General features: G+C 63.1%; 47 protein-coding genes and 1 tRNA gene (1 of these 48 cut by a window edge). 22 read left to right on the top strand and 26 right to left on the bottom strand.

Annotation, left to right across the window (positions count from 1 at the left end):
• Window positions 1-128: 128 nt before the first annotated feature.
• The 8 genes from nirD to PG898_RS09735 form a co-directional block, all read right to left on the bottom strand.
• Window positions 129-446 (bottom strand): nitrite reductase small subunit NirD, encoded by a 318-nt coding sequence (gene nirD / locus PG898_RS09770; protein ID WP_268424352.1) that lies wholly within the window; start codon window positions 444-446, stop codon window positions 129-131.
• Window positions 447-546: 100 nt separating this feature from the next.
• Entirely contained in the window at window positions 547-3,093 is a 2,547-nt protein-coding gene (nirB, locus tag PG898_RS09765; RefSeq protein ID WP_270823879.1) for a nitrite reductase large subunit NirB, read from the bottom strand.
• Window positions 3,094-3,330: 237 nt separating this feature from the next.
• Complete coding sequence (locus tag PG898_RS09760; RefSeq protein ID WP_270823880.1) at window positions 3,331-4,419, bottom strand: ABC transporter permease; 1,089 nt, start codon at window positions 4,417-4,419, stop codon at window positions 3,331-3,333.
• A gap of 2 nt (window positions 4,420-4,421) precedes the next feature.
• Complete coding sequence (locus tag PG898_RS09755; RefSeq protein ID WP_270823881.1) at window positions 4,422-5,531, bottom strand: ABC transporter permease; 1,110 nt, start codon at window positions 5,529-5,531, stop codon at window positions 4,422-4,424.
• On the bottom strand, window positions 5,528-7,267 hold the full coding sequence (locus PG898_RS09750; RefSeq protein ID WP_270823882.1) for an ATP-binding cassette domain-containing protein: 1,740 nt from the start codon (window positions 7,265-7,267) through the stop codon (window positions 5,528-5,530). Before PG898_RS09750 ends, PG898_RS09755 begins: the two co-directional genes overlap by 4 nt.
• Window positions 7,264-8,232, bottom strand: coding sequence for a secretion protein HlyD (gene hlyD, locus PG898_RS09745; protein ID WP_270823883.1), 969 nt, complete (start codon window positions 8,230-8,232; stop codon window positions 7,264-7,266). Before hlyD ends, PG898_RS09750 begins: the two co-directional genes overlap by 4 nt.
• A gap of 85 nt (window positions 8,233-8,317) precedes the next feature.
• Entirely contained in the window at window positions 8,318-8,950 is a 633-nt protein-coding gene (locus tag PG898_RS09740) for a TetR/AcrR family transcriptional regulator (RefSeq protein ID WP_042649178.1), read from the bottom strand.
• Between the two features lie 132 nt (window positions 8,951-9,082).
• Window positions 9,083-10,003: a LysR family transcriptional regulator gene (locus PG898_RS09735; protein ID WP_270823884.1), complete on the bottom strand. Its 921-nt coding sequence runs from the start codon at window positions 10,001-10,003 to the stop codon at window positions 9,083-9,085.
• 187 nt (window positions 10,004-10,190) lie between these two features.
• Here PG898_RS09735 and PG898_RS09730 point away from each other — a divergent pair, with 187 nt between their 5' ends.
• Entirely contained in the window at window positions 10,191-11,579 is a 1,389-nt protein-coding gene (locus tag PG898_RS09730) for an MFS transporter (RefSeq protein ID WP_270823885.1), read from the top strand.
• 60 nt (window positions 11,580-11,639) lie between these two features.
• Here PG898_RS09730 and hslU read toward each other — a convergent pair whose 3' ends face one another.
• The 4 genes from hslU to argS all read right to left on the bottom strand — a co-directional run bounded on the left by hslU (window position 11,640) and on the right by argS (window position 16,347).
• The gene (gene hslU / locus PG898_RS09725; protein WP_005328414.1) at window positions 11,640-12,968 is read right to left on the bottom strand and encodes an HslU--HslV peptidase ATPase subunit; all 1,329 of its coding nucleotides are present in this window, start codon (window positions 12,966-12,968) and stop codon (window positions 11,640-11,642) included.
• Between the two features lie 68 nt (window positions 12,969-13,036).
• Window positions 13,037-13,570, bottom strand: a complete 534-nt coding sequence (hslV, locus tag PG898_RS09720; protein WP_005340772.1) for an ATP-dependent protease subunit HslV — start codon at window positions 13,568-13,570, stop codon at window positions 13,037-13,039.
• Between the two features lie 188 nt (window positions 13,571-13,758).
• Window positions 13,759-14,598: an SPOR domain-containing protein gene (locus tag PG898_RS09715; protein ID WP_171269354.1), complete on the bottom strand. Its 840-nt coding sequence runs from the start codon at window positions 14,596-14,598 to the stop codon at window positions 13,759-13,761.
• A 3-nt stretch (window positions 14,599-14,601) separates the two neighbouring features.
• Window positions 14,602-16,347 carry an arginine--tRNA ligase gene (argS, locus tag PG898_RS09710; RefSeq protein ID WP_270823886.1) on the bottom strand — a complete coding sequence of 582 codons (1,746 nt, stop codon included), beginning with the start codon at window positions 16,345-16,347 and terminating at the stop codon, window positions 14,602-14,604.
• Between the two features lie 314 nt (window positions 16,348-16,661).
• On the opposite strand from argS, the gene PG898_RS09705 reads away from it, so the two are divergent.
• From PG898_RS09705 to PG898_RS09695, 3 genes are all read left to right on the top strand, one after another.
• The gene (locus PG898_RS09705; RefSeq protein WP_041206584.1) at window positions 16,662-17,228 is read left to right on the top strand and encodes an LON peptidase substrate-binding domain-containing protein; all 567 of its coding nucleotides are present in this window, start codon (window positions 16,662-16,664) and stop codon (window positions 17,226-17,228) included.
• Between the two features lie 124 nt (window positions 17,229-17,352).
• Window positions 17,353-17,922, top strand: coding sequence for a sigma-70 family RNA polymerase sigma factor (locus PG898_RS09700; RefSeq protein ID WP_005328392.1), 570 nt, complete (start codon window positions 17,353-17,355; stop codon window positions 17,920-17,922).
• On the top strand, window positions 17,915-18,592 hold the full coding sequence (locus tag PG898_RS09695; RefSeq protein ID WP_270823887.1) for a ChrR family anti-sigma-E factor: 678 nt from the start codon (window positions 17,915-17,917) through the stop codon (window positions 18,590-18,592). The genes PG898_RS09700 and PG898_RS09695 overlap by 8 nt, the downstream gene beginning before the upstream one ends.
• A 63-nt stretch (window positions 18,593-18,655) precedes the next feature.
• On the opposite strand, the gene bacA is transcribed toward PG898_RS09695, so the two are convergent.
• The 6 genes from bacA to galE all read right to left on the bottom strand — a co-directional run bounded on the left by bacA (window position 18,656) and on the right by galE (window position 25,168).
• Entirely contained in the window at window positions 18,656-19,471 is an 816-nt protein-coding gene (gene bacA / locus PG898_RS09690; RefSeq protein WP_005328388.1) for an undecaprenyl-diphosphate phosphatase, read from the bottom strand.
• A 270-nt stretch (window positions 19,472-19,741) separates the two neighbouring features.
• Entirely contained in the window at window positions 19,742-20,737 is a 996-nt protein-coding gene (locus tag PG898_RS09685; protein ID WP_270823934.1) for an aldo/keto reductase, read from the bottom strand.
• Window positions 20,738-20,870: 133 nt separating this feature from the next.
• Window positions 20,871-21,863, bottom strand: a complete 993-nt coding sequence (gene galM, locus PG898_RS09680; RefSeq protein WP_270823888.1) for a galactose-1-epimerase — start codon at window positions 21,861-21,863, stop codon at window positions 20,871-20,873.
• Between the two features lie 48 nt (window positions 21,864-21,911).
• Window positions 21,912-23,060: a galactokinase gene (gene galK / locus PG898_RS09675; RefSeq protein WP_270823889.1), complete on the bottom strand. Its 1,149-nt coding sequence runs from the start codon at window positions 23,058-23,060 to the stop codon at window positions 21,912-21,914.
• Window positions 23,057-24,103 carry a UDP-glucose--hexose-1-phosphate uridylyltransferase gene (locus PG898_RS09670; RefSeq protein WP_270823891.1) on the bottom strand — a complete coding sequence of 349 codons (1,047 nt, stop codon included), beginning with the start codon at window positions 24,101-24,103 and terminating at the stop codon, window positions 23,057-23,059. The genes galK and PG898_RS09670 overlap by 4 nt, the downstream gene beginning before the upstream one ends.
• A 51-nt stretch (window positions 24,104-24,154) precedes the next feature.
• Window positions 24,155-25,168, bottom strand: a complete 1,014-nt coding sequence (galE, locus tag PG898_RS09665) for a UDP-glucose 4-epimerase GalE (protein ID WP_270823892.1) — start codon at window positions 25,166-25,168, stop codon at window positions 24,155-24,157.
• A 217-nt stretch (window positions 25,169-25,385) separates the two neighbouring features.
• Here galE and PG898_RS09660 point away from each other — a divergent pair, with 217 nt between their 5' ends.
• The 6 genes from PG898_RS09660 (at window position 25,386) to PG898_RS09635 (ending at window position 35,610) form a co-directional block, all read left to right on the top strand.
• Entirely contained in the window at window positions 25,386-26,390 is a 1,005-nt protein-coding gene (locus PG898_RS09660) for a substrate-binding domain-containing protein (protein WP_005328123.1), read from the top strand.
• Window positions 26,391-26,967: 577 nt separating this feature from the next.
• The gene (locus PG898_RS09655) at window positions 26,968-30,009 is read left to right on the top strand and encodes a beta-galactosidase (protein WP_270823893.1); all 3,042 of its coding nucleotides are present in this window, start codon (window positions 26,968-26,970) and stop codon (window positions 30,007-30,009) included.
• A gap of 221 nt (window positions 30,010-30,230) precedes the next feature.
• Window positions 30,231-31,217, top strand: coding sequence for a galactose/glucose ABC transporter substrate-binding protein MglB (gene mglB / locus PG898_RS09650; protein ID WP_041206574.1), 987 nt, complete (start codon window positions 30,231-30,233; stop codon window positions 31,215-31,217).
• 53 nt (window positions 31,218-31,270) lie between these two features.
• Complete coding sequence (mglA, locus tag PG898_RS09645) at window positions 31,271-32,791, top strand: galactose/methyl galactoside ABC transporter ATP-binding protein MglA (protein WP_270823894.1); 1,521 nt, start codon at window positions 31,271-31,273, stop codon at window positions 32,789-32,791.
• A gap of 16 nt (window positions 32,792-32,807) precedes the next feature.
• On the top strand, window positions 32,808-33,818 hold the full coding sequence (gene mglC, locus PG898_RS09640) for a galactose/methyl galactoside ABC transporter permease MglC (RefSeq protein ID WP_041206572.1): 1,011 nt from the start codon (window positions 32,808-32,810) through the stop codon (window positions 33,816-33,818).
• Between the two features lie 58 nt (window positions 33,819-33,876).
• Window positions 33,877-35,610 carry a methyl-accepting chemotaxis protein gene (locus PG898_RS09635; protein ID WP_270823895.1) on the top strand — a complete coding sequence of 578 codons (1,734 nt, stop codon included), beginning with the start codon at window positions 33,877-33,879 and terminating at the stop codon, window positions 35,608-35,610.
• Window positions 35,611-36,413: 803 nt separating this feature from the next.
• On the opposite strand, the gene PG898_RS09630 is transcribed toward PG898_RS09635, so the two are convergent.
• The gene (locus PG898_RS09630; protein WP_005333052.1) at window positions 36,414-36,590 is read right to left on the bottom strand and encodes a hypothetical protein; all 177 of its coding nucleotides are present in this window, start codon (window positions 36,588-36,590) and stop codon (window positions 36,414-36,416) included.
• Window positions 36,591-36,782: 192 nt separating this feature from the next.
• Here PG898_RS09630 and PG898_RS09625 point away from each other — a divergent pair, with 192 nt between their 5' ends.
• The 5 genes from PG898_RS09625 to PG898_RS09605 all read left to right on the top strand — a co-directional run bounded on the left by PG898_RS09625 (window position 36,783) and on the right by PG898_RS09605 (window position 42,159).
• Window positions 36,783-36,995, top strand: coding sequence for a hypothetical protein (locus PG898_RS09625; protein WP_171272845.1), 213 nt, complete (start codon window positions 36,783-36,785; stop codon window positions 36,993-36,995).
• A 343-nt stretch (window positions 36,996-37,338) separates the two neighbouring features.
• The gene (arcA, locus tag PG898_RS09620) at window positions 37,339-38,559 is read left to right on the top strand and encodes an arginine deiminase (protein WP_270823896.1); all 1,221 of its coding nucleotides are present in this window, start codon (window positions 37,339-37,341) and stop codon (window positions 38,557-38,559) included.
• A 61-nt stretch (window positions 38,560-38,620) separates the two neighbouring features.
• The gene (locus PG898_RS09615; protein ID WP_270823897.1) at window positions 38,621-39,547 is read left to right on the top strand and encodes a carbamate kinase; all 927 of its coding nucleotides are present in this window, start codon (window positions 38,621-38,623) and stop codon (window positions 39,545-39,547) included.
• Between the two features lie 79 nt (window positions 39,548-39,626).
• Window positions 39,627-40,631 carry an ornithine carbamoyltransferase gene (gene argF, locus PG898_RS09610; protein ID WP_270823898.1) on the top strand — a complete coding sequence of 335 codons (1,005 nt, stop codon included), beginning with the start codon at window positions 39,627-39,629 and terminating at the stop codon, window positions 40,629-40,631.
• A gap of 121 nt (window positions 40,632-40,752) precedes the next feature.
• Window positions 40,753-42,159 (top strand): YfcC family protein, encoded by a 1,407-nt coding sequence (locus PG898_RS09605; protein ID WP_270823899.1) that lies wholly within the window; start codon window positions 40,753-40,755, stop codon window positions 42,157-42,159.
• Window positions 42,160-42,273: 114 nt separating this feature from the next.
• Here the strand turns inward: PG898_RS09605 and PG898_RS09600 are convergent, their stop codons facing one another.
• From PG898_RS09600 to PG898_RS09585, 4 genes are all read right to left on the bottom strand, one after another.
• Complete coding sequence (locus tag PG898_RS09600) at window positions 42,274-42,765, bottom strand: arginine repressor (protein WP_270823900.1); 492 nt, start codon at window positions 42,763-42,765, stop codon at window positions 42,274-42,276.
• Between the two features lie 218 nt (window positions 42,766-42,983).
• A complete protein-coding gene (gene pyrI / locus PG898_RS09595) occupies window positions 42,984-43,448 on the bottom strand; it encodes an aspartate carbamoyltransferase regulatory subunit (RefSeq protein ID WP_005324452.1) in 465 nt (154 codons plus the stop codon).
• Window positions 43,449-43,465: 17 nt separating this feature from the next.
• Entirely contained in the window at window positions 43,466-44,386 is a 921-nt protein-coding gene (gene pyrB / locus PG898_RS09590; protein WP_043128645.1) for an aspartate carbamoyltransferase, read from the bottom strand.
• 232 nt (window positions 44,387-44,618) lie between these two features.
• On the bottom strand, window positions 44,619-45,203 hold the full coding sequence (locus tag PG898_RS09585) for a hypothetical protein (protein ID WP_270823901.1): 585 nt from the start codon (window positions 45,201-45,203) through the stop codon (window positions 44,619-44,621).
• Between the two features lie 202 nt (window positions 45,204-45,405).
• Here PG898_RS09585 and PG898_RS09580 point away from each other — a divergent pair.
• The 3 genes from PG898_RS09580 (at window position 45,406) to PG898_RS09570 (ending at window position 49,311) form a co-directional block, all read left to right on the top strand.
• A tRNA-Trp gene (locus tag PG898_RS09580) sits at window positions 45,406-45,482 on the top strand.
• A gap of 306 nt (window positions 45,483-45,788) precedes the next feature.
• On the top strand, window positions 45,789-47,159 hold the full coding sequence (locus PG898_RS09575; RefSeq protein ID WP_270823903.1) for a phosphatidylserine decarboxylase family protein: 1,371 nt from the start codon (window positions 45,789-45,791) through the stop codon (window positions 47,157-47,159).
• Between the two features lie 262 nt (window positions 47,160-47,421).
• Window positions 47,422-49,311 (top strand): methyl-accepting chemotaxis protein, encoded by a 1,890-nt coding sequence (locus PG898_RS09570; protein ID WP_270823904.1) that lies wholly within the window; start codon window positions 47,422-47,424, stop codon window positions 49,309-49,311.
• A 127-nt stretch (window positions 49,312-49,438) separates the two neighbouring features.
• On the opposite strand, the gene PG898_RS09565 is transcribed toward PG898_RS09570, so the two are convergent.
• The 3 genes from PG898_RS09565 to PG898_RS09555 are packed head-to-tail and all read right to left on the bottom strand — an operon-like array spanning window position 49,439 to window position 51,325.
• Window positions 49,439-49,882: a GNAT family N-acetyltransferase gene (locus tag PG898_RS09565; protein WP_270823905.1), complete on the bottom strand. Its 444-nt coding sequence runs from the start codon at window positions 49,880-49,882 to the stop codon at window positions 49,439-49,441.
• Complete coding sequence (locus tag PG898_RS09560) at window positions 49,879-50,400, bottom strand: lipocalin family protein (protein ID WP_270823906.1); 522 nt, start codon at window positions 50,398-50,400, stop codon at window positions 49,879-49,881. Before PG898_RS09560 ends, PG898_RS09565 begins: the two co-directional genes overlap by 4 nt.
• 1 nt (window position 50,401) lies before the next feature.
• A complete protein-coding gene (locus PG898_RS09555) occupies window positions 50,402-51,325 on the bottom strand; it encodes an AraC family transcriptional regulator (protein WP_270823907.1) in 924 nt (307 codons plus the stop codon).
• 118 nt (window positions 51,326-51,443) lie between these two features.
• Here PG898_RS09555 and yqhD point away from each other — a divergent pair, with 118 nt between their 5' ends.
• From yqhD to PG898_RS09535, 4 genes are all read left to right on the top strand, one after another.
• Window positions 51,444-52,607: an alcohol dehydrogenase gene (gene yqhD, locus PG898_RS09550; protein WP_270823908.1), complete on the top strand. Its 1,164-nt coding sequence runs from the start codon at window positions 51,444-51,446 to the stop codon at window positions 52,605-52,607.
• A 506-nt stretch (window positions 52,608-53,113) separates the two neighbouring features.
• Window positions 53,114-54,640 (top strand): Re/Si-specific NAD(P)(+) transhydrogenase subunit alpha, encoded by a 1,527-nt coding sequence (gene pntA / locus PG898_RS09545; protein ID WP_270823909.1) that lies wholly within the window; start codon window positions 53,114-53,116, stop codon window positions 54,638-54,640.
• 11 nt (window positions 54,641-54,651) lie between these two features.
• Window positions 54,652-56,136, top strand: a complete 1,485-nt coding sequence (gene pntB, locus PG898_RS09540; protein WP_270823910.1) for a Re/Si-specific NAD(P)(+) transhydrogenase subunit beta — start codon at window positions 54,652-54,654, stop codon at window positions 56,134-56,136.
• A gap of 322 nt (window positions 56,137-56,458) precedes the next feature.
• Window positions 56,459-57,671: the 5' portion of an L-cysteine desulfidase family protein gene (locus PG898_RS09535; RefSeq protein ID WP_161507680.1), read on the top strand. It continues 80 nt past the right edge of the window; 1,213 of the gene's 1,293 nt are visible here — the first part of the coding sequence; its start codon is at window positions 56,459-56,461; the stop codon falls past the right edge of the window.

The raw sequence follows: 57,671 nt of genomic DNA, 5'->3' as shown, positions 1-57,671 counted from the left end.
TTCCTTCAAGAGGGCCGCCCGCGGGCAGCCCTGATATGCATGGTGTTAGACGGCGACCTAGATCTGTTGATCACGTACTTCAACGGGGACGTAGCCCTGTACCGACATGGATCTGGGGTTTGTCGGCATCAGACGGCAACCCAGACCTGCTGGTCGCGTACTTCAACGGGATAGCTTTGCACCGACATGGCGGCGTTCTCGAGGCAGTGGCCGTCGCGCAGACGGAAGTGCTGCTTCTTGAGCGGGCTGGCGACCCAGAGCTCACCCTCGTGTTCAGCTACGATGCCGCGCGACAGCACGTTGGCGGCGAAGAAGGGATCCCGGTTGTCGATGGCGAACACCTCGGCCGCCGCGCTCGGGCGGAACAGGGCAATCTGGCGACCCTCAATGAGTGCGCAGACACCGGTTCCCGGCAGGATGTCGTTGAGTTGGCAGGCAAGTTTCATCGCTTAATCTCCACGTCGAGTTGGATGAACTGGCTATCGAGCAGGGCGCAAACGTCCATGCAGCCCGACAGGATGTCATTGCGTTGGCAGGCTAATTTCATCATTTGGTCTCCACCTCGATCTGGTAGACGGGGATGCGCTCGGCCGGGGTGGCCGGCCTGTGCTGGTCGCGCTCGCTGACGAACTGCACGTCCGGATCGCGCTTGTCGCTGTTGATGAAGTGGCTGAAGCGCTTGAGCGCTTCCTCTTCGTTGAGGGTGCGCGACCATTCGCATTCGTAGCTGTCGATGAGGGTCTGGATGTCGCGCTCCAGCGTCTCGGCCAGCCCCAGCTTGTCGTCGACTATCACTTCGCGCAGGTAGTCGACGCCCCCTTCCAGGTTGCCGAGCCAGACCGAGGTGCGCTGCAGTTTGTCGGCGCTGGTGACGTAGAACATCATAAAGCGGTCGATCAGCTTGATCAGGGTCTCGCGGTCGAGGTCAGACGCCAGCAGATCGGCGTGGCGCGGCTTCATGCCGCCGTTGCCGCCCACATAGAGGTTCCAGCCCGCATCGGTGGCGATGATGCCGACGTCCTTGCCCTGGGCTTCTGCACATTCACGGGTACAGCCGGAGACGCCGAACTTCATCTTGTGGGGGGTGCGAATGCCCTTGTAGCGGTTCTCGAGGAAGACCCCGAGGCCGACGCTGTCCTGCACACCGAAGCGGCACCAGGTGCTGCCGACGCAGGTCTTGGCCATGCGCAGCGCCTTGGCGTAGGCCTGACCTGTCTCGAAACCGGCCGCCAGCAGCTTGCGCCAGATGGCGGGCAGATCATCCTTCTGGGCCCCGAACAGGCCGATGCGCTGGGCGCCGGTGATCTTGGTGTAGAGCTTGTAGTCGCGGGCCACTTCGGCCACCGCCAGCAGCCCTTCCGGGGTCACTTCACCGCCGGCCATGCGCGGGATGACGGAGTAGCTGCCGTCCTTTTGCATGTTGCCGAGGAAGATGTCGTTGGTGTCCTGCAACTGGGTATTGAGCGGGCTCAGCACATAGTCGTTCCAGCAGGAGGCGAGGATGGAGCCGACGGTCGGTTTGCACACCTCGCAGCCATGGCCGTGACCGTGCTTGGCCAGCAGCTCGTCGAAGCTCTTGATCCCCTCCACCTTGACCAGGTGGAACAGCTCCTGACGGGAGTGGGGGAAGTGGGCGCAGAGGTGGTTGTTGACCTCGATGCCCTGCTTCACCAGCTCGGCGTTGAGCACCTGGCTGATGAGCGGCACGCAGCCGCCACAGCCGGTACCGGCCTTGGTGTGCGCCTTGATGGCGGCCAGCGTGGTGTGACCCTCGGCCACCGCCTGGGCGATGTCGCCCTTGGAGACGTCGAAGCAGGAGCAGATCTGGGCGGTTGAAGGCAGGGCATCCACCCCCAGGGTCGGCTTGGCACCGGCATAGGCGGGCAGGATCAGGGTGTCCGGGTGGCTCGGCAGCGGCAGGGCGTTGAGCATCAGCTGCAGCAGGTTGCCGTAGTCATCCACGTCACCCACCAACACGGCGCCGAGCAATCGGCTGTTGTCTTCGCTCACCACTATTTTCTTGTAGACGCCGGCCTGGTCATCCTGGAACACATAGCTGTGGCTGCCCGGGGTGCGGCCATGGGCATCGCCGATGGAACCGACGGAGACGCCGAGCAGCTTGAGCTTGGCGCTCATGTCCGCCCCTTCGAAGCGGCTGTTGCCGCCGAGCAGGTGGTCGACGGTGATCTGGGCCATCTTGTAGCCCGGTGCCACCAGCCCGAAGAAGCGGCCCTGCCAGGCGGCGCACTCGCCGATGGCATAGATGTCGGGGTCGGAGGTGAGGCAGTGATCGTCGATCAGCACGCCGCCACGGTCGGCGATGGCCAGTTCACAGTAACGGCCCAGGGTATCCTGCGGGCGGATCCCGGTGGAGAAGACCACCACGTCCACTTCAAGCGTGCTGCCGTCGGCGAAGGCGAGGCGGTGCTGGGCGTCGCGGCCGCCGTGCATCAGGATCTCGCTGGTGCTCTTGCTGGTGTGCACCAGCACGCCCATGGATTCAATCTTGCGGCGCAGCAGCTGGCCGCCCTGACCGTCGAGCTGTTCGGCCATCAGCACAGGGGCAAACTCCACCACGTGGGTCTCGAGACCCAGTGCCTTGAGGGCGCCGGCGGCTTCCAGGCCAAGCAGACCGCCACCGATCACCACCCCGCTCTTGCCGCTCTTGGCGGCGCTGCGGATGGCCTTCAGATCCTCGATGGTGCGATAGACGAAGCACTCGTGGTGCTGGCTGCCCTGGATGGGGGGCACCCAGGGGTAGGAGCCGGTGGCCAGCACCAGCTTGTCGTAACCGACCACAGTGCCCTTGTTGGAGTGCACTTCGCGGGTCGTTCTGTCGATTTTTTTCACCGCTTCGCCGAGCAGCAGGCGGATGCCGTGCTTGTCGTAGAAGCCGGGTTTGACGAGGGAGAGATCTTCGCTGGTGTGATGGGAGAAGTAGGAGGAGAGATGGACGCGATCGTAGGCGGGGCGGGGTTCTGCACCGAAGACAGTGATCTCGTAGCGGCCCGGGTCGGCCCGCTCGATCAGCTCTTCGATGAAGCGGTGCCCCACCATGCCGTTGCCCACAACGACCAGTCTGACTTTGCTCATGGTTGCCTCAATTTTGGAGTAATAAAACATCAATCTGACGTTAGGCTACCCAGTTAGGGGCGGTGGGCAATTGATGTAAATCAAGTGTCTATTTATATATCTCCTCAGGGGTAATTCGAGGAAATTCAAACCTATGCATAAATGGGTATACCAGTTGACGGTTTCCGTGCCCGGCACGGCCCCGGTTGAGTGCCAGCATGGCGGGCAAGAGGCCGACCCCTGGCAGGGGCCGAGTCATCAGGCGATATGGCGGCGGAACATGGCCAGCGCCAGAGAGAGGGTAACACCGGCGATGGTGAGCAGGGGCCAGAGCAGGGGCCAGGCCGCCGACCAGCCGAGATCCTTGAGGAAGACCCCCTTGAGCAGCAGGATGAAGTGGCTGAGGGGATCCACGGCCGCCAGCCACTGGAACAGCTGCGGCATGTTCTCGATGGGGGAGACATAACCGGAGAGGATCACCGCCGGCACCATGAAGGAGAAGACCCCGAGAAACGCCTGCTGCTGGGTCGAACAGAGCGACGAGACGAAGAGCCCTATCCCCGCCAGCGCCAGGCCGTAGCAAACCATGCCCGCCATCAGCAAGGTGGTGCTGCCGCCAAACGGCACCTGATAGAGGAAGCGGGCCGCCAGCGCGACTATGGTGCCCTGGCCCACCGCCACCAGGATGCCGGGTACCGCCTTGCCCGCCATGATCCAGCCCGCGGTGAGGGGGGAGACCAGCAACTGATCGAAGGTGCCCTCTTCTCGCTCCCGCGCCACCGACAGGGCGGTGACGATGAGGCAGCCGACCGTGGTAATGATGGCCACCAGGGAGGGCAATATGTGCCAGCTGAACTCGATGTTGGGATTGTAGAGGTGGCGCACCGCCAGTTCGGGCTGCCCCTTGCCCTCGCTCTGCCAGCGGGCGATCACCTCATTGATGTAGCCCGCCGCCACCTGACCCCCGTTGGAGCGGCGCCCGTCGATGATGAGTTGCAGCCTGGCCTGTTCGCTCCTGGCCAGCCGGCGGGAGAAATCCTGCGGAATGATGAGGCCGATCAGCGCCTGTTGCCCGGTGATGGCATCTGTCATCCCGGCCTCGCCCGCCACCGTCATCACTGTGGTGAAGGCGGGCATATGGGTGAGGCGTTCGATGAGCTCCCGGCTCTGCGCCCCTCCATCCTGGTCGTAGATGGCGAGCGTGTTGCCGGTCACCTCCAGGGTGGCGGCGAAGGGGAAGAGAGCCGTTTGCAGCAGCACCGGCATGATGAGCAGGAAGCGCCCCTGGGTATTGCCAAGCAGGGCCTGCAGCTCTTTCCGGATCAGCCACCAGAGTCGGATCAGCATGTTTACTCCAGGGTGCGCCGCGTCTTGCGGGCGGTGAGGGCCAGCCAGAAGGCGGCCAGCAGCAGCAGGCAGACAGCGTTGACCAGCAGGATGGAGAGCACGTTGCCCGCCTGGTAGAGGGTCTGCAGCGAGCTCGCGAAGTAGCGGGCCGGGATCAGGTGGGTGATGGCGCGCAGCAGGGGCGGCATGCTGGCGATCTCGAACACGAAGCCCGAGAGCATCATGGCCGGCAGAAAGGCCGCCGTCAGGGCGGCCTGGGCGGCATTGAACTGGTTGCGCATCACGGTGGAGAGAAAGAGCCCGAGCCCGAGGGCGCTGCCGAGAAACAGGGTGGTGAGCACGAACAGGGAGATCAGCGAGCCGCGCCAGGGCACCCCCATCACGGCCACCGAGAAGAGCAGGCAGATGAGCATGGCGGCGATGCCGAGCCCGTAGTAGGGCAGCAGCTTGGAGAGCAGTAGCTCTGCCTTGGTCACCGGGGTGGCGAGCAGCGCCTCCATGGTGCCGCGCTCCCACTCCCGGGCCACCACCAGGGAGGTGAGCAGGGCACCTATGATGGTCATCACCACGGCGATGGAGCCGGGCACCAGGAAGTTGCGGCTCACCAGCGCCGGGTTGAACCAGGCGCGGCTCTCCACCGCCACCGGCAAGGAGAATCCCTCTCTGGCGAGCCACCCCTGCCAGATCCCCTGTACGTAGTGGGTGACGAAGTTCGCCGTGTTGGGTTCGGATCCGTCGGTGAGCAGCAGGGCTTTCGGCGTGCCATCCCCCTGACTGGCAAGGGCGGCGGAGAAGCCGTCATCGATCACCAGCAGGCCGCGGATCTCGCCGCGCTCCAGACTGGCGAGCAGCGCCGCCTTGCTCGGGCCGCCGTGGATTTCCAGCGCCGTGGAGCCGCGAAGGGCCTGCTCCAGCCGCACCGCCGGGGCGCCACTATCGGTGCGCCAGATGCCGAGCCGCAGGTGGTCCACGTCCAGGTTGATGGCGTAGCCCATCACCACCAGCAGCACCACGGGCATGATGAAGGCGATGAGGATGCTGCTGGGGTCGCGCACGATTTGCAGGGACTCCTTGCGGCACAGGGCCAGCAGTCGGCGGCGGTTGATGCTCATGCGTCCTCCTCGCTGGCCTGCTCGACTAGCGTGATAAAGGCCTCTTCCATGGTTGGCAAGGCGGTGCTTGTGTCCTTGGCGGCCAACCCCTTGAGCTCGTCCGGGGTGCCCAGGGCCAGCAGGCGACCGCGGTAGATGAGGGCGATGCGATCGCAATACTCCGCCTCGTCCATGAAGTGGGTGGTGACCAACACTGTGACGCCGTGATCGGCCAGGGCATTGATGTGGGACCAGAACTCCCGCCGGGTCACCGGATCGACCCCTGAGGTGGGCTCGTCGAGAAACAGCAGCGGCGGCTCGTGGAGCAGAGCGCAGGCCAGCGATAAGCGCTGGCGCAGGCCAAGGGGCAGGGATTCCGTCTGCTGGCCGAGCCAAGGGGCGAGGGCAAACGCCTCCACCATGGCGTCGATGCGCGTCTGCTGCTGGCGACCGAACAGGCCGTAGATGCCGGCGAAGAAGGCGAGGTTCTGGGCCACGGTGAGCTGCTTGTAGAGGGAGAACTTCTGGGCCATGTAGCCGAGGTGCTGACGCGCCGCCGAGGGGCTGCGGGCGAGATCGATGCCGGTCACCAGCGCCTGTCCGCTGCTCGGGCGCAGCAGGCCGCACTCCATCTTGAAGGTGGTGGACTTGCCCGCGCCGTTGGGGCCGAGCAGGCCGAAGATCTCCCCCCGGCGCACCGCGAAGCTGACGTCGTCGGTGGCGGTGAAATCCCCGAAGCGTTTGGTGAGGCGGCGCGCCTCGATCACCGCCTCCGGGGAGACCCCCTCGGGCAGGCTGGCCTCGCGCATCAGCTGCGCCAGGCTGGACTCCCCACCCGGGCCGCCGCCGAGCAGATCGATAAAGGCATCTTCCAGCCGGGCAGGGGTCGGCACTAAGCAGCCTTCCAAGAGGCCCAGCTCCGCCAGGGGCGGCGGCATCTGGCCCGGGCGCAGCAGCAGGCGCACCCGCTCCCCCGCCACGGCGCCGTCCATCACCGCCGGGTGGGCCAGGGCACGGCGCAACAGGGCCCGCCGCTCCCGGCCGTCCAGCTCTCCCGCCTCCAGCAGCCAGCAGCGGCTCGCCATGGCGCCCATCAGGTCGGCCGGGGTGCCGCTGGTGCGCACCTCGCCGTCCGCCATCAGCAGCACGTGATCGCACAGCTCGGCCTCATCGAGGTAGGCGGTGCTCCAGAGCACCGTCATGCCTCCCTCGGCCAGCTCGCGCACCATCTGCCAGAGGGCGCGGCGGGAGATGGGATCGACCCCGACACCGGGCTCGTCGAGCAGCAACACATCCGGGGTGCCGAGCAGGGCGCAGGCCAGCCCCAGCTTCTGTTTCATCCCCCCCGACAGCTTGCCCGCTGGCCGCGCGGTGAAGCGGGCGAGATCGGTGAAGGCGAGCAGTCGCGCCAGGGTGGGAGTGCGTTCGGGCTCCAGCACACCGCGCAAGTCAGCATAGAGGCTGAGGTTCTCCTGCACGCTGAGATCCTCGTAGAGCCCGAACTGCTGGGGCATGTAGCCGAGGCGCTGACGCAAGGCATCTCCCTCGCGCACCGGATCCAGCCCGAGCACCCGGATTTCCCCGGCCTCCGGCACCAGCAGGCCGGCCAGCAGGCGCAACAGTGTGCTCTTGCCAGCCCCGTCCGGCCCTACCAGGCCGGTGATGCCGCCGGTCGGAATGGTGGCCGAGATGGCGTTGAGGGCGACCCGCTCGCCGAAGCGCTTGGTGAGCCCGGTGAGCTGGATGGCGGCATTCATGGCTGCAGCCTGACGGTGACCGGCATCCCCTGGCGCAGGGCAGAGTCAGGATCCTGCACCACTATGCGCAGCCGGTAGACCAGGTGAGTGCGAAGATCCGGCGTCTCCACGGATTTGGGGGTGAACTCGGCGGTAGGGGAGACAAAGCCCACCACCCCCAGATAGGGCTTGTCCGGCCTTGAGTCGGTGGTCAGGGTCACCCTGGCACCGCTCGGGAAGTGGCCGAGCCAGGGCTCCTCCACATAGGCGCGCACCCAGACCGGCGCTGTCAGTGAGAGGTTGAAGGCGGTAGCCCCCGGCTGCACCATGCTGCCGGTCTCGATGGCGCGGGTGAGGAGGATGCCGTCGCTCGGGGCGGTCAGCACGGCGTCGGCGAGTGCCAGTTCGGCGCTGGCCAGCGCCGCTTTGGCCCCCTGCAGCTGGGCATCTGACTGGGCAATCTCTTCGGGGCGATAGCCGGTCTCGAGCTGGCCGAGCTGCTCGCGGGCGGAGCGCACCTGGGCCTGGGTCTGATCCCGCTGGGAGCGGGCGCTGTCGAGCTGGCCACGGGAGATGGCGCCGGTCGCCGCCAGCGCACTCTGGCGACGCCACTGCTGCTCTGCCTCGAGCGCCGCCGCCTCGGCGGCGGCCAGCTCGGCCCGTGCCCGATCGCGCTCTTCGCTGCGATACCCCTTGTGGATCAAGGTGTTGGCCGCTGCGATTGCGGCCAGGTTGGCACGGGCGCTGTCGCGCTCGTGGGCGAGGGGCACGGGATCGAGACGGGCCAGCAGCTGACCCGCCTCGATGACGTCCCCCTCATCGACCAGCACCTCGCTGACTCTGCCGCCGACCCTGAACGCCAGGTTCACATCGCGGATGTCGACGTTGCCGTAGAGGATGGTGCCGTCGGCCGGGCGGCCCTGCCACCAGAGGTAGCCGCCGATCAGCGCCAGCATCACGGCCAAGATGGCGATGCGTTGTTTCATACCGGGTCTCCTTCGGGGCGGCCCTGCCACCAAAGGTAGCCACTGAACAGGGTCAGCAGCACGGCCAGGAGTGCGATGCGTTGTTTCATGCGGGATCTCCTTCGGTGCGGCGCAGGCCGCGCAGGGCCCATGCCAGGCGTTGCCGGGCAGCCTCGGGGTTGTCTATCTGGGACAGAAAGGGGGCCGCCTCCGGGGGCAGCCAACCGAGCTGGCGACCGCTGCCGGCGATCACCAGCGGCAGGCCGACCGAACCCATGATGAAGATCATCAGCTGGAGCGGGTGGCCCGCCACCAGCGACCCTTCCGCCTGCGCTGTGCGCACCTGTTCGATCAGCAGCAGGGGATGGCGGCGCGGCAGACTGAGCAGAAAGCGCTGGGCTGCCCCTTCGCCCGCCAGCGCATCGCCAAACAGGTGGTTGATAAAGCCGCGCTGGCGCGCCACCAGTCCGATCAACGCCTCCATGGTCGCCTCGAAGGTCGCGAGGGCACAGGGATAGGTGCCTTTGGCCGCCACCGTCTTGAGCTCGTCATAGAGGGGGGCGTACCAGAGCTCCACCAGCTCGTCGATAAAGGCGTCACGATTGCCGAAGTGATAGACGAAGGTGCCGAGATTGACCTCGGCCGCCGCTGCCAGCTCCCGTACCGTGAGGCCGCGCAACCCTTTGTCGGTCGCGATGGCAAGGCCGGTATCGAGCAGTTTTTGGCGAGTGGGGTGCATCTGGCAAGACTCCTTCTGAACAGATTTTGATCTGAATTATACGATCGTATAAATTCGGGGGAAGGGGCTGGCCGATCTTTTTTTGAACAAGGGGCGGGCAGGAAGCCGGGTTCTCTCGCCGGGGAGTCGGGATCAGGTGGCCCGGGTCTCCCCTCCATAGGGGGCCTGGGCGCAGGTCTCGCGAATGAGGGTGCGCAGCCAGCGGTGAGCCGGATCGGCGTCCTGGCTGGGGTGCCAGATCAGGGCGACCCGGATCCCTGCCAGCGGAAAGGGCAGGTGCAGGGTCACCAGATCGGCGTGCAGGGCGGCGCAGTGTCGCTCGGGCACGGTCGCCACCAGGTCGCAGCCCCGCACCAGGGCCAGGGCCGTGGCAAAGCCGGGGACCAGGGTCGCCGCCGTGCGTACCAGCCCGAGGTGCGCCAGGGCCTCGTCGATAGGGCCCTGCTCCAGCCCGCGCCGTGACACCAGAATGTGGCGGGCGGCGGCATAGCGGGCGGCCGTCAGAGTGCCCACGCACAGGGGGTGGCCCGGCCGCACCACGGCGACGAAGTGGTCCTGAAACAACGCCTGGGTACGTAGCTCGGGCGCAGTCTCAGCACCTATGACGCCGGTTTCGAAATCCAGTTCGCCGCGGCGCAGGGGGCCGCTCCCCTTGTCGGGTTTGGCCAGAAAGTGCAGCCTGACCCCGGGGGCCTCGGTGGCGAGCCGGGCCAGCAGGGCAGGACCGACCGCCTCCACGAAGCCGTCGCTGGACCTCAGACGAAAGGTGCGTTCCAGGCTCGCAGGATCCACCTCCTGCTGGGGGCGCAGCACGGCGTGCGCATCCTGCACCAGCTGGCTGACCTGAGCGCGCAGGGCCAGGGCCCGCGGCGTGGGCACCAGACCCCGACCCGCCCGCACCAGCAGGGGGTCACCCGTAGTCTCCCGCAGCCTGGCCAGGGCCCGGCTCATGGCGGAGGCGCTCAGGGAGAGTCGTCTGGCGGCACCGGCCACGCTGCCCTCATCCAGCAGGGCATCCAGGGTCAGCAGCAGATTGAAGTCGGGGGTATTCATGGCATAGCCCTCGCCGAGCCGGGATCCCGGGTGATGGACCCATGACGGTCGGTTGGCTTCATCATACGCAAGAATTCCTCTCTTTATATGGCGTCTTGTGCAGCTATAAGTTGCAAGTCGTGCGTCTTCCGCCTGCTCATGCCCCCCGCTAGCCTTGTGGACATCATCCTCTGCCGAAGATCATGCCATGTCATCGCTCAATTCTCTCCCGACCCCTGCCGCTCGCCGCCTCGGCCTGCTGGCGCTCGGCCTCGCCACCCTGCTGCCCATGCTGGGGGGGAGCCTGGCCAACATGGTGCTGCCTGCCCTGGGGCAGGCTTTTGCGGTGCCTTTTGCCAGTCTGCAGTGGGTGCTAGTGGCCTATCTGCTGGGGATCACCTGCCTGACCGTGGTAGCCGGTCGACTGGGGGACAGGTTCGGTCGGCGTCGCCTGCTGCTCCTGGGGCTTGGGCTCTTTGCGCTGGCCTCATTGCTGTGCGCCCTGGCGCCGACCATAGGCTGGCTGATCGCGGCCCGTGCCCTGCAGGGGATCGCTGCGGCCTGCATGCTATCCCTGGCGCTGGCCATGGTGAGCCAGCTGGTGCCGCCGGCGCGGCGGGGCTGGGGCATGGGGCTGCTCGGTACCCTGTCGGCCTGCGGCACGGCGCTCGGCCCCTCCTTTGGCGGCCTGCTGACGGCCAGCTTTGGTTGGCAGGCCCCCTTCCTGTTGCTGGTGCCCCTCAGCCTGCTGGCACTGGGCTGTGCCCGGCTCGGTCTGCCCCGGGACGACTGCTCGCCACAGGAAGAGGGGATAAGCCTCACGAGCCTGTCACTGCTGGTGGCGGCCCTGCTCTGCTACGGCCTGGCGCTGACCCTGGGGGGCGCCCTGGCCCTCTGGTGGGGGGCGGGGGCCCTGCTGGTCACAGGCTCGTTCATTCGCCGCGAGCGCCGCGCCCCTGTGCCCCTGCTGCCGCTGGCGTTGCTGGGGGCTCCGGGGCTTAGCAACGGCCTTGTCGCCAGCGCCCTGGTGGCCAGCGTCATGGTGCTGACCCTGCTCATAGGCCCCTTCTACCTGAGGGGGGTCTTCGGCCTTGGTCTCGGGACTGTCGGCCTGATGATATCGGGCGGGCCCCTGCTGGCGGCCCTGACGGGTATGCCCGCCGGCTGGCTGGTGGACAGGCTGGGCGCGCGGCAGGTGGTCCGGCTGGGGCTGGCAGTCATGGGGGCTGCGGCCCTCGGTCTGGCCGGGGCTGCTGGGCAGTTCGGCCCGCTCGGCTATCTGCTGCCCATACTGCTGCTGACCGCCGGTTATGCCCTGTTCCAGACCGCCAACAACAGTGCCGTGGTGGGGGAGGCGAGTGAGCAGACCCGGGGCGCCGTGGCCGGTCTGCTGACCCTGTCACGCAATCTGGGTCAGCTGACCGGGGTGGCCGGGCTCGGTGGCCTGTTCGCCGCCCTGGTGGGAGAGCAGGGCCTGACTCTGGCCAGCGAGCTGGTGTTCGGCACCCGGGTTCTCTTCGCCCTGAGCGCGCTGCTGATTGGCCTGGCGCTCTGGCTGGCGGGTCGCGGCCGGGAGGGGGTGCCGGTCAGGGCCTGAGCGTGGCGCATAAAAAACGCCTCCGCGAAGGGAGGCGTTTTTTTATCGGGAGAGGCGAGCTTACAGAATATAGCGGCTCAGATCCTCGTCCTCAATGAGAGCTCCGAGGTGAGCGTTGACGTAGTCGGTGTCGATGACAAAGGTCTCGCCGGACTTCTCGGAAGCATCGTAGGAGATATCCTCCATCAGGCGCTCCATCACGGTGTGCAGACGGCGGGCACCTATGTTCTCGGTGCGCTCGTTGACCTGCCAGGCCGCCTCGGCCAGACGGCGGATGCCGTCCTGGGTGAACTCGATCTTGACCCCTTCGGTGGCCATCAGGGCCTGGTACTGATCGGTCAGGGAGGCGTTCGGCTCGGTCAGGATTCGCTCGAAGTCATGGGTGGTGAGCGCGGTCAGTTCGACCCGGATCGGCAGGCGACCCTGCAGCTCGGGGATGAGGTCAGACGGACGGGCCACCTGGAAGGCGCCGGAGGCGACAAACAGGATGTGGTCTGTCTTGACCATGCCGTGCTTGGTGTTGACGGTGCAACCCTCGACCAGGGGCAGCAGATCGCGCTGCACCCCTTCGCGGGAGACATCGGGGCCCGAGCTCTCGCCGCGCTTGCAGATCTTGTCGATCTCGTCGAGGAAGACGATGCCGTTGTTCTCGACCGCGGCAATGGCCTTCTGCTTCAGCTCTTCCGGGTTGACCAGGCGGGCAGCTTCCTCTTCGATCAGCGCCTTCATGGCCTCCTTGACCTTGATCTTGCGCTTCTTCTTCTGCTGCTGGCCCAAGTTCTGGAACAGCCCCTGCAACTGGTTGGCCATCTCTTCCATGCCCGGCGGGGTCATGATGTCGACGCCCATGGGGGTGGCGGCGAGATCCAGCTCGATCTCTTTGTCATCCAGCTGACCTTCCCGCAGTTTCTTGCGGAAGATCTGGCGGGTGTTGGAGTTGTCGGCCTTCTCTTCCTCGCCCCAGCTGTTGCGCGGGTTCGGCAGCAGGGCGTCGAGGATGCGCTCCTCGGCGGCTTCCTCGGCGCGGTATTTCATCTTCTCCATCTCGGTCTCGCGCACCAGCTTGATGGCGACATCGGTGAGATCGCGGATGATGCTGTCCACTTCCTTGCCCACATAGCCCACTTCGGTGAACTTGGTCGCTTCCACCTTGATGAAGGGGGCATTGGCGAGCTTGGCCAGACGACGGGCGATCTCGGTCTTGCCGACCCCGGTCGGGCCTATCATCAGGATGTTTTTCGGGGTCACTTCATGGCGCATCTCTTCGCTGAGCTGCATCCGGCGCCAGCGGTTGCGCAGGGCCACGGCCACCGCACGCTTGGCATCGGCCTGACCGATGATGTGACGGTCCAGCTCGTGGACGATTTCTCTCGGGGTCATCTCGGACATGATGGAGTTCCTGTATCCGGGGCGGGCAGGGCCCACCCCTTGGAGAATGAGTTGGCTGGCGGGCGCCCTTACTTGGCGCTGTAGTCCAGCACTTCGATGGTGTGGTTGCCGTTGGTGAAGACGCAGATGTCGCCCGCAATCTTGAGGGACTTCTCGACTATGGTCCTGGCATCCAGCTCGGTGTTTTCCAGCAGGGCGATGGCGGCGGACTGGGCGAAGTTGCCGCCCGAGCCGATGGCGATCAGGTCATGCTCTGGCTGCACCACGTCACCGTTGCCGGTGATGATGAAGGATTTGTGCTCGTCGGCCACGGCCAGCAGGGCCTCGAGGCGGCGCAGGGCGCGATCGGTGCGCCAGTCCTTGGCCAGCGCCACGGCGGCGCGTTCCAGGTTGCCCTGATGGGCCTGCAGTTTGGCTTCGAAGCGCTCGAGCAGGGTGAAGGCGTCGGCGGTGCCGCCGGCAAAACCTGCCAGCACCTTGCCGTTGTAGAGACGATGAACCTTGCGGGCGTTGCCCTTCATGACGGTGTTGCCGAGGGAGACCTGGCCATCACCGCCGATCACGACCTGGCCGTTGCGGCGGACGGAAACTATGGTAGTCACTTTACTTACCTCGCTTGAGCCGAATGACGGCCGGACTGTGCATGGCAAGAAAGATGGGGATGGCAAACCGGCTTTTCAAGCCTGACTGTTGTCGGGAAAAAAGGGGGAGGCCATGTCGGCGAGGGAGAGGGGAGTCGAAAGGAGAAGGGCCGGGGTTGTTCCCCGGCCCTTCTTGATTGGCTCTGCGGCTAGCCTTTCTTGGGGATGCAGCCGCTGATGCCGGAGCCTTGCAGCTTGCGGTTGGCCGCATCGACCGCCGCCTTGCCGCTGAAGGGGCCCACCATCACCTTGTAGACGGTGCCATTGGCGCCATTGACCACCTGCAGGCTGGAGGAGAGGCCGGCGCCGAAGGCGATGCGCGCCTTGAGCGACTCTGCGGAATCCTGCGAGCGCAGGGCGGCGCACTGCATCATGTAACGACCGCCGTCGGCTGCCGCCGTCTGGGTCGCCGCCTTGGCCCTGGCGGCCTCGGCCCGCTCCCGCTCCAGTTCGGCACGGATCTCCCGCTCCATCCGCTCACGCTCGGCCTTCTGGTTGATCACCTGCTCTTGCGCGCTGGCGACCGGGGCACCGGTGGCCGGCTTGGCCGGTTGTACCGGTTGCGGCTGGAAGGGCTTCACCTGACCGATGGGGGTCCCCGGTTGGGGGATCTCGGTCGGTACCGGCTGCGGCAGCTTCTCGGGTTGCAGGGTCAGAGTCTCGGCAGGCGGTGGTGGCAGCACGCCCGGCTGGGGCGGCGGCTCTATGATGTCCACCTGCTTGTTCTCCAGCCGTTCGATGTAGCTCCACTTCTCCTGAGGCAGGGTATTGCCCTGAGCCTTGGGTTTGTTGGCCTTCACCTGCTCTTCGATGGTGGGGGCATCCGCCCCCTTGCCGTTGATCAGGTAAAGGAAGGCGCCAAAGCCGACGACCAGGGCCCCGGCCAGCAGTGCCGGGATAACAGGAAAGCGGCGAGGCGCCGCTTTCTTGATGTTACGACCACCGGCCCGTCGTCTCGGGCTGTTGCTGACGTAATCCCGGGTCGCCATCTATTACATGCGCTCCAGGGTGTATATGCCCAGCACGCCCAGGCCCAGCTTGAGCACTTTGGCGGTGGCGGCGCACAGCAGCAGGCGGCTGTTGCGGGTCGCTTCGTCCACGCCATCCTTGTTGATCGGGCAGGCTTCGTAGAAGGTCATGAAGTTGCCGGACAACTCGTACAGATAGGTGCACAGCAGGTGAGGCATGCCCTTGTCCGCCACGCCGTTGACTGCGTCGGAGAACTGGATCAGCTTCTGGGCCAGCACCTCTTCGGCCTCTTCGTTCAGGGTCACGTGGCCGGTCAGGGCCTCGGCATCTATGTTCGCCTTGCGGAAGATGGACTGGATGCGGGTGTAGGCGTACTGAAGGTAAGGGGCAGTGTTGCCTTCAAACGACAGCATCATGTCCCAGTCGAAGATGTAGTCGGTGGTGCGGTTCTTGGAGAGATCCGCATACTTGACCGCGCCCATGGCGATGGCGTGCACCACCTTGGCCTTCTCTTCGGCAGAGAGGTCGCTGTTGCGGCTCTCCAGCAGGGCGGCGGCGCGCTCTTCCGCTTCGTTCAGCAGGTCGACCAGCTTGACGGTGCCGCCGGAGCGGGTCTTGTAGGGGCGGCCGTCCTTGCCCAGCATCATGCCGAAGGCGTGGTGCTCAAGCGGTACGGATTCCGGCACATAGCCCGCCTTGCGGGTGATGGTCCAGGCCTGCATCAGGTGCTGGTGCTGACGGGAGTCGATGAAGTACATGACGCGGTCGGCGCCCAGGGTTTCGTAACGGTATTTGGCACAGGCGATGTCGGTGGTGGTGTAGAGGAAGCCGCCGTCGCTCTTCTGGATGATGACGCCCATGGGCTCGCCATCCTTGTTCTTGAACTCGTCGAGGAAGACCACGGTCGCCCCTTCGCTCTCGACCGCCAGCCCCTTGGCTTTCAGGTCGGCCACGATCTGGGGCAGCATGTCGTTGTACATGGACTCGCCCATGATGTCCTTATTGGACAGGGAGATGTTCAGGCGCTCGTAGTTGCGCTGGTTCTGCTCCATGGTCATGTCGACCAGCTTCTTCCACATGGTGCGGCAGTACTCATCGCCCCCCTGCAGCTTGACCACGTAGTTGCGCGCGCGCTCGGCGAAGGCTTCGTCCTCGTCGTAGTGACGCTTGGCCTGGGTGTAGAAGGCTTCCAGGTCCTTGAGCTCCATGTCGGAGGCGTGCTCGTTGGCCATCTTCTCCAGATAGGCGATCAACATGCCGAACTGGGTGCCCCAGTCGCCGATGTGGTTGGCACGCACCACCTTGTGGCCGAGGAACTCCAGGGCGCGGGCGGCCACGTCACCGAGGACTGTGGAGCGGATGTGGTGCACTGCCATCTCTTTGGCGACGTTCGGCGCCGAGTAGTCCACCACCACGGTCTGTGGCGCGGGCAGCTTCACGTTGGCGTTGGCGGAGGTCACCATGGCTTCCACCTGACCGGCCAGCCAGCTCGGGTCGAAGAAGAAGTTGATGAAGCCGGGGCCTGCGATCTCGACCTTGGCGATCAGATCGGAGGCGGGCAGGTGCTCGATGATGGCAGCGGCCAGCTCACGGGGGTTCTTGCGGGCCGGTTTGGCCAGCAGCATGGCCAGGTTGGTGGCCAGGTCGCCGTGAGCCTTCTCCTTGCATCGGTCTACTTGCACCCGGGCTTCCAGGTCGGCCGGCAGGACGCCCGCGGACTTGAGATTGGCTACCGTTTGTTCAAGTAGATGATGAATATGCTCTTTCATAACTGACCACCGAGGTTGCGCGTCGAAAAATGACTGACTGGATAAGGGCGTGAATTTTACCCGCATCGGGCCGAGAAAACTATAGGAATGGCCCGACCCCCTTGGGGTGGCGGATATTTCACTGCGTTTTTCACCACATTGCAGAATATTGATTTGAATAAGTGGTGGTTATCCATTTCTACTGCATATCGAAGCGGCTTGTCCAGGCTATTTTCCCCTGATTGTTAAGGGGTTATTTATTCCAATTTGGTCTGAATGATCCCGCTCCGTCTGGCGGTCGTATCCTTAGAGGAAGTCGCTAGAGGACGATTCCCATGACACTGGTGCTGTTTCCACTCTCCGCCCACCTACTGCCCGGCGGCATCATGCCGCTGCGCATCTTCGAGCCCAGGTATCAGCGCATGATAGCCGAGGCGCAGGAGCGGGAGTTTGCGCTCTGCATGCTGGACCCCCGCCAGCCCGATGCGCTGCGCAACATGTATCCCATCGCCACCCGGGTGCGGATCATCGATTTCGATCTGCTGCCGGACGGCCTGCTCGGCATCACAGTGCTCGGGGTGGAGCGGGTCAAAATAGTCGACCTGTGGCAGGAGCCGGATGGCCTGCGGGTCGGCGAGGTGGAGCCGCTGCCCCCCTGGCAGAGAGGTCGGCTCAAGGCCGACCAGCACTCCCTGGCCAAGGCGTTGCAGGACGTGTTCAACGACTATCCGGAGTACGCGGCCCTCTACCCGGAACCCGACTGGAACGATGCCAGCTGGGTGGCACAACGCTGGCTGGAGGTGCTGCCCATCCCGGTGGAGCAGAAGCAATGGCTGGTCGCGGCCAAGGACAACCAGCCTGCCCTCTCCCTGCTGAGCGGCCTGCTGGTCGCGAGCCATTGAATTCCCGTCCCCGGTGATCCTTTTGCTCCGCCCGTCGTAATAGTGATGACAGCAACATTCAAGGGATGGCGCAATGGCATATACTGGCCAACCACAATCGGCTCTACGCAGGACATCGCCCCCCATGGACAACCCAGATGGCGATCTGACGTCTCTTCTCATCCGGGTGGCCGAGCACGGCGACAAGGTCGCCTTCGCCACCCTGTTCCAGCACTTTGCACCGCGCATCCGCAGTTATGGGATGCGCCATCTCGGCAGCGAGGCCAACGCCCTCGAGCTGGTGCAGGAGACCATGCTGCTGGTATGGCAGAAGGCGCGGCTCTATCACCCCGAGAAGGGGGCGCCGACGACCTGGATCTATACCGTCATGCGCAACCAGAGTTTCGACATGCTGCGGCGCCGTCGCGCCAGCAAGGAGGATCTCTGCGCCGAGGAGCTGTGGCCCCTGCTGGAGTTCAGGGCGGAAGAGGAGCACCTGAGCGGTGGTGAAGATGCGGTGCTGACCCGCCAGATGGCAGATTACCTCGCCACCCTGCCGGAGCCGCAACAGCAGGTGGTGCGCGGCATCTATCTGCAGGAGTTTTCCCAGCAGGAGCTGGCCGACAGGCTAGGCGTGCCGCTCGGGACCATCAAGTCCCGCCTCCGGCTGGCATTACAGAAACTGAAAGAGCAAGTGGAGCAAGGCCATGATTAAGACCCATCCGACCGAACTCATGTTGCGGGCCTTTGCCGCCGACGAGTTGCCCCTGCCGCTGGCCGTCGGTGTCTCTGCCCATTGCGAGCTCTGCCCCGATTGTGCCGCCCGACTCAAGGGCTGTGAAGAGGAGCTGGCTCGCCAGTATCTGGAGCCGGCAGATCAGCCTGCGGCGATAAGCGAGACCATGCCGCTGGAACTCGACGCAATGCTGGCAGGCATACTGCAACAACCCGTGGCCAGCCCGGTCGAACTCGGCCAACCGGTACGGCTGGCGCCCGAGCTGCGGGTGGCAGGCCAGAGCTACCACCTGCCACGGGTGCTGGCCCGCCACCATGCGCCCAAGTGGCGCCATATCGGGGCCATTCGCCAGCACAGTTTGCCTCTGGACGAGATGGGAGCCCGCGCCAGCCTGCTCCATATCGAGGCAGGCGGGTACATCCCTGAGCATACCCACAAGGGTTATGAACTGACGCTGTTGCTGGGAGGCACCATAGAGGACGGCGACACCCGCTATCAGGCGGGAGATTTCATCTGGCGCGATGCCAGCCATGCCCACAGCCCGCACACCCCGGACGGCTGCCTCTGCTACACGGTGCAGGATGCGCCGGTGCAGTTCACCAAGGGCCTGTCGCGACTGCTAAACGGCATCAGCCATCGCCTCTACTGAGCCATGTCGGACAGCAAAAAGGGACCATAAAGGTCCCTTTTTTCATGAGGCAATCCCTCGGGATCAGGCCACGAACACCAGGTAGACGGCGAAGGCCACCACGAAACGGTAGATGGCGAACGGGATGAAGTCGAGGCGACGGATCAGCGCCAGGAAGGTCTTGATGGCGACCATGGCGACCGCGAAGGCGGTGACGAAGCCCACCGCAAACATGGGGAAGTCGGCCATGGAGAGGAAGTCGCGGCTCTTGTAGAGGTCCAGCCCGCTGGCTGCGATCATCATGGGCACCGCCATGATGAAGGAGAACTCGGCCGCCGCATGGCGACTGATGCCCATCAGCATGCCACCGCTGATGGTGGCGCCGGAGCGGGAGAAGCCGGGCCAGAGCGCCAGGCACTGGAACAGACCGACGCCGAACGCCTGCTTGTAGCTGATGTCGTCCAGGGTCTCGGCGGTCACGGCGGGGCGGAACTTCTCGGCGATGATCAGCAGGATACCGCCGGCCACCAGGGCATACATCACGGTTTCAGGGCCAAACAGATGGGCCTTGATCCAGCTGTGGATGGCCAGCCCGATGAGCACGGCGGGCAGCATGCCGAGGATGATGTGCACCAGGGAGAGGGTGGCATGCCCAGGTGCAGGTTTCTGGCCGAAATGGATTCCTATGAGGCCGAAAAGGCGGCGCCAGAACATGACGACCACCGCCAGGATGGAGCCCAGCTGGATCACCACCTCGAAGGTGGCGGCCTTGGGGCCTTCGAAACCGAGCAGGTGGCCGACGATGATCATGTGGCCGGTGGAGGAAACGGGCAGAAACTCGGTCAGGCCTTCCACTATGCCCAGCACGAAGGCCACAAACAGGGCGTAGGATTCGGTCATGGTACAGATCTCTTGGTTGATGGGTCCGGATAAAATCAGCCCCGATCAGGGTCGGGGCGGCCAATGATGGCGGAAAATCACGCGGGCAACCAGAGAATATTGGGGACTCCTGTGCGGTTTCCGGCCCTTGTCTGGCGGCCGGTACTTTCCGCATGGTGCAGGGTCAGGGCGCAGCGGCTTTAGTAGCACTACCTCGGGCTCCGTCACCGCCCCGTCACCTTCTGACATGGCCGCGACGCTCAGTCAGCCGCCCGTGGCGGGGTCAATTCGTCATGCCAGCACCGCCAGGATCTGCTGCTGCAGCGCCTCGTCCAGTGGCGGCAAGGCCAGTGCCTCGACCGCGCTCACTATCTGCTGCGGGCTGCTGGCGCCGATCAGTGCGCAGCTCACCACGGGATCGCGCAGCACCCACTGCAATGCCAACTGTGACAGGGGCTGCCCCCTCTGCTGCGCCAGGGCGTGCAGGGCGCGAATGCGGGCCAGCTTGTCTGCGGTGATCTGGTCGGGCTGGAGAAAGGGGCTGGCGCTGGCGGCGCGGGAATCCGCCGGGATCCCTTCCAGATAGCGATCGCTGAGCAACCCCCCCGCCAGGGGCGAGAAGGCGACCACCCCCATCCCCTGTTCTCGGCAGACCGGCAGGGTCTCGGCCTCGATGTCGCGCTGGAACAGGGAGTATTTGAGCTGGTTGACCAGGCAGGGGGTGCCGAGTTCGGCCAGCCGGGTCGCCGCCCTGGCGGCAAGCTCGGCCGGGTAGTTGGAGAGGCCGACATAGAGCGCCTTGCCCTGGCGTACCATGAGCGCCAGCGCCTGACAGGTCTCCTCCAGCGGGGTGCAGGGATCCGGTCTGTGGTGATAGAAGATGTCCACATAGTCGAGCCCGAGCCGGCGCAGGCTCTGGTGCAGGCTGGCAAACAGGTATTTGGCGCTGCCGCCGTCGCCGTAGGGGCCGTCCCACATCACGTAGCCCGCCTTGCTGGCGATGATGAGCTCGTCTCTGTAGGGGGCCAGACTGCCCTTGAGCACGCCGCCGAAGGTGGTTTCGGCGGAGCCTGGCGGTGGCCCGTAGTTGTTGGCGAGATCGAAGTGGGTGATCCCCAGATCGAACGCCTGATGCACCATGGCCTTCACCCTGGCGGGATCGCTCCCGGCACCGAAGTTGTGCCAGAGCCCGAGACCGATGCCGGGCAGGCGCAGGCCGTGGCGACCGGCGGCTCTGTAAGCTTGGCGCTGGTAGCGATCCGGCGCGGCGAGGTAGTGATCATCCATGTTCATCAAGGCTCCTGAGTTGGCTCGGTGGACTGTCGTTAGCAAGCGGAGGTGAAGAGCCCCACTCCTCCCCTTCATAAGGGGAGAAGCATCATCGCACCTCCCCCTTTCGAAAGGGGGACGTGAGGGGGTCTTAGCCTGCGGGGATCAGACGGTAACGGGTCTGATGGTGATACAGCTGGCCCGGCAGCAGCCAGGGGTTGCCGAGCTCCGGCCGGTTCGGGCTGTCCGGCAGTTGTTGCGCCTCCAGGCAGAAACCGTCGTAATCCCGGTATGGCCGGCCGCTGCGGTCCGGCGTGTTGGCCAGCCAGTTGCCGGTGTAGAACTGCAAGGAGGGCTGGTTGGTGTGGACCTCCATCACCAGTTGTTCATCCCCCGAGACCACCCGTGCCGCCCACGCCTGTTCGGGGCCGTTCAGCACAAAGGCGTGGTCAAAGCCCTTGGCCTGTTGCTGCTGGGGATGGCTCAGCCAATCCTGGCCAATGAGGCGCTCATTGCGCAGATCGAAGGGGCCCTCCACCGGCGTGATGGTGAGCGGCAAACCGCTCTGGTCGGTGGGCAGGAAGCGATCGGCATTGATGCTGATGGCATGATTGCGAATATCGGAGCGCACATCGCTGCCGCCCTGGTGGCCATCGAGATTGAAGTAGGCGTGGCTGGTGAGGCTGACCGGGGTCGGTGCATCCGTGCTGGCCCTGAAGTCGACCACCAGATCGTGCTGCTCCAGCCGGTACTCCAGGGTCACTCGCAGGTTGCCGGGGAAGCCCTGATCTCCTGCTCTTGATAGCAGCGCCAGCCTGACCCTGTCCGCCTCCTGCTCCTTGATCTGCCAGGGCTGGCGATGGAATCCGTCGCGCCCGCCGTGCAGGCAGTGGGGGGGCTGATTGGCGTCGAGAGACCAGCGTTCGTCCCCTCGCACCAGCTCGGCGCCGCCGATGCGGTTGGCAAAGCGACCCGCTACTGCCCCCAGCCACACCTGCTGGGCGGCATAAGCCTCGTCGGCGCAGCCCAGCAGCACTTCACGGCGCTGGCCAGCTACCGGCAGGCTGAGGGAGGTGAGGGTGGCGCCAAATTCGAGGCCGCGCAGGTGCAGCCCCTCCTCGTTTTCCAGTTCGAATGTTTTCATGGTTTGCCCGTTTCGATGATCGGTGACCTGTCACTCATGTGCTTCCCGTTAGAGCCTGCCCGCCCCGGCGCTGGCGCGGCAGACATAGCAGTCCGCCTGGAGGCCAAACCTGGCCGGGTACTCGGCCTCGACCACGGCGATCACCTCGTTCACCCGCTCCGGGCGCAGCAGGGCCACCACGCAGCCGCCGAAGCCGCCCCCTGTCATCCGCACACCGCCTTCGCTGCCGATCTGGGCCTTGATGATCTCCACCAGGCCGTCGATGGCGGGCACCGTGATCTCGAAGTCGTCGCGCATGGCGGCGTGGGACTGCCCCATCAGTTCGCCGAGGCGTACCAGATCGCCGCTCGCCAGGGCGTCAGCGGCGGCCAGGGTGCGGGCGTTTTCCCCCACCACGTGGCGGGCGCGGCGATAGCAGGCCTCGTCCAGCCCGGCCTTGCCCGCTTCCAGCGCGGCCAGATCCAGGTCGCGCAGCGCCTTGACCCCGTAGTGACGGGCGGCGGTCTCGCACTGCTGGCGGCGGGTGTTGTATTCGCTGTCCACCAGGCCGCGGCGCACGTTGGAGTTGACGATCAGCACCGCCAGATCCTCGGGCATGGGGATGAGGCGGGTCTCCAGGGTGCGGCAGTCCAGCAGCAGGGCATGATCCCGTTCGCCGCTCGCGGAGATCATCTGATCCATGATGCCGCAGTTGCAGCCGACGAACTGGTTCTCCGCCTGCTGGCCGTTGAGGGCGATCTCGGCCTGGCTGATGGCAAGCCCCTGGGCTTCCTTGAAAGCCTGGCCGATGGCCACCTCCAGGGAGGCGGAGGAGGAGAGGCCGGTGCCCTGGGGCACGTTGCCGGAGACCACCAGGTTGAGGCCGCGCAGGGCATGGCCACGGGCCTGCAGATGCTTGACCACGCCGCGGATGTAGTCGCTCCAGCGCTGGTCCGGGTGATGGGTGATGGGCTTGTCCAGGCTGAACAGATCCCGCTGGTTGCCGTAGTCGGAGGCGATCACGTGCACTAGGTTGTCGCTGCGCCGGCCGATGGCGACGCAGGTCTCGTAGTCGATGGCACAGGGCAGCACGAAGCCGTCGTTGTAGTCGGTGTGCTCGCCGATGAGGTTGACGCGACCGGGGGCGCGCACCAGCAGGTCGGGTTGTTGCTCAAACTGCTCGGCAAACACGGCGCTGACGCGTTGGCTGGGAGTCATGGGGTCACCTCATTGGCTTTGTAATGAACGGGGGAGAGGGAACGCAGGCGTTCCGCGGCTTGTTCCGGCGTCAGGTCCCGCTGGGTTTCGGCCAGCATCTCGAAGCCCACCATGAACTTGCGCACGGTGGCCGAGCGCAGCAGGGGCGGGTAGAAGTGGGCGTGCAACTGCCAGGCCTCGGGACAGTCCGAGTTCGGCGGCGCGAAGTGCCAACCCATGGAGTAGGGGAAGCTGCACTCGAACAGGTTGTCGTAGCGGCTGGTGAGCTCCTTGAGCGCCACCGCCAGGTCTTCTTGCTGCTCCTGGGTGAGATCCAGCATTGAGGGCACATGGGCCTTGGGCAGCAGCAGGGTTTCGAACGGCCAGGCCGCCCAGAAGGGCACCACCGCCAGCCAGTGTGCGGTCTCCACCACGATGCGGGATCTGTCTTGCAGCTCCCGCTCCACGTAGTCCAGCAGCAGCGGGCGGCCATGCTCGGCCAGCCAGGTGCGCTGGTGCTGCTCTTCGCGGGCTATCTCGTTGGGCAGGAAGTCGCTGCCCCACAGCTGGCCATGGGGGTGGGGGTTGGAGCAGCCCATGACGGCGCCCTTGTTCTCGAACACTTGCACCCATTCCCACTGGCTCGACAGCTCGGCGACCTGGCTCATCCAGGTGCGGATCACCGCCTCGATGGCGGGCAGCGCCAGTTCGGGCAGGGTCTTGCCGTGATCCGGCGAGAAGCAGATGACCCGGCTGGTACCACGAGCGGCTTCCAGCTTGAGCAGGGGATCCTGCTCGTCGCCGGCGGCCGGGGTGTCCTGCATCAGGGCGGCGAAGTCGTTGGTGAAGACGAAGGTGTCCCGATAGTCGGGGTTCTGGTCGCCGGTGACGCGCTTGTTGCCGGCGCAGAGGAAGCAGTCCGGATCGTGGGACTGGCTCGGCGCCTGGCTTATTTTTTCGACCTGACCCTGCCAGGGGCGCTTGGCCCTGTGGGGGGAGACCAGCACATACTGGCCGGTCAGCGGGTTGAAACGGCGGTGGGGGTGATCAACAGGGTTGAACATCATCACTCCAGTCAATGAGTTGAGAAAATCGTAACGGGCAGGCCGGCAGGCCTACTCCTCGTAACCGTTCGGGTTGGCGAGCTGCCAGCGCCAGCTGTCGGCGCACATGGCGGCGAGATCCCGGCTGGCATGCCAGCCCAGTTCGCGCTGTGCCTTGGCGGGATCGGCCCAGCATTCGGCGATGTCGCCCGGGCGCCTGGGCTCGATGCGATAAGGCAGTGGCTTGCCGCAGGCGGCTGAGAACGCCGCCACCATCTGCAGCACGCTCTGGCCCTGGCCCGTGCCCAGGTTGTAAGGGTGGACGCCGCCTCGCCCCGCACAGTGGTGCAGCGCCTTGACGTGCCCCTCGGCGAGATCCATCACATGGATGTAGTCGCGTACCCCGGTGCCGTCCGGAGTGTTGTAATCGTTTCCAAAGACCGAGAGGCAGTCGCGACGGCCAATGGCTACCTGGGTGATATAGGGCATCAGATTGTTGGGAATACCCTGGGGATCTTCCCCCAGGGTGCCGGATTCGTGGGCGCCGACCGGGTTGAAGTAGCGCAGCAGCGTCATGCTCCAGTGGGGCTCGGCGGCCTGCAGATCCTCGAGGATCTCCTCGATGATCAGCTTGGAGCGGCCGTAGGGATTGGTGGCGCTGCGCGGGAAATCTTCCCGGATGGGGGTGCTGGCCGGGTCGCCGTAGACGGTGGCCGAGGAGCTGAACACCAGGTTGTGAACCCCGGCCCGCTTCATCGCCTGCAGCAGCACCAGGGTGCCGCTCAGGTTGTTCTCATAATATGCGAGGGGGATCCGGGTCGATTCGCCGACCGCTTTCAGGGCGGCGAAGTGGATCACGGCGTCGATCTGCTGCTCGGCGAAGATGCTGTCCAGCAGTGCCGGGTCACGGATGTCCCCCTGATAGAAGCGGGGCCGCTGCCCGCTGATGGCGGCAACCCGTGTCAGCACGGCGGCCTTGCTGTTGCAGAGGTTGTCCACCACCACGGGTTCCATGCCTGCCGCCTGCAAGGCCAGACAAGTGTGGCTGCCGATATAGCCGCAACCGCCGGTCACCAGTACTCTCATCCTCTTCTCCACCGTTTGCGCCTCACGCAAGGAAAGCCTGAGCAGGAGTCTAGCCGAGGGGCTGACGGGTAAACTGTGAACCGGTTAACAAATAGATGGAAACGTTTACATGTCCTTGTGTGGCGATAAATGCATCGACATAGCTTTCCCCCCTGTTATCAGTGACATTGCTCGGTATAATGGCGCCATATCGAACCGTGAAATAAGTGAAAACAGAATGAGCACCATCAAGGATGTCGCCCGTTTGGCCAACGTATCGGTGGCAACGGTTTCACGGGTGATGAACAACTCACCCAAGGCCAGTGCCGCCTCCCGCGAGGTGGTGCAGAAGGCCATGGCCGAACTGGGCTACACCCCCAACGCCAACGCCCGGGCCCTGGTCAGCCAGACCTGCGACACCATGGGCGTGGTGGTCGGTGACGTGGCAGATCCCTTCTTCGGGGCTCTGGTCAAGGGGGTCGCCGGGGTGGCGGTGGAACAGGGGCTGCACCTGCTGATGGGAAATGGTTTTCACCGCGCCCAGCAGGAGCGGGAAGCCATCGATCTGCTTATCGGCAAGCGCTGCGAGGCGCTGGTGGTGCACAGCAAGGCGCTCAGCGACGAGGAGCTCATCGACTATGCCCTGCGGGCCCCTGGCATGGTGCTGATCAACCGCGACATTCCGGGTCTGAGGGGCCGCTGCATCGCCCTCAACAACCGGCAGGGGGCCGCCACCGCGACCCGCCATCTGCTGGAACTGGGGCATCGCCACATCGCCTTCCTCAGTTCGGATCATGCCATCGAGGATGCCATGCTGCGCCATCAGGGTTATCAGGATGCCCTGGCCGAGGCTGGCCTGAGCGCCGATCCCGAGCTGGTGGAGAGCGGCATGCCCAATGAAGAGGGCGGTGAGCGCGCCATGCTCAACCTGCTGGCCAAGGGGTTGCCCATCACGGCGGTGGTGGCCTACAACGATGCCATGGCGGCAGGCGCCATCTCGGTACTGGCAGACAATGGTCTCAAGGTGCCTGAAGAGGTCTCGGTGGTGGGCTTCGATGACATCATCTATGCCAGATACCTGAGGCCCAAGCTCTCCACCATGCGTTATCCCATCGAACTGATGGCCGCCCAGGCCGCCAAGCTGGCGTTGCAACTCGCCGCAGGGGAGAGCGAGACGGTGCAGAGCCGGATCTACACCCCGACCCTTATCAACCGCCACTCGGTGGCGCCCGTCAGGCTCTGATCGTTGCGTCTCCTTGCCGCCGTCATGGCGGTGGCGTGACGGCGGTTGGGGCATGTCTACTGGCTCATGCTGCTGCGAAGCGCCCCAGTCTCTAATCAACCGCCACTCGGTCGTACCCATCGGGTGTGCCCTCTGCCTCTGTCATGGCGGTGGAGTGGGGACTGAGGCACCGATAGACGCCCACGCCCCTGTTCAACTGCCGCTTGATGGCGCCCGCCTGTCTCTGCTCAACCGCCTTCCGATGGCATTCCCCAGACTCTGAAGGTGATGTTTCTTGCCGCCTTCTGACGGTGGATTGGAGGCAGTTGAGTAGCCGCCTCTGATGACTTGCCCTAAAAGTCGCCATTCGAAACTCGATATTTCTCTCTTTTTCCACGGTTCCCCCGTCAGGATCATCCTGTTTCAGCCTGACTATCCTACGGAGCGATCTTTTACCCTCATTTAGCTAATTTTTACTCTGTTTTACTTAACAAAACAGGTGTAATCGTTTACATCTGTGTGAGCGGGATCGCCGATCATCGGGCAAAACTCCCCTACACTGCATGCGTTATCGGCGTTCATGCAGGGAGAGAGAAGAATGCTCAGGGAGATAGTGGCCCGTCAGGACTGGCAGACCCAGGCGATTACCTCGGTGAATCGTCTGCCTGCCCATACCCCCTTGTTCAGCTGGCGCAGCGAGGCCGATGCCCGTGCCGGGCTCCCTTCGCCGTCCCGCATGCTGCTCGACGGCGACTGGCGTTTCTCCTTCTTCGGGGCCCCCGAGCTGGTGCCCGAGGAGTGGCTGAACGAGGATCTGCCCGACTCGACCCTCATCAGGGTACCTGGCAACTGGCAACTGCAGGGGTTTGATCGCCCCATCTATACCAACATCAAGTACCCCTTCCCCTGCGATCCGCCCCGGGTGCCGGCAGAGAATCCCACCGGTTGTTATTCCCGCGAGTTTGAACTGCCCGTCGACTGGCTGGACAGCGGTCAGACCCGCATCATCTTCGACGGGGTGGACAGCGCTTTCCATCTGTTCTGCAACGGCCGCTGGGTCGGTTACTCCCAGGACAGCAGACTGCCCGCCGAATTCGATCTCGGCGACTTCCTGCAGGCAGGCACCAACCGGCTGGCCGTGCTGGTGCTGCGCTGGTCCGATGGCTCCTATCTGGAGGATCAGGACATGTGGCGCATGAGCGGCATCTTCCGCTCCGTCAGCCTGTTGCACAAACCCGAGCGCCGGCTGCTGGACGTGCGGCTGACCCCGGTGCTGGACGCCTGCTACCGGGATGCCCGTCTCAAGGTGGCGCTGCAGGTCAATGAAGGCGCCGGGCTGGCGGTGGAGGCGAACCTCTATTTCGGTGAGCAGCCGGTTGCCCGCCTGCGTCAGCCCCTCGGTACCGGCCCCATCGACGAGAAGGGTGCCTACACAGACAGAGCCGAGCTGTGGCTGGAGGTCGCGGCGCCGCACAAGTGGAGCGCCGAGACGCCGCATCTGTATCGACTGACCCTGACCCTGCTGGACGAGCAGGACGAGCCCATCGAGAGCGAGGCCCATGACGTGGGTTTTCGGGCGGTGGAGATCAAGGGCGGCTTGCTGAGGGTCAACGGCCAACCGTTGCTCATTCGCGGCGCCAATCGCCACGAACACGATCCCGCCTGGGGCCATGTGGTAACCCCGGCCGCCATGGAGCAGGATCTGCGGTTGATGAAGCAGCACAACTTCAACGCGGTGCGCTGCTCCCACTACCCTAATCATCCCGAGTTCTACCGACTGTGTGACCGGCTCGGCCTCTATGTGGTGGACGAGGCGAACCTGGAGACCCACGGCATGACCCCCATGGGGCGGCTGGCACAGGATCCCGCCTGGAGCAACGCCTTCCTCGAGCGGGTCACCCGCATGGTGGCGCGTGACTTCAATCACCCCAGCATCATCATCTGGTCGCTGGGCAACGAATCCGGCTATGGTCCGGCCCATGACGCCATGTACCAGTGGGTCAAACGGGCCGATCCGAGCCGCGCGGTCCAGTACGAAGGGGGCGGGGCCGATACCCCGGCCACCGACATCATCTGCCCCATGTATGCCCGCACCCATCAGGATCAGCCTTTCCCGGCTGTGCCCAAGTGGGCGCTGGCCAAGTGGATAGGTCTGCCGGAAGAGACCCGGCCGCTGATCCTCTGCGAATATGCCCACGCCATGGGCAACAGCTTGGGGGGTTACGCCCACTACTGGCAGGCGTTTCGCGATCATCCCCGTCTGCAAGGCGGTTTCGTGTGGGATTGGGTGGATCAGGGGCTAGACAAGCAGACCGACGATGGCCGTCATTTCTGGGCCTATGGTGGTGATTTCGGCGATCTTCCCAACGATCGCCAGTTCTGCTGCAACGGCCTGCTGTTCCCTGATCGCACGCCTCATGCCGCCTTGTTCGAGGCGAAGCGGGCCCAGCAACCCTTCGTGCTGTCCTTGGTAGGCCAGAAGCCGCTGACGGTGGAGGTCCATAGCGAATACCTGTTCCGCACCACGGACAACGAAGTGCTGCGTTGGCAACTGCTGGAGGACGGAGTGGTGCTGAGCCAGGGCGAGTGCCCACTCGCGCTCGTGCCTCAGGGGCGGGCAACGCTGACCCTGCTGGAGCGGCTGCCCGGCTTTGCCGCGGGCGCCCTCGCCTGGCTGGATCTGGCCATAGTGCAGCCCACCGCCACGGCCTGGGCTGGGGCGGGTCACGAGGTGGCGCGTCAGCAATGCATGTTGCCGACTCCTCTGGCCATGCCCGTTACCCGGGCTCCCGCCCCCTTGAGCGAGCAGCCTGACCACTGGCTGGTGCGTGCTGCGGGCAGCGAGTGGCGGCTGGACAAGGCCAGCGGCCGTATCAGCAGTTGGCAGAAGCAGGGCCGTGAACAGCTGCGTGACGCCATCGCCGATCACTTCTACCGGGCGCCGCTTGACAACGACATTGGCACCAGCGAGGCGGATCACGCGGATCCCAATGCCTGGATTGCCCGCTGGCAGGAGGCCGGGCTCAATGATCTGCAGCACCGCTGCCTCGGCCTGGAGGCGAGCCCGGCTCAGGGTCTCATCACGGTGCTTCATGGCTACTTCGTGGCCGACGAGCTGAAGATACTGACCCGCTGGCACCACAGGTTCGATGCCGATGGCGTCATGACGCTGCACATCGAGGTGGAGATCGCTGCCGACATGCCGTCGCTGCCCCGCATCGGCGCCAGGCTCTGGCTGGCCGGCGAGGTCGACGAAGTGAGCTGGCTGGGGCGCGGTCCCCACGAGAACTACCCGGACAGGCTGCTTGCCGCCGACCTCCATCGCTGGCAGCTGCCGATTGCGGCCCTGCACACCCCCTATGTGTTCCCGACCGACAACGGATTGCGTTGCGATACCCGTCAGCTGCGGCTCGCAGAGGTGAGCATCGAGGGCAAGTTCCACTTCAGCGTCAGCCACTACAGCCAGCAACAGCTTGCCCAGGCCCGTCATCAGACCGATCTGGTGGCCCAGGGGGGAGTACACCTCTGTCTGGATGGTTTCCACATGGGTGTAGGGGGCGATGACTCCTGGAGCCAGAGCGTGCGGCCTGAATTCTGGTTGTTGCCTGGAAGTTACAGCTGGAACTGCATTTTTCGCTAGATGGACTAGTCTTGGATGGTGAGGCCTCGAAGGAGGCCTTAACTTACATAACTATTTAATTTTTAACAATATTGCTTCTATGTAACAGAGTGTAAACGTTTTCATTTTGTTGCCATGATCACAGACCGTCACACAACAAACTGATTACATTAGGCTGGCGCCAGTTCAAACGGTGTACAGCATTCCCTACAAAAACAGATATTAGAGATCGGAGCATAACAATGAAAAAACTCACGACAGTTGCCACCTTGCTGATGGGACTGATGGCGGGAGCACAAGCCCAGGCCGATACCCGTATCGGTGTCACCGTCTACAAGTATGACGACAACTTCATGGCGGTAGTGCGCAAGGCCATCGAGAAGGAAGCGGTAGCCAATCCCGGTGTGGAGCTGCTGATGAATGACTCCCAGAATGACCAGTCCAAGCAGAACGACCAGATCGACGTGCTGCTCGCCAAGGGCGTGAAGGCGCTGGCCATCAACCTGGTTGACCCGGCTGCGGCCCCTGTCGTGATCGAGAAAGCCCGTGCCGACGAGATCCCCGTGGTGTTCTACAACAAGGAACCGAGCGCGGCCGATCTGGCCAGCTATGACAAGGCCTACTACGTGGGCACCGACTCCAAGGAGTCAGGGATCATCCAGGGCCAGCTGATCGCCAAGCACTGGAAGGCACACCCGGAGTGGGATCTAAACAAGGATGGCGTCATCCAGTTCGTGCTGCTCAAGGGCGAGCCGGGCCACCCGGATGCGGAAGCCCGTACCACCTACGTCGTCAAGACTCTGAATGACGGCGGCGTCAAGACCGAGCAGCTGCACATGGATACCGGTATGTGGGATACCGCCATGGCGAAAGACAAGATGGACGCCTGGATCTCCGGCCCCAACGCCAACAAGATCGAAGTGGTCATTGCCAACAACGACGGCATGGCAATGGGTGCTGTTGAATCCCTGAAAGCCCAGGGCAAGACTGCCATCCCGGTGTTCGGCGTCGATGCCCTGCCGGAAGCGCTGGCCATGGTCAAGAGCGGTGCCATGGCGGGTACAGTGCTGAACGATGCGGCCAACCAGGCCAAGGCGACCTTCGAGCTGACCAAGAATCTGGCTGAAGGCAAGCCGGCCGGTGAAGGCACCAACTGGAAGATCGACAACAAGGTCGTGCGCGTTGCCTACGTGGGCGTAGACAAAGACAACCTGTCCCAATTCGAGTAATTCCTCCCCTCAGGGCAAGGGAGATCCCCTTGCCCTTTTTTCAACCAGATGTGATGGCTGATATGACAACACGGCAACAATCAGAATGGCTGTTGGAGATGATTGACGTCAGTAAGAGCTTTCCTGGCGTCAAGGCACTCGATAATGTCAATTTACGGGTCCGTCCTCATTCTGTGCATGCGTTGATGGGCGAGAATGGCGCAGGGAAGTCCACGCTGCTCAAGTGCCTGTTCGGCATCTACGAGAAGGATCAGGGCAAGATCTTCTTCAAGGGCGAGGAGATCAACTTCACCTCTTCCAAAGAGGCGCTGGAGAATGGCGTATCCATGGTGCACCAGGAGCTGAACCTGGTATTGCAACGCACCGTGATGGACAACATGTGGCTCGGTCGCTACCCCACCAAGGGCTGGTTCATCGACCACGGCAAAATGTATGACGACACCAAGCGCATCTTCGACGAACTGGACATCGACATAGACCCAAGGGTCAAGGTCGGCACCCTCTCCGTCTCCCAGATGCAGATGATCGAGATCGCCAAGGCATTCTCCTATGACGCCAAGATCGTCATCATGGACGAACCCACCTCCTCCCTGACCGAGAAAGAGGTCAACCACCTCTTCAAGATCATCAACAAGTTGAAGGACAAGGGGTGCGGCATCGTCTACATCTCCCACAAGATGGAAGAGATCTTCCAGCTCTGTGACGAGATCACCATATTGCGGGATGGCCAGTGGGTGGCGACCCAGCCGCTGCAGGGTATGACCATGGATCAGATCATCGGCATGATGGTCGGTCGTGAGTTGACCCAGCGCTTCCCGGAGAAAACCAACCAGCCGAAAGAGGTGATCCTCGAAGTCGAGCGCCTGACGGCCAAGAATCAGCCTTCCATCAAGGACGTGAGCTTCAACCTGCACAAGGGGGAGATCCTCGGCATTGCCGGTCTGGTGGGGGCCAAGCGCACCGACATCGTCGAGACCCTGTTCGGTATCCGCGATCACAGCGACGGTGTCATCAAGCTGCACGGCAAGGAAGTCGCCAATCGCAACGCCCATGAGGCGATCCAGAACGGCTTCGCCCTGGTGACGGAAGAGCGCCGCTCCACCGGGATCTACTCCCGTCTCGACATCGCCTTCAACTCCCTGATCGCCAACATGGACAACTACAAGGGATCCATGGGGCTGCTCAGCGACAACAAGATGAAGAGCGATACCCAATGGGTCATCGACTCCATGCGCGTCAAGACGCCGACCCAGCAGACACAGATTGGCTCCCTCTCCGGGGGCAACCAGCAGAAGGTCATCATCGGCCGCTGGCTGCTGACCCAGCCGGAGATCCTGATGCTGGATGAACCGACCCGGGGCATAGACGTCGGGGCCAAGTTCGAAATCTACCAGCTCATCCTGGAGCTGGCGAAGAAGGACAAAGGGATCATCATCATCTCGTCCGAAATGCCCGAACTGCTGGGGATCACCGACCGCATCATGGTGATGAGCAATGGCCGGGTCGCCGGGATCGTCAATACCAAAGAAACTGACCAGAGCGAGATACTGCGCCTGGCATCTCTGTACCTCTAGAGACAGGAAGACATTTATGGAGTCGGCTAAAAATTTCAATCTGATGCAGGCGCTCAAGGAAAACGCCATCTACTTGGTGCTGCTGGTGCTGCTCATGGTTATCGTGATCCAGGAGCCATCCTTCCTGAGTCTCACCAACCTCAGCAACATCCTGACTCAGTCCTCGGTGCGGGTCATCATCGCCCTCGGGGTGGCGGGGATCATCATCACCCAGGGGACGGACCTGTCGGCCGGTCGTCAGGTCGGTCTGGCGGCGCTGATCGCGGCCACCATGCTGCAGGCCCTGACCAACGTCAACAAGGTGTTCCCCAGCCTGGGTGAAGTACCCATTCCGGCGGTAATCCTGTTGGTCTGTGCGGTGGGTGCCTTGATCGGTCTGGTCAACGGCCTGATCGTGGCCTACCTGAACGTGACGCCCTTCATCACCACTCTGGGCACCATGATCATCGTCTACGGCATCAACTCCCTCTATTTTGATTCGGTGGGTGCCTCTCCGGTGGCCGGCTTCGACCCTCGCTTCTCCAGCTTCGCGCAGGGCTTTATCCGGATAGGAGGATTCAAGCTTTCGTACCTGACCTTCTATGCGGCCATCGCCAGCGTCTTCGTCTGGGTGCTGTGGAACAAGACCCGCTTTGGCAAGAACATCTTTGCCATCGGCGGCAACCCGGAAGCTGCCAAGGTCTCCGGCGTCAACGTGGCGGTCAATCTGGTGATCATCTACGCCCTGGCCGGTGTCTTCTACGCCTTCGGCGGCATGCTGGAAGCAGGCCGGATCGGCAGCGCCACCAACAACCTCGGTTTCATGTATGAACTCGATGCCATCGCGGCCTGCGTGGTGGGCGGTGTCTCCTTTGCCGGTGGTGTAGGGACTGTCGCCGGTGTCATCACCGGGGTACTCATCTTTACCCTGATCAACTATGGTTTGACCTATATCGGGGTCAGCCCCTACTGGCAGTTCATCATCAAGGGCGGCATCATCATTCTGGCGGTTGCCCTGGACTCAATGAAGTACGCCAAGAAGAAGTAAGCATTGGCAGAAAGGGCCGGTCATGTTCCGGCCCTTTCTATTTGGAGGGACCCACCCCATGCCATTCAAAGTCAAAATCAACGTTCTGCTGCTGCTCGCCATCCTGGTCACCATCGGCACCGCCTGGTTCAGCGTCAATCACTTCATCAGTGGCTACATCCGCACCCAGGCGACCCAGAACATCAACGAGCAGATCACCCTGGTCAAGGAGAAGCTGGCCGGTGACATCAACCAGAAGGTGCTGCTGGCGGCGAATCTCAACCTCGGGGTGACCAGCGTCAAGAAGGCGCTGCAGGAGACCGGTTTTCACAACATCGTCAAGGTGATCGGTGACATGGCGTTCGACGTGAACGGGGTCATCGACGACAAGGCCAGGGTCGAGGCTCTGCGCAAGCTGATCCCCGCCGCCAACAACCAGATCACCGTCAGCCCGCTGGAGCAACTGGACGGCAAGCCGGTGATCTCCATCCTGGTGCCCCGTGGTGCCGATTCCGCCTATCTCTATTACCTCAACATGAGCGAGTTCAAGGCGCTGCTGGCGAAGGTGAGCGGGGAGGGGCGTTACTTCTCCCTGAGCGACAGTCAGGGCCAGGTACTCTACAGCAGCAAGCCCCAGGGAGAGACGGAGAGCCGTCCCAACAAGCTGGATATCCGCGGTAGCAGCTGGACCCTGACCGGCTATATCGATCTCGACTACATCCGGGCCATGACCCAGGCGCTCAACGGCAAGATCACCCTGGCCCTGCTTGGGGTGGCTGCCCTGGTGCTGCTGATCTCCATGGTGGCCCTCAACCTGGCCTATCGCCCCATCCTCTCCCTGCGCGATCTGGTGCAGGAGCTGTCCCGGGGCAGTGGTGATCTGACCCGCCGTCTGACGGTGACCAGCACGGACGACCTCGGCCAGATCTCGGCCGGCATAAACCGCTTCATCGAGCGGTTGCAGGAAATGATGGGAGAGGTGCGCCAGGCCAGCGGCCAGCTCAATGAGGGGATCTCGGGTCTGGCCAGGCAAACGGGGTCGGCCCAGGGGCTGCTGGCCGAGCATGTGCGGGAGACGGAGCAGGTCGTCACCGCCATCAACGAGATGAGCCGCACCGCCGTCTCGGTGTCGGAGAGCGCAGCCAGCACGGCCCAGCTGACCGGTCAGAGCCAGCAGTTGGCGAGCCAATCACGCCGGGTGGTGGATCAGGCCATGGCCAGCGTCACCGCGCTGGTGACGGAGGTGGAAGCCACCGCCCACTCCATCACCGCCATGCAGCAGGATGTGCAGCAGATAGGCTCCATCCTGGGGGTCATCGGCGGCATCGCCGAGCAGACCAACCTGCTGGCGCTCAACGCCGCCATCGAGGCCGCCCGGGCCGGTGAGCAGGGGCGCGGGTTTGCCGTGGTCGCCGATGAGGTGCGATCCCTGGCGGGTCGTACCCAGAAGAGCACCGCCGAGATCCAGACCATGCTGACTCGGTTGCAGCGGGGGACCCAGACCGTGGTAGCGGCCATGGGGAACACCCGGCAGAGCTGTCAGGATGCGGCAGAGAACACCAGCAAGGTGAATGCGTCGCTGGATCTGATGGCGGGGGAAGTGGTGGAAATCAACGATCTCATCAGCCACATCGCCACCGCGGCGGAGCAGCAGAGCGCGGTTGCCGAAGAGATCAACCGCAACATGAGCGCCATCGCCGAGGTGATCACCCAGCTCAAGGGCAATGGCGAGAGGACGGTGGAGAGCTCGACCTCCATGCAGCACACCTATGACAGGCTGCGGGAGATAGTGGGGCACTTCCGGCTGGAGTAAGGTCGGCTGTACTGGTGATGGGCACCCTGGCCGCCGTGGTCAGGGTGGCAGCTCACCGGGAAAGTGTGAAAAATTCCCAAAAAAAGATGGGGGCGACTTGCGTCGCCCCCGATAGTCTTATCGCTCATATCCTTGAACGAAGTTGCTCCCTGCAATCCCTGACTATACCTCTTCCTTTAGGTTTCCCCTTCCCAATCCTTTGGGGTGTCCTTTAGCCATCATGGCCTGACGAGTCATCCGTTCCCGTCGCACTTTCTCCGTCCTGGGAGGTGTCCTTTACCACATCCTGTGGTGAGTCCATTTGCCCAACCCTGGCAGCCAGTCTTCCTGACCGACTTCATTGCGTCCGTGCAGGAATAACTATAAGGATTTCTCGGGGGACGACAACGGCATGTTGAAAAACGTTTTTTCGAAACTCGTTTCTCGAGAAATGATAATGATGGCATTTCTTTTAAAATCATGATCTTGTGATTTTTAAGTGCGGTTTTTTTGCTCTACTTTTCCGACTATGGCGAGAATTTTTGAGGCGCTTTACTTACGCCATCTATGGCGAATGTCTCACAGCTCGTTTAACTGAGGTTCAGAAAAGTCACCAGGGTCAGAGTCGATTGCGGATAGGCGAGCCGGGCCGACAGCATTCAGGGGCAGAGGTACCTGTGCCAGGTTGGGTTGAGGGGGGACACGGAGGGTTGCATGGGGTTGCTGGCCGGAAGCAGCTGACAGGAGCTGGCTATCGGGGGAGGGGTATACCGGCGTGGGACGCTGACAAGCCAGGAGGAGGGATCCTCCCCCTGGGGGCAGTATCAGTGATGTTGCTGACCACCATACCATTGGCACAGGTAGGCGGGCACCAGCATCTGTGGGGCTTGGTCAACATGGCACACCACCAGCGGCATGGCGGGAGCACCCTGGGCCTGAACCAGAGCCGGGACCATGGGTAGAACCAGGGCGACGAGCAGAAACAGCGATTTGATCTTCATGGTTATCTCCTTGGTGATAGAAAAACAGCGTGATCCTGATCACTTTCTGAGTTAAGGCGAACCGGGGAGCTGCGCAAGGTGGCGCAATAAATTCAACTAATGAAAAAACTTTAAAACCTGGATGCAATGGGCCTGGTGAGAAAAGCATCGTCAGGATGCGATCAGAATGCATATCCATATAAAGGAGATGTGATGAGCACCCTGATACGGAGGGCTGTCCGTGCGGGTTGGGGCCGATGCCATGATCTGGGACAAGAGATGGATTATTCAGGCGAAGGGATGCAGATGACTATTTATGTGGTGAGGGAAGGGAGCATTTATGAGGATAAATGCATGGATGAGCGCATAAAATTCAAACAAAAAATAACACAAGTCCATGCATTTGATTTTATTGGTTATTTTTAATATCTCATATCCATTTATAGATATCACACATGAATTAAAACGCTATCTTTATGAAATAAATACTGCCTTTATTGCGTAATAATGCAGTCAGCATTAATGGGTAAATGTCATTTATGTAAACTCCATCATAAATTAACTCCTGATTTTATTCAGTCTCGAGTGAATGTGATCAATGTCCAAGTTTGCAGTGATTGCTAGTCCTAACCTCTGTCACGAAAGGCAAGGGCAGGATAGAACACAAGCTGAGTACCCTACATAAAGAATATCCCGCCTTAGCCACGAGCCAGAATAGAAGGAATCTATTCAATCACTCGCAGGGACCACTGCTAGACGGAATATAATCATGAGCAAATTTTATGTAGGTTCTGAAGTTGGCCAATTGCGTCGTGTCATGTTGCATCGCCCCAACCTCAGTCTGAAGCGTCTGACCCCCTCCAACTGTCAGGACCTGCTGTTTGATGATGTCCTGTCGGTTGAACGTGCCGGTCAGGAGCACGACAAATTCGCTCAGGTACTGCGCGATCAGAATGTCGAAGTCTTCCTGCTGACCAACCTGCTGGCCGAGACCCTGGATGTACCGGAAGCCAAAACCTGGCTGCTGCAACATCAGGTGTCCGATTATCGCCTCGGTTCTTCCCTTGCCAATGACGTGCGCTGCTTCCTGGCTGATATGCCGCACCGCGAACTGGCCCGCATCCTCTCCGGTGGCCTGACCTACTCAGAGATGCCCTACAGCGGCGTCAACATGGTGGTCGGCATGCACGCCCCGACCGATTTCATCATCGAGCCGCTGCCCAATCACCTCTTTACCCGTGACACCTCCTGCTGGGTCTACGGTGGCGTCTCCATCAACCCCATGGCCAAGTCCGCCCGTCGTCGCGAAACCAACCATGTGAAGGCCATCTACCGCTGGCACCCGCAGTTCGCCGGTCAGGACTTCATCAAGTACTTCGGTGATGAGGATCGTGACTACGACAACTCCACCATCGAAGGGGGCGACGTTCTGGTCATCGGCCGTGGCGCCGTGCTGATCGGCATGTCCGAGCGCACCACGCCACAAGGGGTCGAGCACCTGGCGCGCGGCCTGTTCAAGCACGGCCAGGCCAAGCAGGTCATCGCCATGCAACTGCCGAAACACCGCAGCTGCATGCACCTGGATACCGTCATGACCCACATGGACATAGACACCTTCTCCGTCTATCCGGAGGTCATCCGCAAGGATGTGAACTGCTGGAGCCTGACCCCGGGCGGCGCCACCGGCATGAACATCAAGGAAGAGGGTTACTTCGTGACCGCCATCGAGAAGGCGCTGGGGGTGGGTCAGCTCAAACTCATCACCACCGGCGGTGACAGCTTCGAGGCCGAGCGCGAGCAGTGGAACGACGCCAACAACGTGCTGACCGTGCGTCCCGGCGTGGTCGTGGGCTACGAGCGCAACACCTACACCAACGAGAAGTACGACAAGGCTGGCATCACAGTGCTGCCCATCCCGGGTGAAGAGCTGGGACGTGGCCGCGGCGGCGCCCGCTGCATGAGCTGCCCGATGGAACGTGACGGCATCTGACAAGACGGCGTGGCGCCGGCAGAGGCTGGCGCCACTTACCCCAAGACTCGAGAGTAACATCATGAAAAAACCAACTGTCGTCGTCGCCCTGGGTGGCAATGCCCTGCTCCGTCGTGGTGAGCCGCTTGAAGCTGACATCCAGCGCAAGAACATCGCCACCGCCGCCAAGACCATCGCCCGCATCGCCGAGGATTACAACGTGGTACTGGTGCACGGCAACGGCCCGCAAGTCGGCCTGCTGGCCCTGCAAAACAGCGCCTACACCAAGGTCGCACCCTATCCCCTGGATGTGCTGGGCGCCGAGTCCCAGGGCATGATCGGCTACATGCTGATCCAGGAACTGAAGAACCTGATGCCGAGCCGCAACGTCACCGCGCTGCTGACCCAGGTCCAGGTCGATCCCAAGGATCCTGCCTTCGCCAACCCAACCAAGTTTATCGGTCCCGTCTACGAAGAGTCGGAAGCCCGCGCCCTGGCTGCCGAGAAGCAGTGGAGCGTCAAGGCCGACGGCAAGTTCTTCCGCCGCGTGGTGCCGTCCCCGCTGCCCCAGCGCATCGTCGAAGGCGACGCCATCGAAACCCTGATCGCCCAGGGTCACCTCATCATCTGTACCGGTGGTGGTGGCATTCCGGTGACCTGGGATGGCCAGTGCCTGACCGGTATCGAAGCCGTCATCGACAAGGACATGTCTGCCGCCTACCTGGCCAAGCAGATCAAGGCCGACGCCCTGCTGATCCTGACCGATGCCGATGCCGTCTACCTGGATTGGGGCAAGCCGACCCAGCGTCCACTGCGGATCACCAGCCCGGACGAGCTGGCTGGCGTGCAGTTCGATGCCGGCTCCATGGGGCCCAAGGTCGAAGCGTCCTGCGAATTCGTCAAGGCGACCGGCGGCATGGTCGGGATCGGTTCCCTGGAAGATGGTCTGGCCATCCTCAGAGGCGAAGCTGGCACCAATATCGTCGCCACCCATACCGTCAATGCCTGAGCCAATGCTCTGGCCTGAACAACTGCGTAGTCAATAACACTGCCCAACTTGGTCTGAACAAATATAGAGAGAACTCATCATGGCTTTTAATCTGCGTAACCGTAACTTCCTGAAACTGCTGGACTTCACCCCGCGCGAAATCCAATACATGATCGATCTCGCCATCGACCTGAAGAAGGCCAAATACGGTGGCTATGAGCGCAAGCATCTGACCGGCAAGAACATCGCCCTGATCTTCGAGAAGACCTCTACCCGCACCCGTTGTGCGTTCGAAGTGGCGGCCTTCGACCAGGGCGCCCAGGTCTCCTACCTCGGCCCAAGCGGTTCCCAGATCGGTCACAAGGAGTCCATGAAGGACACCGCCCGCGTGCTTGGCCGCATGTATGACGGCATCGAATACCGTGGCTATGGCCAGGAGATCGTGGAAGAGCTGGGCGCCCACGCCGGCGTACCGGTCTGGAACGGCCTGACCAACGAATTCCACCCGACCCAGATCCTGGCCGACTTCATGACCATGCTGGAGCACGGCAAGGGCAAGCGCCTGGATCAGATCAAGTTCGCCTACCTGGGTGACGCCCGCAACAACATGGGCAACTCCCTGATGGTCGGTGCCGCCAAGATGGGCATGGACATCCGCCTGGTTGCCCCCAAGGCCTTCTGGCCGGAAGAGGAGCTGGTCGCCAAGTGCCGCCAGATTGCCGAAGAAACCGGTGCCCGCATCCACCTGACCGAAGACGTGAAAGAGGGTGTGCTGGGTGCCGACTTCCTCTACACCGACGTCTGGGTTTCCATGGGTGAAGCGAAAGAAGCCTGGGATCAGCGCGTCAAACTGATGACCCCGTATCAGATCAACATGGACGTCATCAACGCCACCAAGAACCCGGATGTGAAGTTCATGCACTGCCTGCCGGCGTTTCACAACGACGAGACCACCATGGGCAAGGAAGTGGCTGACAAATACGGCATGAAGGGTCTGGAAGTGACCGAGGACGTGTTCGAATCCGAGCACAGCATAGTATTCGACGAGGCCGAAAACCGGATGCACACCATCAAGGCAGTGATGGTTGCTACGCTGGGCGACTAAGGTCGCAGTAGTGGTGCCGGGGGGTGACCCCCGGCTTTTCGACCATGTGACAGCGGCATAATACCTCTAACCCTACGACCCGCAGATACATGGATACCGCACCACAGAAGGAAGCTGGACCATGACCAAATTCAAGTTCCCGTCAGCCTACACCATATTGTTTGTGCTGATCGCCCTGGTGGCCGCCCTGAGCTGGATAGTGCCGGCCGGCAAATACGACATGGTAATGAATGAAGCCCTCGGCAAGGAAGTGCCGGTGGCCGGTACCTACAAGCTGGTGGATGCCAATCCCCAGGGGATAGTCGACGTGCTGCTGGCACCCATCGACGGCCTCTACAACCACGACACCTATGAGGCAGGCGCCATCGACGTCTCCCTCTTCATCCTGATCATCGGCGGCTTCCTTGGCATTGTGACCAAGACAGGTGCTATCGATGCCGGTATCGAGCGCGTCACCGATCGTCTGCGTGGCCGCGAGGAGTGGATGATCCCGATCCTGATGGCGTTGTTCGCCGCAGGGGGCACCATCTACGGCATGGCGGAAGAGTCGCTGCCCTTCTACACCCTGCTGGTGCCCGTGATGATGGCCGCCCGCTTCGACCCGGTCGTGGCTGCCGCGACCGTGTTGCTCGGCGCCGGCATCGGTACCCTGGGCTCCACCATCAACCCGTTCGCTACCGTGATCGCCGCCAACGCCGCTGGCATCTCCTTCACCGACGGCATCTGGCTGCGGGTCGCCATGCTGGTCGCCGGCTGGCTGCTGTGCGTCGCCTATGTGATGCGTTATGCCAAGATGGTGCGCAACGATCCCAGCAAGTCCCTGGTGGCCGACAAGTGGGAAGAGAACCGCGCCCACTTCCTCGGCAACAAGAGTGACGAGATGCTGGAGTTCACCCTGACCCGCAAGATCGTGCTGGGTATCTTCGTCGCCGCCTTCGCCGTGATGATCTACGGGGTGGCCGTGCTCGGCTGGTGGATGGCGCAGATCTCCGGCGTCTTCCTGGCCGCCGCCATCATCGTCGGCCTCATCTCCCGCATGAGCGAGGAGGAGCTGACCTCCAACTTCATCGACGGTGCCCGTGACCTGCTCGGCGTGGCCCTCATCATTGGTATCGCTCGCGGTATCGTGGTGGTGATGGACAATGGCATGATCACCCACACCATCTTGAACAGCGCGGAAGGGATCGTCACCGGCCTCTCCACAGTGGTGTTCATCAACGTGATGTTCGTGCTGGAAGTGGTGCTCTCCTTCCTGGTGCCGTCCTCCTCCGGTCTGGCGGTGCTGACCATGCCGATCATGGCGCCGCTCGCCGACTTCGCCAACGTGGGTCGCGAGCTGGTGGTGACCGCTTACCAGTCCGCCTCCGGTCTGGTGAACCTGGTGACTCCGACCTCCGCCGTGGTCATGGGTGGCCTGGCGATTGCCAAGGTGCCCTATGTACGCTGGCTGAAGTGGGTGGCGCCCCTGCTCGGTCTGCTGACCGTGCTGATCGTGGCCTGCCTGAGCCTGGGGGCCATGCTCTCCTGAGGGATGACAAGCAAGACGCAACGGGAGCCTGAAGGCTCCCGTTTTTTTATGGCCACAGGATGACAGGCAACAAAAAGGCGACCCAGGGGTCGCCTTGCTGCATGCGGGCTTGGCTTAGCGCGCATGCTCCAGGGTGCGCACCACGGCGGCATGGGCCTGGCGGGTGCGGCTGATGTGGCGCGGGGCTATCAGCACCACATCGTTGCCGGCCACGGCCCCCAGGATCTCGGGATCGGCGTGGCGATCCAGCAAACGGGCTACCACGGTCGCGGCTCCCGGGGTGGTGTGCACCAGCACCATCTGCTGGTTGTGCACCACGGCGCGCACCATGTCGTGTACGGAGCGGGTGCTGCCGGCGGGTTCCAGCTGATCATCCACTAGCGTGTAGACCTTCTTGCCATTGGCATTCTGGGCCTTGGCGACGCCGAGGCGGCGCAGCAGACGGGAGATGGTGGACTGGCTGATGTCGGCGAAGCCGCGCTCCGCCAGCTCGCGGCGGATCTCTTCCTGGGTGCTGTAGCAGTGCTGGCCGATGATCTGGCGGCAGGCATCGAGCTGGGCCAGGTCGGACTCCTGTTCCGGGGGGCGACTGAGGGTCTTGACCATGGCGACTTCCTTTGACGATGACAGATGGCTATGGCGCTCAGTCTGTCATGCCTGTTTTTCATAGCGAAAAACACTGATGACGAGCATTTCGGTAGGTGATGAGCGATGTCTAGCCGTTGCGAGATGGCAAATTATAACTAAAGGGGGAATAAGTGATGTGACAGGGGTCAAAAATGGGCCCAATGGGGCCCACATGGATATCAATTGCAGGCGGAAAATCAATAGCGTTCGCTGACGATGTCCTGGGTGAAGGATTTCTCGCAGTATTTACACTTCATGCGCACCGCGCCCTTCACTTCGCGCACCCGGAAGTAGCTGTCCACCGGCTCGTTGTGGGAGATGCAGTTAGAGTTGGGGCAGTGGAAGACCCCGGCGATGAACTCCGGCAGCTTCAGCTGGTGCTTTTTCACCACGGCGAAGTCTTCGATGATGTTGACGGTCGCGGTCGGAGCAAACAGCGCCAGCTGGTTGGCCTGCTGCTCGGTCAGCCGGGTGTTCTCTATCTTGATGAGATCCTTCTTGCCCAGGGCGCCGGATTTCAGGTTGAAGCCGACGGTGATCCGCTCCTGGGTCTCGATCAGCTGGAACAGCTTGAGGATCTTGATACCCTGGCCGGCGGGGACGTGGTCGATGACGGAGCCGTGACGGATGGCTTCGACTTGCAGTTGGTTCTTCTCGGACATGATGTTCCCCTTTTCCCTTAGACGGTTTCGTTCAGTACCAGTGCCAGCAGCGCCTGGCGTGCATAGACCCCGTTTTCTGCCTGCTGGAAGTAGTAGGCGTGGGGAGTCTTGTCGACAGCGACCTCGATCTCGTCGACCCGGGGCAGGGGATGCAGGATCTTCATGGTGGGCTTGGCCCCTTCCAGAGTCGCCAGCTCCAGCACGAACTTGGCGGCCATGTGCTTGTACTCTGTCTCGTCGAAGCGCTCTTTCTGGACCCGGGTCATGTAGAGGATGTCCAGCTCCGGCATCACCTCTTCCATGGTCTCGTGGACGCTGAACTGAATGCCCTTCTCTTCCAGCTCTTCGCAGATATAGTCCGGCATCGCCAGGGCTTCCGGAGAGATGAAGAAGAAGCGGCAGTTGAACAGGCTCAGGGCCTGGGCCAGTGAGTGGACGGTGCGGCCATATTTCAGGTCACCGACGAAGGCCACGTTGAGGCCGTCCAGCTTGCCTTGGGTCTCGTGGATGGAGAACAAGTCGAGCAGGGTCTGGGTCGGATGCTGGTTGGAGCCGTCACCGCCGTTGATGACAGGCACCCGGGAGAACTCGGAGGCCAGACGGGCGGCGCCCTCTTTCGGGTGGCGCATCACCACGGCATCGGCATAGGAGCCGATGATCTTGATGGAGTCGGCCAGGGTCTCGCCCTTCTTGGCGCTGGTGTTGCCGCCGTCGGCAAAGCCGATGATGTTGCCACCGAGGCGTTGTACCGCGGTCTCGAATGAGAGACGGGTGCGGGTGGAGGCCTCGAAGAAGCAGCTGGCGACCAGCTTGTCTTTCAGCAGGCGGGTGTCGGGTTCGGCCTTCAACCGCTGTGCGGTGGCGACCACCAGTTCCATGTCGGACCGGGTCAGGTCCGAGATGGAGATGACGTGTTTGTTATAGAGTGGATTGGTCATCGTCTGCATTCCCTTTGACATCAATGAAGGTTTTTCTGGCACAAAAAAAAGCCCCTGAAACAGGGGCTCTTTTTAAAAACAACTGGGGATCTGTGGGTCGGAAACCGGAAACAACGGGGCCGCTCTGGTGCGCTCCACCCGTCTGCAAGGCTGCTTTTTTCATCAAAAACGGCATCGTCCTGTCCCGACCTTTTTCAAAACCGGACAGATTATAGGGCTGGTTTTTGAATTGTCAAAAATTTATTTCAGAGGCAGGATTTGCCGGTAAAAACGTTTGAGTGTCGCGAACGGGTCGACAAATCCAGACCTGGTGCTCAGGCTGCAGCGGCAGTCCATCCGTGGCCATGCTGCGCAGATAACCGAGTCGGTGGTGCCCCTCCAGCAGACAATATGGCTGCGGCAGGGGTGGGCCATCTGGGTAGCAGGCACCGGGCTCAGGGGCGAGCACTATGATGGGCTCGGACCAGGTGCCCCGGCTCAGCATGTCTTCACCGAGCCAGGAACGACGCACATAGCGGTTGCTGCGCAGCATCTCGCCCCAACGCTCGATCACCTCCATGTGGCGGGAGCCTATCTGGCTCACGACCTGGGTCGTCTCCCAGGCTTCGCACTCGAACTGGTGGCGGGCGAGGTCGATAAAGCTCCAGTTGGACTCAAAACCGCGCCAATGGCGGTAAATCCATTGTGTCAGCACATTTTGGGGGATGAAGGGCACCAGGGGGGAGACCCGCTCGAGATAGTCTGGCAGAGACTCGGTTTTGCGCTCATCCCGGAAGTTGAGGGGCGCAAGTTGTTGAAGCAGTCGGTAATTGAGCATGAGCGACCTCCCTGTTGCTGGTTTCACCCTACCCCCATTTATGCCCCATTCCTACCCCGGCTGGACTGCAAATACAGCAAGTTACCCCGGCTGGTTGCGGGAATTGCCGTGATTTGCTCGTGAATTGTTCGATCGCATCGAAAGTGAGAAAAAAAGCCTTTACCTTTGATCCCGGCTTTGTATAATTCGCCTCGTTTGTTGCAGGGGCGTAGTTCCAATTGGTAGAACAGCGGTCTCCAAAACCGATGGTTGCGGGTTCGAGTCCTGCCGCCCCTGCCATTTTCAGAAAGGCCAGCTCATTGAGCTGGCCTTTCGCATTTCTGTCATCCTCTTTACCCATCCTGGTGGCAGCGGCTGACTGCCCTCGCTGAGCTGCCTTCCCGCACATCCCTTGAGCCTCAACGGTTCGGCCCGATTGCGCTTCGCTAGCCGCTATTGCCGCTTTTTGCCCTGTTGTTTCTGGCAATCGTGCTGTCTGGCGCCCTGTGCTACACCACATGAGCTGCGCCTCACTGGCGCGCGTGCAAGCAACCGGGCGTTCCGACCGGCAACGGGGAACGCGAAGCGAGAGTGAGGAGAGGCATGATGAACAAGGCCGTTGAAACCCGACTGAACAAGTCCCGCCCCGGTGGCTGGGTGCCACAGGATCAGGCCCACATCACACGCTGGATCAAGCGGCTCCAGCTGTATGTGGCGCAGCAACCGCGGCCGCTGGTGGCCCCCATCGCCCAGCTGCAGGATCTGGTCAGGTCGGATCCCCTGCTGCATGCCCAGGCCGATGCCATGTTCAAGGAGGCCTGGCGTCACGAGCACCTGACGCCGCTCGGGCAGATCGAGCTGAAGAGCTTCGACGACTTCCTGATCCTGCTCAACGGCATCATGACCACGGCGCCCGAGGCCTATCAGGATATCCCGAGCCAGTCCCCCTCCGGGCTCATCGGCTTCCCCATCAACGCCCTGCTCGACTGGCCCATGGCGACCCGCTCCGGCTATCTGTTCTTTGCCAATACCTTGATCAACCAGCAATTCAAGAAGATCCTCGGCTACTGGGCGCAGTTTCTGCAAAGCCCGGCCTCCCGCTATGTGCTGACCGAGCCGGTCAGCCGGCTGGATCGGGAGACTCTGATAGTACCCTGGCTCGGCCAGCTGGCTCAGGCCGAGATGGTGCAGGTGGCCTGCTCCGCCCTGGGGGAGGGCGCCAACCCCACGCCCGCCAGCTTCGAGCAAATCTTCCAGTGCAATCCTGCGGATCCCCACTATGGCTTCGGCTGCTGGGATGACTTCTTCACCCGCACCTTCCGCCCCGGCGTGCGGCCGGTGTCGGCGCCGGAGGACGACAGCGTCATCGTCAGCGCCTGCGAGTCGGCCCCGCTGCAGGTGAAGAGCGGGGTGAGCCGCAGCGATCGCTTCTGGCTCAAGGGTCAGCCCTATTCCCTCGACAACATGCTCGACTTCGATGACACGGCGCCCCTGTTCGACGGCGGCACCGTCTATCAGGCCTTCCTCAGCGCCCTGAGCTATCACCGCTGGCACAGCCCGGTGAGCGGCACCATCCGCAAGGTGCGCGTGGTCAATGGCACCTACTACCTGGAGAACCAGTACGAGGGCTTCCTCGACGCCGACGGCGCCGATCCCAGCGCCCCCAACAACTCCCAGCCCTTCCTCACCTCGGTGGCGACCCGGGCGCTGATCTTCATCGAGGCCGACAACCCCAGGATAGGCCTGATGTGCGTGGTGCCGGTGGGGATGGCGGAGGTGTCGAGCTGCGACATCACGGTGAAGGAGGGGGACAGGGTGAAGAAGGGAGATCAGCTCGGCATGTTCCACTTCGGCGGCTCCACCCACTGCCTGGTGTTTCGCCCCGGTGTCGAGCTGGCGTTCGACTTCCATGGCCAGACCCCGAGCCTGGAGGCCACCAACCTGAGGGTCAACACCGCCATTGCCAGGGTGAAATAGGCGTACCCCTGCCCTGAGGATACACAGAGGCCGCCTTCGGGTGGCCTTTTCATGCCGGCGTCATGCCGACGATCGCCCAAGGCGGTGCAGGATTGGTGCCCCATCGGCGGAGGTCGCTGCGTCGCGGCGGCATGCACAGCATCTCCTGCTGTTGATAAAGAAAAAATTACAAGGATTCACTAAAGTCCAGTGGTGCTGCCGCCGATATCCCTACCAATATGGGGGTATTCCTGACCTCCTGTCACCACAAGGATTTGTAGTCATGACACTCTCGTTGCGCGGCAAGCTGCTCGCGACCAGCCTGGGGGTAGTGCTGCTGATGGCTGCCCTGCTCGGTATCGTCGCCTTCCACACCCTCAAAACACGGACCCTTGACGCCATCCAGAGCGAGGCGGTGAACTACGGTCACGCCCACTCGGTGGCCATCGGCAACTGGATGGCGGATCGCAAGCACGCGGTCGATGCCCTGGCCGCCGTCATTGCCGACAATCCCCAGGCGACCCTGGTGCCGCACCTGCTGCAGACCCGCACCACCGGCGGTTTCGGCCTCACCTATTTCGGCTCGGCGCAAGGGGCCATGACCCGCCACGATCCCTCCCTCAACACCGCCAACTACGACCCCAGGGTGCGCCCCTGGTATCAGAGCGCCAGCAAGGCGGGCAAGCTGATCGTCACCCCGCCCTACGTCAGCGTGACCATGCAGCAGATGGTGGTGACCCTGGCGGAGCCGGTGAGTCATCAGGGTCAGGTGATCGGGGTGGCGGGGGCGGATCTCTCCCTGGATGCCCTGATCGACGAGGTGCTGGCCATGAAGGTGCAGGGGGAGGGCTACGCCATGCTGCTCGACAGCTCCGGCCTCATCGTCGGCCACCCGCAGAAGGAGCTAGCCCTGAAACAAGTGGCCGAGCTGGCCCCCGGCCTCACGGGGACGACTCTGGAGGGCTGGAGCCGGGACGGCGAGCTGCACGTCGCCACCATAGCGGGGCGTGAGGTGCTGCTGTCGGTGCAGGGGGTGCCAGGCACCGACTGGCTGCTCGCCATGGTGATGTACAAGGATGTGCTGGAGGCGCCCTTCGCCAGCCTGCTGTGGCAGCTGGTGGGGCTGACCCTGGTGCTGCTGCTGGTGTTCAGCGCCCTGCTCATCGCCATGTTCAACTACCTCTTCGCCGATCTCGGCCGGGTCTCCAAGGCGCTGGCCGACATCGCCCACGGCGAGGGGGATCTCACCGTGCAGATCGCGGCCCACAGCAAGGACGAGGTGGGGCTGCTGGCCCAGAACTTCAACCTGTTCGTGGCCCGGTTGCACGGCATCGTCAGCCGGTTGCGGGATGTCACCGTCGAACTGGCGGCCCAGTCGCGGACCCAGGCGGCGGGGGCCGAGGCTCGCAGCCAGCGGGTGCGCGAGCAGCAGGACGAGATAGTCATGGTGGCGACAGCGGTGACCGAGATGGCGTCCGCCACCCAGGAAATCGCCGGCAACGCCGAGTTTGCCGCCACCACCTCCGGTGATGCGGTCAGGCTGGCCGTGGCCGGTCAGTCCCAGGTCGGCCAGAGCCAGCGCAGCATCAGCGGTCTGGCAGGGGAGGTGGCCGACGCCAGCCAGACCATTCATGAGCTGGATGGTCATGCCCAGAAGATCAGCGGCATCCTGGCCACCATCAGCGGCATCGCCGAGCAGACCAACCTGCTGGCACTGAACGCCGCCATCGAGGCGGCCCGGGCCGGGGAGCAGGGGCGCGGCTTCGCCGTGGTGGCGGACGAGGTGAGAGTGCTGTCGCGCCGCACCCACGACTCCACCGCCGAGATCCAGCAGATGATAGAGGCCCTGCAGCAGACCACCCGCCGCGCCGTGGGGGGCATGGAGACCAGCCGTCAGCTGGCGGGCACCAGCGTGGAGGATGCTGAGGCCGCCAACCAGAGCCTGGCGCGGATCAACGAGGCCATAGGCGCCATCAGCGACATGGCGACCCAGATAGCGGCGGCGGCGGAGGAGCAGACCTCGGTCACCGGCGAGATCAGCCGCAACACCGAGAACATCCGCCATGTCTCCCAGACGCTGGCGGCGCAGGCGAAAGAGGAGGCCGCCCAGGCCGCCGAGCTTAAGTCCCTGACCGAGCGGCTGGAGCAGGAGATAGGCCGCTTCCGGCTCTAGGCAGAGCCCCTGATGTGACAAAGGCGACCCGGGGTCGCCTTTATTCATGCTGTGTATGGATATTTTGTCACCATGCACCCGCTGAATAATGCCGGGCCCCGGCCTTGAAACCGGCCCGTTCAGGGGTTCAGAGGGGCTTGATGTAGCTGTAGAACTCGATATCCCGCTGGTAGCCGTGCCCTTCGTAGAGCGCCTGGGCCTGCCGGTTGTCGGTGGCTGTGCTCAACATCAGGAAGGCGGCGCCCGTCTCCTGGCCGTGGCGATCGGCCCGCGCCAGCAGCGCTTGGGCCACTCCCTGCTGGCGGGCCGTCGGTGCCACGAACAGATCGTACAGCAGCCAGATGCGCTTCAGGGCGAGGGAGCAGAACAGGGGGTAGAGGTGAGCAAATCCCAGCACCTCTCCCCCCTCGCCCTGGGCCACGAAGAGCACGGACTCCCCGGCGGTGCAGCGCTCCAGCAGGAAGGCCCCGGTGGCCTCGGGCTGGGCAGGCAGCCGGTAGAACGCCCGGTATTGCACGAACAGGGGAGTGACCCGGGGAATGTCCGGAGGAGTGGCCTGGAAGATCCTCATGGGGTGTTCCCGGCCGGATCCTGGCTGACCCAGATCAGCTGGTCGGTGGCAAAGCCGAGCCCCCTGGCCCGCTCGACCAGGGCCTCTACCTTCTCTTTGGGCGGATGGGGCGTGCGGGAGAGGATCCAGAGGTACTGGAGGTTGTAGCTGCTCACCAGGGAGAGGTCATAGTCCGTCGCCAGCACGTTGTAGCTGCCGTAGAAGGGGCCGAAGAAGCTCACCTTGAGGCGCCCCTCGTCGCTGTTGCCCACGAAGTAGGCGCGCCCCTCGGCCTCGCGCCACTCCCCCTGTTCGTCCTGCCCCCGGTTGATCACCCTGACGCCGCCGTCATCCCGCAGGCTGTAGCTGGCGGTGACCCGGCTCAGGCCGCGCTCGAAGCCGTGATCGAGGCGGGCCACCTCGTACCAGGTGCCCAGGTAGCGGTCGAGCTGGAAGGGCCTGACCACCTGGTGCCCCGGTGGAATGCCGGTGCAGGCGGTGGCCAGCAGGGTCAGAACGAGCAGGATCAGTGTGCGCATGTCATCCCTCCACGATACGCAGTTGTCCCGAGCGGAAGCGTGCCGCGTGTTCGCTCGGGGTGTTGCCGAAGAAGCGTTTGTATTCGCGGCTGAACTGGGAGCCGCTCTCGTAGCCTACCCTGTCCGCCGCCACCCCGGCCTTGAGGCCGTCGTGCAGCATCATCAGCCGCGCCCGGTGCAGGCGCAGGGTCTTGATGTACTGCAGGGGCGAGGTGGCGGTGGCCGCCTTGAAGTGGTGGTGGAAGGCCGAGACGCTCATGTTCGCCTCCCGGGCCAGCTCCTCCACCGTCAGGTTCTCGGTAAAGCGCTGCTCCATGATACGCAGCACCCGGGCTATCTGGCTCACCTGGCTGTGACGGCTGGCCATGGCCAGCAGGGCGGGGGCCCCCACCTCATGCAGGGCATGGAACAGGATCTCGCGCACTATCTGGGGCCCCAGCACCCGGGCGTGGAGCGGCTTGTCCATCACGTCGATGAGGCGCTCCACGGCGCAGAGCATGGTCTCTGAGAGGGGCACCGAGACCACGCCGCGACCCGGCTCCGCCGGGGCGGGGGCGGCGTCTCCCATCTCCAGCAGCAGGGCTTGCAGTGCCGCCACGTCGATCTCCATCGAGAGCCCCACCAGGGGGGATTCGGGGGAGGCGAAGCACTCGCACTCGCAGGGCAGCGGGAGGGTCATCATCAGGTAGTGTTCGGGGTCGTAGCGGAAGGTGAAGTCCGAGAGATAGCCCACCTTGTGCCCCTGCAGGATGATGATCATGCGCGGCCGGTAGAGCACAGGGATGCGGTCGTGGTGCTCGGTGGTGTAGATGAGGTGCACGCCGGGCACGGGGGCGGCGGTGATCCCCGGGTGCGGCGCCAGGGCGGCGAGGCGGCTGGCGAGGGCGGACTGGTGGGTTGCCGCGACGGGCTGATTTGTACTCATTTATCCAGGCTCAGTAGAAATAGGCAAGAAATCGGCAGAAAGCTCTCTTGATGGTAGGTGGTTATAAGAGAAAAATGCAACCCATACCTTACCGACTACGATCACCCCAGGAGATCCCATGAACAACTTCATCCTGCACACCCCCACCAAGGTGCTGTTCGGCAAGGGCCAGGTGGCCCAGCTGCGCGGCCAGATCCCGGCCGACGCCCGTGTCCTCATCACCTACGGTGGCGGCAGCGTGGTGCGCAGCGGCCTGCTGGCGCAGATCCGCAGCGAGCTGGCGGGCCTGACCCTGTTCGAGTTCGGCGGCATAGAGCCCAACCCGGCTTACGAGACCCTGATGGGGGCGGTCGAGCTGGCCCGTGCCGAGCAGATCGACTTCCTGCTCGCCGTCGGCGGCGGCTCGGTGCTCGATGGCACCAAGTTCATCGCCGCTGCCGCTCACTACGATCTGGCCAGGGAGCCCTGGCACATCCTCGAGACGGTCGGTGGCGAGGTGGCTTCCGCCATTCCCCTCGGCGCCGTGCTGACTCTGCCGGCTACCGGCTCCGAGATGAACATGGGGGCCGTCATCACCCGCAGGAGCAGCGGCGACAAGCAGCACTTCTTCTCCCCCTTCGTGATGCCGCGCTTCGCCGTGCTGGATCCCGCGCTCACCTACACCCTGCCGGCCCGTCAGGTGGCGAACGGCGTGGTGGATGCCTTCATCCACACCCTGGAGCAGTACCTCACCTACCCGGTGGACGCCAAGGTGCAGGATCGCTTCGCCGAAGGCCTGCTGCTGACCCTGGCTGAAGAGGGCCCCAAGGCGCTGGTGGAGCCGGAAAATTACGACGTGCGCGCCAACATCATGTGGAGTGCCACCATGGCGCTCAACGGCCTGATCGGGGCCGGCGTGCCCCAGGACTGGGCCACCCACATGCTGGGCCACGAGCTGACCGCCCTGCACGGCCTGGACCATGCCCAGACCCTGGCGGTGGTGTTGCCGGCACTGCTGCAGGCCAAGCGTGAGCAGAAGCGCGCCAAGCTGCTGCAATACGCCGAGCGGGTCTGGGATCTGCGCAGCGGCAGCGAAGAAGAGCGCATCGACGGCGCGATCAAAGCCACCCGCGACTTCTTCGAGCGGATGGGGGTCAAGACCCGGCTGCGGGACTACGGCCTGGCCGACGCCAATATCGACGCCCTGCTGGCCAAGCTCGAAGAGCACGGCATGACGGCACTCGGGGAGCACGGCGACATCGACCTGGTGCAGAGCCGGCATATTTATGAAGCCGCCTGGTAAGAGGCGAGAGACCAGTTCCAGCCTTGTCCGGGGTTGAATCAGGGGGCCCGCTCCCGCCTTGTGGCGGCGGCGCGGCCCCCGAGTCGTTACAAAACGGTTACTTTTTCCCCTTTCATCTCATCTGATGAGCCAACGGCAGATTTCATAAGAACAAAAAACGCTAAGGTAGAGGCTCGGCAAAACATTTTTTTTGACTGGTTGGATCACTTTTTTCAGCGCATTTTGCTGGTATAAGCCACTAATTTGGTTTGTTTTTTTTAATCATGAGTCGGGATGGGCTGAATTCTGTACCCGCTCGCCCGGGGTCGTGGTTGTAATAAAACTCCAAAATTTGATACTAATCACCTTCGCGCCTGAAAAGCGGGGGCCTGACCATGACAGGAGGTTGAGGTAAAGCCTGCTGATTTTCATAACAAAGGGCCCGTGACCTGCACTTTGATCATGCCTTGTCCCCTCAGACATGAGAGACTGGGCAATGATTGTTTATTAACCATCAGGGAATAGTCATGCAGATTGGAATACCGAGAGAGAGTCTCGCCGGTGAGACCCGGGTCGCAGCGACCCCGGCCACCGTCGAGCAGCTGATAAAGCTCGGCTTCGAGGTCGCCATTGAGGCCGGTGCCGGCCAGCTGGCCAGCTTCGATGATGCCGCCTTCGAGGCTGCCGGTGCCAGCGTGGTGCCGAGCGTCTGGCAAGCCGACCTTGTCTTCAAGGTCAACGCGCCGACCGATGCCGAGATCGCACAAATTAAGGATGGTGCCACCCTGGTGAGCTTCATCTGGCCTGCCCAGAACCCCGAGCTGGTCAAGAAGCTGTCCGAGCGCAACATCAATGTGATGGCGATGGACATGGTGCCGCGGATCTCCCGTGCCCAGTCCCTCGATGCCCTCTCCTCCATGGCCAACATAGGTGGCTATCGCGCCGTGGTCGAAGCCGCCCACCAGTTTGGTCGCTTCTTCACCGGTCAGATCACCGCCGCCGGCAAGGTGCCGCCCGCCAAGGTGCTGGTGATCGGTGCCGGTGTCGCCGGTCTGGCTGCCATCGGGACTGCCGGTTCCCTCGGCGCCATAGTGCGTGCCTTCGACACCCGCCTGGAAGTAGCCGAGCAGATCGAGTCCATGGGTGGGCAATTCCTCAAGCTGGACTTCGGCGGCGAAGATGGCGCCTCCAGCGACGGTTATGCCAAGGTGATGAGCGAAGAGTTCATCAAGGCCGAGATGGAGCTGTTCGCCCAGCAGGCCAAGGAAGTGGACATCATCATCACCACCGCCCTGATCCCGGGCAAGCCGGCACCCAAGCTGATCACCAAGGAGATGGTGGACAGCATGAAGCCGGGCTCCGTCATCGTGGACATGGCGGCCCAGGCCGGCGGCAACTGCGAATACACAGTGCCGGGTGAACTGCATGTCACCGACAACGGCGTCAAGGTGATAGGTTACACCGATCTGCCGGGTCGTCTGCCCGCCCAATCCTCCCAGCTCTATGGTACCAACCTGGTCAACCTGATGAAGCTGATGTGCAAGGAGAAGGACGGCAACGTCGCCATCGACTTCGAAGACGTGGTACAGCGTAACATGACGGTGATCCAGGCCGGTGAAGTCACCTTCCCGCCCCCCGCCATCGCCGTCTCCGCCGCGCCGCAGAAGCCGGCCGCCGCCAAACCGGCAGCGAAGAAGGAAGAAGCCAAGCCCTCCAACAAGAAGTTCGTGTTCGGTGCCCTCGGCATCGCCGCCTTCGGTTGGGTAGCCGCGGTGGCACCTGCCGCCTTCCTCTCCCACTTCACCGTCTTCATCCTGGCCTGTGTGGTCGGTTACTACGTGGTGTGGAACGTCTCTCACGCCCTGCACACGCCGCTGATGTCGGTCACCAATGCCATCTCCGGCATTATCGTGGTCGGTGCCCTGCTGCAGATTGGGCAAGGGTCGACCCTGGTCACCGTATTGGCCTTTATCGCCGTGCTGATTGCCAGTATCAACATCTTCGGTGGCTTCACCGTCACTCAGCGCATGCTGAAGATGTTCCGTAAGGATTAAGGGGGTTTAACGTGTCTCAAGGACTGGTAACAGCATCCTATATCGTTGCCGCCGTGCTCTTCATCCTCAGTCTCGCGGGACTGTCGAAGCAAGAAACGGCCAAGCATGGCAACCTGTTCGGTATCGCGGGGATGGCCATCGCCCTGCTCGCGACCGTGTTCAACCCGGAAACCAGTGGTGTGCACTGGATCATCCTGGCCATGGTCATCGGCGGCGCCATCGGCGTGCGCCTGGCGCTCAAGGTCGAGATGACCGAGATGCCCGAGCTGGTGGCCGTGCTGCACAGCTTCGTGGGCATGGCGGCGGTGCTGGTGGGCTTCAACAGCTTCATCGACTTGCACCCCTCCGCACCGGCTGAGGTCGTCGTCTCCGTCGGCTCCAACCTAGATGCGACCCTGGCTGCAGCCCGGGCGGCGTTCGAGCAGGCGGCCAGCGTCGCCCAGGTCGAGCACCTGTCCGGCGCCATGCTGAACATCCACCTGGTGGAAGTCTTCCTGGGCGTCTTCATCGGTGCCGTGACCTTCACCGGTTCCGTGGTGGCGTTCGGCAAGCTGCGTGGCCTGATCTCTTCCAAGCCGCTGCAACTGCCGCACCGCCACAAGCTGAACCTGCTGGCCGTGGTGGTCTCCATCGCGCTGATGATCCACTTCGTCAACGCCGGTGGCTCCACCTTCGCCCTGCTGCTGATGACTCTGATCGCCTTCGCCTTCGGTTGGCATCTGGTCGCCTCCATCGGTGGTGCCGACATGCCGGTGGTGGTCTCCATGCTGAACTCCTACTCCGGTTGGGCGGCCGCGGCGGCGGGCTTCATGCTCTCCAATGACCTGCTGATCGTGGTGGGTGCCCTGGTGGGTTCCTCCGGTGCCATCCTCTCTTACATCATGTGTAAAGCGATGAACCGCTCCTTCATCTCCGTCATCGCCGGTGGCTTCGGCTCCGACGGTGTGGCCTCCACGGCCGATCAGGAGATGGGCGAGTACCGCGAGACCAACGCCGAAGACGTGGCCGACATGCTGAAGAACGCCAGCTCCGTCATCATCACCCCGGGCTACGGCATGGCGGTGGCGCAGGCCCAGTACCCGGTTGCCGAGATCACCCACAAGCTGCGCGAGCGCGGCGTCAAGGTGCGCTTCGGTATCCACCCGGTGGCCGGTCGTCTGCCTGGTCACATGAACGTGCTGCTGGCGGAAGCCAAGGTCCCCTATGACATCGTGCTGGAAATGGACGAGATCAACGAGGACTTCAGCGATACCGACGTGGTGCTGGTGATTGGTGCGAACGACACCGTCAACCCGGCCGCCATGGAAGATCCGGGCAGCCCCATCGCCGGCATGCCGGTGCTGGAAGTGTGGAAGGCGCAGAACGTCATCGGCTTCAAGCGCTCCATGAACACTGGCTACGCCGGTGTCCAGAACCCGCTGTTCTTCAAGGAGAACACCCAGATGCTGTTTGGCGATGCCAAGGCCAGCGTCGAGGCCATCCTGAAGGCGCTCTAAGCGTCGATGGGATGAGACAAGAGGAGGCTTCGGCCTCCTTTTTTATTGCCCGCTTTTCACTGGGGCGGGCAAGACATTGATGACAAAGGGCCTTGGCCGGATGAGGGGATCCGTTGCCAGCGGCAGGGCAGCAATCCGGTGACGTTGCCCCCGCTGGAAGGCATAATGGCGGCAAAAGGCGAGGGGGCTCAATTTTATTTGAGGCTCGTGCCACTAGAATCAAATAAAGTGACATGGACGGGGTGGCCCGGTGGGCGGCCCTCCAGATAGCACCCATACCCCTATACGATGCCTGCGGCACAGTGAACCAGAGAAACCACAGATGAAAGCACAATGGACCGACTTTATTACTCTGCTCAAGCGTGAAGTGGTGCCGGCCCTGGGCTGCACCGAACCCATGTCGGTGGCGCTGGCCGCCGCCAACTGCCGCAAGCTGCTGGGGCAGGTCCCGACCCGCATCAGCGTCTGGGTCAGCGGCAACCTGTTCAAGAACGGCATGGGGGTCGGGGTCCCCGGCACCGGCATGATTGGCCTGCCGGTCGCCGCCGCCGTCGGCATCACCGGGGGCAACCCGGATGCGGGTCTGGAGGTGCTCAAAACGCTCACCCCGGCCCAGGTGGATGCCGCCAAGGCGCTGTTGCCCATCATCAAGGTGGATGTGAAGGACGTGCCGGACGTCCTCTACGCCGAGGTGCTGGCCGAGGCCGATGGTCATAGCGCCCGTGTGGTGATCTGCACGGATCACACCCGCATCGTACTGCTGGAAAAGGATGGCGAGGTGCTGATGGAGCAGGACAGTGCCCCCGGGGTGCAGATCCAGCCCGCGAAATCCGACAAGCCGGCCATGACGCTGCGGGAGATCGTGGCGTTTGCCCTTGAGGTGCCGCTGACCGAGATCGCGTTCATCCGCGAGGCGGCCAGCATGAACCAGGCGCTGGCGGATGAGGGCCTGCAGGGCTATGGCCTGCGCATCGGCAAGATCCTGACCGAACAGGTGGAGCGCAAGCTGCTCTCGGACGATCTGATGACCCTGGCCATGCGGCTGTCCTCCGCCGCCTCCGATGCACGCATGGACGGCGCCATGCTGCCCGCCATGTCCAACTCGGGCTCGGGCAACCAGGGCATAGCCGCCACCATGCCGGTGGTCGCCGCCGCCCGCTTCCTCAAGGCCGATGACGAACAGCTGGCCCGGGCTCTGGTGATGAGCCACCTGGTGGCCATCTACATCAAGGCTTACCAGAACAAGCTGTCGGCCCTGTGCGCTGCCAGCACAGCCGCCATGGGCTCGGGGGCCGCCATCACCTGGCTGCTGGGAGGCCAGTTCGAGCAGATCAGCCACTGCATCAACAACATGATTGGTGACGTCTCCGGCATCATCTGCGACGGCGCAGGCAGCGCCTGCTCCATGAAGGTGTCCACTTCCACCTCGGCGGCGGTCAAGTCGTCGCTGATGGCCATCAACAACCTGCACGTGCCCCAGAGCGAGGGCATCGTCTCCGATGACGTGGACCAGACCATAGCGAACCTGGGCCGGC

The organism is Aeromonas sp. QDB31 (assembly GCF_027707605.1).
Lineage (GTDB): Bacteria > Pseudomonadota > Gammaproteobacteria > Enterobacterales > Aeromonadaceae > Aeromonas > Aeromonas media.
The sequence above is the reverse complement of the archived record's forward strand: the minus strand, read 5'-3'. Positions and strand labels throughout refer to the sequence as shown.

Coding starts and splice junctions, on each gene's coding strand:
- PG898_RS09685 (WP_270823934.1), bottom strand. CDS start 20,737: ATGGATGATCACTACCTCGCCGCGCCGGATCGCTACCAGCGCCAAGCT.
- PG898_RS09740 (WP_042649178.1), bottom strand. CDS start 8,950: ATGCACCCCACTCGCCAAAAACTGCTCGATACCGGCCTTGCCATCGCG.
- PG898_RS09700 (WP_005328392.1), top strand. CDS start 17,353: ATGGACAACCCAGATGGCGATCTGACGTCTCTTCTCATCCGGGTGGCC.
- argF (WP_270823898.1), top strand. CDS start 39,627: ATGGCTTTTAATCTGCGTAACCGTAACTTCCTGAAACTGCTGGACTTC.
- PG898_RS09705 (WP_041206584.1), top strand. CDS start 16,662: ATGACACTGGTGCTGTTTCCACTCTCCGCCCACCTACTGCCCGGCGGC.
- PG898_RS09695 (WP_270823887.1), top strand. CDS start 17,915: ATGATTAAGACCCATCCGACCGAACTCATGTTGCGGGCCTTTGCCGCC.
- arcA (WP_270823896.1), top strand. CDS start 37,339: ATGAGCAAATTTTATGTAGGTTCTGAAGTTGGCCAATTGCGTCGTGTC.
- argS (WP_270823886.1), bottom strand. CDS start 16,347: ATGAAAGAGCATATTCATCATCTACTTGAACAAACGGTAGCCAATCTC.
- PG898_RS09715 (WP_171269354.1), bottom strand. CDS start 14,598: ATGGCGACCCGGGATTACGTCAGCAACAGCCCGAGACGACGGGCCGGT.
- PG898_RS09635 (WP_270823895.1), top strand. CDS start 33,877: ATGCCATTCAAAGTCAAAATCAACGTTCTGCTGCTGCTCGCCATCCTG.
- PG898_RS09570 (WP_270823904.1), top strand. CDS start 47,422: ATGACACTCTCGTTGCGCGGCAAGCTGCTCGCGACCAGCCTGGGGGTA.
- PG898_RS09630 (WP_005333052.1), bottom strand. CDS start 36,590: ATGAAGATCAAATCGCTGTTTCTGCTCGTCGCCCTGGTTCTACCCATG.
- PG898_RS09615 (WP_270823897.1), top strand. CDS start 38,621: ATGAAAAAACCAACTGTCGTCGTCGCCCTGGGTGGCAATGCCCTGCTC.
- PG898_RS09735 (WP_270823884.1), bottom strand. CDS start 10,003: ATGAATACCCCCGACTTCAATCTGCTGCTGACCCTGGATGCCCTGCTG.
- PG898_RS09730 (WP_270823885.1), top strand. CDS start 10,191: ATGTCATCGCTCAATTCTCTCCCGACCCCTGCCGCTCGCCGCCTCGGC.
- pntA (WP_270823909.1), top strand. CDS start 53,114: ATGCAGATTGGAATACCGAGAGAGAGTCTCGCCGGTGAGACCCGGGTC.
- mglC (WP_041206572.1), top strand. CDS start 32,808: ATGGAGTCGGCTAAAAATTTCAATCTGATGCAGGCGCTCAAGGAAAAC.
- nirD (WP_268424352.1), bottom strand. CDS start 446: ATGAAACTTGCCTGCCAACTCAACGACATCCTGCCGGGAACCGGTGTC.
- PG898_RS09605 (WP_270823899.1), top strand. CDS start 40,753: ATGACCAAATTCAAGTTCCCGTCAGCCTACACCATATTGTTTGTGCTG.
- PG898_RS09660 (WP_005328123.1), top strand. CDS start 25,386: ATGAGCACCATCAAGGATGTCGCCCGTTTGGCCAACGTATCGGTGGCA.
- PG898_RS09585 (WP_270823901.1), bottom strand. CDS start 45,203: ATGCTCAATTACCGACTGCTTCAACAACTTGCGCCCCTCAACTTCCGG.
- PG898_RS09760 (WP_270823880.1), bottom strand. CDS start 4,419: ATGCTGATCCGACTCTGGTGGCTGATCCGGAAAGAGCTGCAGGCCCTG.
- PG898_RS09560 (WP_270823906.1), bottom strand. CDS start 50,400: ATGCGCACACTGATCCTGCTCGTTCTGACCCTGCTGGCCACCGCCTGC.
- PG898_RS09670 (WP_270823891.1), bottom strand. CDS start 24,103: ATGTTCAACCCTGTTGATCACCCCCACCGCCGTTTCAACCCGCTGACC.
- PG898_RS09755 (WP_270823881.1), bottom strand. CDS start 5,531: ATGAGCATCAACCGCCGCCGACTGCTGGCCCTGTGCCGCAAGGAGTCC.
- PG898_RS09625 (WP_171272845.1), top strand. CDS start 36,783: ATGAGCACCCTGATACGGAGGGCTGTCCGTGCGGGTTGGGGCCGATGC.
- PG898_RS09600 (WP_270823900.1), bottom strand. CDS start 42,765: ATGGTCAAGACCCTCAGTCGCCCCCCGGAACAGGAGTCCGACCTGGCC.
- PG898_RS09750 (WP_270823882.1), bottom strand. CDS start 7,267: ATGAATGCCGCCATCCAGCTCACCGGGCTCACCAAGCGCTTCGGCGAG.
- mglB (WP_041206574.1), top strand. CDS start 30,231: ATGAAAAAACTCACGACAGTTGCCACCTTGCTGATGGGACTGATGGCG.
- pyrB (WP_043128645.1), bottom strand. CDS start 44,386: ATGACCAATCCACTCTATAACAAACACGTCATCTCCATCTCGGACCTG.
- galK (WP_270823889.1), bottom strand. CDS start 23,060: ATGACTCCCAGCCAACGCGTCAGCGCCGTGTTTGCCGAGCAGTTTGAG.
- yqhD (WP_270823908.1), top strand. CDS start 51,444: ATGAACAACTTCATCCTGCACACCCCCACCAAGGTGCTGTTCGGCAAG.
- hlyD (WP_270823883.1), bottom strand. CDS start 8,232: ATGAAACAACGCATCGCCATCTTGGCCGTGATGCTGGCGCTGATCGGC.
- hslU (WP_005328414.1), bottom strand. CDS start 12,968: ATGTCCGAGATGACCCCGAGAGAAATCGTCCACGAGCTGGACCGTCAC.
- PG898_RS09575 (WP_270823903.1), top strand. CDS start 45,789: ATGAACAAGGCCGTTGAAACCCGACTGAACAAGTCCCGCCCCGGTGGC.
- mglA (WP_270823894.1), top strand. CDS start 31,271: ATGGCTGATATGACAACACGGCAACAATCAGAATGGCTGTTGGAGATG.
- PG898_RS09555 (WP_270823907.1), bottom strand. CDS start 51,325: ATGAGTACAAATCAGCCCGTCGCGGCAACCCACCAGTCCGCCCTCGCC.
- galM (WP_270823888.1), bottom strand. CDS start 21,863: ATGAAAACATTCGAACTGGAAAACGAGGAGGGGCTGCACCTGCGCGGC.
- bacA (WP_005328388.1), bottom strand. CDS start 19,471: ATGACCGAATCCTACGCCCTGTTTGTGGCCTTCGTGCTGGGCATAGTG.
- nirB (WP_270823879.1), bottom strand. CDS start 3,093: ATGAGCAAAGTCAGACTGGTCGTTGTGGGCAACGGCATGGTGGGGCAC.
- PG898_RS09655 (WP_270823893.1), top strand. CDS start 26,968: ATGCTCAGGGAGATAGTGGCCCGTCAGGACTGGCAGACCCAGGCGATT.
- galE (WP_270823892.1), bottom strand. CDS start 25,168: ATGAGAGTACTGGTGACCGGCGGTTGCGGCTATATCGGCAGCCACACT.
- PG898_RS09565 (WP_270823905.1), bottom strand. CDS start 49,882: ATGAGGATCTTCCAGGCCACTCCTCCGGACATTCCCCGGGTCACTCCC.
- pyrI (WP_005324452.1), bottom strand. CDS start 43,448: ATGTCCGAGAAGAACCAACTGCAAGTCGAAGCCATCCGTCACGGCTCC.